The organism is Treponema primitia ZAS-1 (assembly GCF_000297095.1).
Classification (GTDB): Bacteria; Spirochaetota; Spirochaetia; order Treponematales; family Breznakiellaceae; genus Termitinema; species Termitinema primitia_A.
On the sequence record NZ_AEEA01000113.1, the window covers coordinates 1 to 57,671 of the forward strand.

The 57,671-nt window shown below is 50.1% G+C and carries 51 protein-coding genes (1 of these 51 running past the window's edge); 29 read left to right on the forward strand and 22 right to left on the reverse strand.

The annotated features are described in order from the left end of the window. Positions 1-6: 6 nt before the first annotated feature. The 4 genes from TPRIMZ1_RS0114650 to TPRIMZ1_RS0114665 all read right to left on the reverse strand — a co-directional run bounded on the left by TPRIMZ1_RS0114650 (position 7) and on the right by TPRIMZ1_RS0114665 (position 3,149). On the reverse strand, positions 7-675 hold the full coding sequence (locus TPRIMZ1_RS0114650) for a FecR family protein (protein ID WP_010261786.1): 669 nt from the start codon (positions 673-675) through the stop codon (positions 7-9). Between the two features lie 29 nt (positions 676-704). Next, positions 705-1,910 carry a hypothetical protein gene (locus TPRIMZ1_RS0114655; RefSeq protein WP_010261790.1) on the reverse strand — a complete coding sequence of 402 codons (1,206 nt, stop codon included), beginning with the start codon at positions 1,908-1,910 and terminating at the stop codon, positions 705-707. Then, a complete protein-coding gene (locus TPRIMZ1_RS0114660; RefSeq protein ID WP_051004328.1) occupies positions 1,907-2,362 on the reverse strand; it encodes a hypothetical protein in 456 nt (151 codons plus the stop codon). Before TPRIMZ1_RS0114660 ends, TPRIMZ1_RS0114655 begins: the two co-directional genes overlap by 4 nt. Positions 2,363-2,528: 166 nt before the next feature. Continuing rightward, positions 2,529-3,149, reverse strand: a complete 621-nt coding sequence (locus TPRIMZ1_RS0114665; protein ID WP_010261796.1) for a response regulator transcription factor — start codon at positions 3,147-3,149, stop codon at positions 2,529-2,531. A 182-nt stretch (positions 3,150-3,331) separates the two neighbouring features. Here TPRIMZ1_RS0114665 and TPRIMZ1_RS0114670 point away from each other — a divergent pair, with 182 nt between their 5' ends. Continuing rightward, positions 3,332-4,573, forward strand: coding sequence for an ATP-binding protein (locus tag TPRIMZ1_RS0114670; protein ID WP_010261800.1), 1,242 nt, complete (start codon positions 3,332-3,334; stop codon positions 4,571-4,573). A gap of 114 nt (positions 4,574-4,687) precedes the next feature. Here TPRIMZ1_RS0114670 and TPRIMZ1_RS0114675 read toward each other — a convergent pair whose 3' ends face one another. The 5 genes from TPRIMZ1_RS0114675 to TPRIMZ1_RS0114695 form a co-directional block, all read right to left on the reverse strand. Next, positions 4,688-5,029, reverse strand: a complete 342-nt coding sequence (locus TPRIMZ1_RS0114675; protein WP_010261804.1) for a P-II family nitrogen regulator — start codon at positions 5,027-5,029, stop codon at positions 4,688-4,690. A 14-nt stretch (positions 5,030-5,043) separates the two neighbouring features. Next, entirely contained in the window at positions 5,044-6,405 is a 1,362-nt protein-coding gene (locus TPRIMZ1_RS0114680; protein WP_010261806.1) for an ammonium transporter, read from the reverse strand. A gap of 305 nt (positions 6,406-6,710) precedes the next feature. Then, entirely contained in the window at positions 6,711-8,291 is a 1,581-nt protein-coding gene (locus tag TPRIMZ1_RS0114685) for a sigma-54-dependent Fis family transcriptional regulator (protein WP_010261808.1), read from the reverse strand. Between the two features lie 46 nt (positions 8,292-8,337). Then, complete coding sequence (locus TPRIMZ1_RS0114690; RefSeq protein WP_010261810.1) at positions 8,338-8,727, reverse strand: tetratricopeptide repeat protein; 390 nt, start codon at positions 8,725-8,727, stop codon at positions 8,338-8,340. Between the two features lie 51 nt (positions 8,728-8,778). Then, a complete protein-coding gene (locus tag TPRIMZ1_RS0114695) occupies positions 8,779-9,159 on the reverse strand; it encodes a hypothetical protein (RefSeq protein WP_010261812.1) in 381 nt (126 codons plus the stop codon). Between the two features lie 248 nt (positions 9,160-9,407). Between TPRIMZ1_RS0114695 and argC the strand changes: the two genes are divergently transcribed. From argC to TPRIMZ1_RS0114710, 3 genes are all read left to right on the forward strand, one after another. Next, entirely contained in the window at positions 9,408-10,541 is a 1,134-nt protein-coding gene (gene argC, locus TPRIMZ1_RS0114700; protein ID WP_010261813.1) for an N-acetyl-gamma-glutamyl-phosphate reductase, read from the forward strand. 81 nt (positions 10,542-10,622) lie between these two features. Then, positions 10,623-11,501: an acetylglutamate kinase gene (gene argB, locus TPRIMZ1_RS0114705; RefSeq protein WP_010261815.1), complete on the forward strand. Its 879-nt coding sequence runs from the start codon at positions 10,623-10,625 to the stop codon at positions 11,499-11,501. 36 nt (positions 11,502-11,537) lie between these two features. Then, positions 11,538-12,734, forward strand: coding sequence for an aspartate aminotransferase family protein (locus TPRIMZ1_RS0114710; protein WP_010261817.1), 1,197 nt, complete (start codon positions 11,538-11,540; stop codon positions 12,732-12,734). Between the two features lie 19 nt (positions 12,735-12,753). Here the strand turns inward: TPRIMZ1_RS0114710 and rpe are convergent, their stop codons facing one another. From rpe to TPRIMZ1_RS0114730, 4 genes are read right to left on the reverse strand one after another with little or no spacing between them, the layout of a single operon-like run. Further along, complete coding sequence (gene rpe / locus TPRIMZ1_RS0114715) at positions 12,754-13,443, reverse strand: ribulose-phosphate 3-epimerase (RefSeq protein WP_010261819.1); 690 nt, start codon at positions 13,441-13,443, stop codon at positions 12,754-12,756. Positions 13,444-13,448: 5 nt separating this feature from the next. Further along, on the reverse strand, positions 13,449-14,492 hold the full coding sequence (locus TPRIMZ1_RS0114720) for a zinc-dependent dehydrogenase (protein WP_010261821.1): 1,044 nt from the start codon (positions 14,490-14,492) through the stop codon (positions 13,449-13,451). Between the two features lies 1 nt (position 14,493). Further along, the gene (locus TPRIMZ1_RS0114725) at positions 14,494-15,546 is read right to left on the reverse strand and encodes a galactitol-1-phosphate 5-dehydrogenase (protein WP_100217102.1); all 1,053 of its coding nucleotides are present in this window, start codon (positions 15,544-15,546) and stop codon (positions 14,494-14,496) included. Positions 15,547-15,549: 3 nt separating this feature from the next. Then, a complete protein-coding gene (locus TPRIMZ1_RS0114730; RefSeq protein ID WP_010261825.1) occupies positions 15,550-16,446 on the reverse strand; it encodes a sugar phosphate isomerase/epimerase family protein in 897 nt (298 codons plus the stop codon). 201 nt (positions 16,447-16,647) lie between these two features. Between TPRIMZ1_RS0114730 and TPRIMZ1_RS0114735 the strand changes: the two genes are divergently transcribed. From TPRIMZ1_RS0114735 to TPRIMZ1_RS19230, 14 genes are all read left to right on the forward strand, one after another. Next, positions 16,648-17,871: an ROK family transcriptional regulator gene (locus TPRIMZ1_RS0114735; protein ID WP_010261827.1), complete on the forward strand. Its 1,224-nt coding sequence runs from the start codon at positions 16,648-16,650 to the stop codon at positions 17,869-17,871. Positions 17,872-18,149: 278 nt separating this feature from the next. Further along, positions 18,150-19,397 (forward strand): hypothetical protein, encoded by a 1,248-nt coding sequence (locus TPRIMZ1_RS0114745; protein WP_010261828.1) that lies wholly within the window; start codon positions 18,150-18,152, stop codon positions 19,395-19,397. 80 nt (positions 19,398-19,477) lie between these two features. Further along, positions 19,478-20,458: a sugar ABC transporter substrate-binding protein gene (locus tag TPRIMZ1_RS0114750; RefSeq protein WP_010261830.1), complete on the forward strand. Its 981-nt coding sequence runs from the start codon at positions 19,478-19,480 to the stop codon at positions 20,456-20,458. Positions 20,459-20,547: 89 nt separating this feature from the next. Further along, positions 20,548-22,032, forward strand: coding sequence for a sugar ABC transporter ATP-binding protein (locus TPRIMZ1_RS19225; protein ID WP_038079019.1), 1,485 nt, complete (start codon positions 20,548-20,550; stop codon positions 22,030-22,032). A gap of 9 nt (positions 22,033-22,041) precedes the next feature. After that, positions 22,042-23,037 (forward strand): ABC transporter permease, encoded by a 996-nt coding sequence (locus TPRIMZ1_RS0114760; protein ID WP_010261834.1) that lies wholly within the window; start codon positions 22,042-22,044, stop codon positions 23,035-23,037. Further along, on the forward strand, positions 23,037-23,999 hold the full coding sequence (locus TPRIMZ1_RS0114765; RefSeq protein WP_010261836.1) for an ABC transporter permease: 963 nt from the start codon (positions 23,037-23,039) through the stop codon (positions 23,997-23,999). Before TPRIMZ1_RS0114760 ends, TPRIMZ1_RS0114765 begins: the two co-directional genes overlap by 1 nt. A gap of 22 nt (positions 24,000-24,021) precedes the next feature. Then, complete coding sequence (locus tag TPRIMZ1_RS0114770) at positions 24,022-24,453, forward strand: RbsD/FucU family protein (protein WP_010261837.1); 432 nt, start codon at positions 24,022-24,024, stop codon at positions 24,451-24,453. A gap of 4 nt (positions 24,454-24,457) precedes the next feature. Continuing rightward, entirely contained in the window at positions 24,458-25,702 is a 1,245-nt protein-coding gene (locus TPRIMZ1_RS0114775; RefSeq protein ID WP_010261839.1) for a hypothetical protein, read from the forward strand. Between the two features lie 201 nt (positions 25,703-25,903). Further along, complete coding sequence (locus tag TPRIMZ1_RS0114780; protein WP_010261843.1) at positions 25,904-26,749, forward strand: carbohydrate ABC transporter permease; 846 nt, start codon at positions 25,904-25,906, stop codon at positions 26,747-26,749. Between the two features lie 14 nt (positions 26,750-26,763). After that, positions 26,764-27,669 carry a carbohydrate ABC transporter permease gene (locus tag TPRIMZ1_RS0114785; RefSeq protein WP_010261845.1) on the forward strand — a complete coding sequence of 302 codons (906 nt, stop codon included), beginning with the start codon at positions 26,764-26,766 and terminating at the stop codon, positions 27,667-27,669. Positions 27,670-27,726: 57 nt separating this feature from the next. Next, complete coding sequence (locus TPRIMZ1_RS0114790) at positions 27,727-29,010, forward strand: ABC transporter substrate-binding protein (RefSeq protein ID WP_010261848.1); 1,284 nt, start codon at positions 27,727-27,729, stop codon at positions 29,008-29,010. 105 nt (positions 29,011-29,115) lie between these two features. Beyond that, complete coding sequence (locus TPRIMZ1_RS0114795; RefSeq protein WP_010261850.1) at positions 29,116-30,294, forward strand: uroporphyrinogen decarboxylase family protein; 1,179 nt, start codon at positions 29,116-29,118, stop codon at positions 30,292-30,294. A 34-nt stretch (positions 30,295-30,328) separates the two neighbouring features. Beyond that, complete coding sequence (locus TPRIMZ1_RS0114800; protein WP_010261853.1) at positions 30,329-32,380, forward strand: alpha-amylase family protein; 2,052 nt, start codon at positions 30,329-30,331, stop codon at positions 32,378-32,380. Between the two features lie 13 nt (positions 32,381-32,393). Continuing rightward, complete coding sequence (locus tag TPRIMZ1_RS19230; protein ID WP_010261855.1) at positions 32,394-33,884, forward strand: FGGY-family carbohydrate kinase; 1,491 nt, start codon at positions 32,394-32,396, stop codon at positions 33,882-33,884. Positions 33,885-33,891: 7 nt separating this feature from the next. On the opposite strand, the gene TPRIMZ1_RS0114810 is transcribed toward TPRIMZ1_RS19230, so the two are convergent. Beyond that, complete coding sequence (locus tag TPRIMZ1_RS0114810) at positions 33,892-34,104, reverse strand: helix-turn-helix transcriptional regulator (protein WP_010261857.1); 213 nt, start codon at positions 34,102-34,104, stop codon at positions 33,892-33,894. Between the two features lie 173 nt (positions 34,105-34,277). On the opposite strand from TPRIMZ1_RS0114810, the gene TPRIMZ1_RS19235 reads away from it, so the two are divergent. The 6 genes from TPRIMZ1_RS19235 (at position 34,278) to TPRIMZ1_RS0114840 (ending at position 41,933) form a co-directional block, all read left to right on the forward strand. Next, positions 34,278-35,534 carry an argininosuccinate synthase gene (locus tag TPRIMZ1_RS19235; RefSeq protein ID WP_010261859.1) on the forward strand — a complete coding sequence of 419 codons (1,257 nt, stop codon included), beginning with the start codon at positions 34,278-34,280 and terminating at the stop codon, positions 35,532-35,534. A gap of 54 nt (positions 35,535-35,588) precedes the next feature. Then, complete coding sequence (locus TPRIMZ1_RS0114820; protein WP_010261861.1) at positions 35,589-36,227, forward strand: class II aldolase/adducin family protein; 639 nt, start codon at positions 35,589-35,591, stop codon at positions 36,225-36,227. A 10-nt stretch (positions 36,228-36,237) separates the two neighbouring features. Next, positions 36,238-36,984, forward strand: coding sequence for an S-methyl-5'-thioadenosine phosphorylase (mtnP, locus tag TPRIMZ1_RS0114825; protein WP_010261863.1), 747 nt, complete (start codon positions 36,238-36,240; stop codon positions 36,982-36,984). Between the two features lie 27 nt (positions 36,985-37,011). Next, positions 37,012-38,421, forward strand: a complete 1,410-nt coding sequence (gene argH, locus TPRIMZ1_RS0114830) for an argininosuccinate lyase (RefSeq protein WP_010261864.1) — start codon at positions 37,012-37,014, stop codon at positions 38,419-38,421. Between the two features lie 101 nt (positions 38,422-38,522). Further along, positions 38,523-39,095, forward strand: coding sequence for an RpiB/LacA/LacB family sugar-phosphate isomerase (locus TPRIMZ1_RS0114835; protein WP_010261866.1), 573 nt, complete (start codon positions 38,523-38,525; stop codon positions 39,093-39,095). Positions 39,096-39,278: 183 nt separating this feature from the next. Beyond that, positions 39,279-41,933, forward strand: coding sequence for an alpha-L-rhamnosidase (locus tag TPRIMZ1_RS0114840; protein ID WP_010261869.1), 2,655 nt, complete (start codon positions 39,279-39,281; stop codon positions 41,931-41,933). On the opposite strand, the gene TPRIMZ1_RS0114845 is transcribed toward TPRIMZ1_RS0114840, so the two are convergent. Together TPRIMZ1_RS0114845 and TPRIMZ1_RS0114850 are read right to left on the reverse strand one after the other, a co-directional pair. Next, the gene (locus TPRIMZ1_RS0114845) at positions 41,907-43,361 is read right to left on the reverse strand and encodes a response regulator transcription factor (RefSeq protein WP_010261872.1); all 1,455 of its coding nucleotides are present in this window, start codon (positions 43,359-43,361) and stop codon (positions 41,907-41,909) included. The two genes, TPRIMZ1_RS0114840 and TPRIMZ1_RS0114845, sit on opposite strands and share 27 nt — an antisense overlap. Then, complete coding sequence (locus TPRIMZ1_RS0114850; protein WP_010261874.1) at positions 43,354-45,123, reverse strand: sensor histidine kinase; 1,770 nt, start codon at positions 45,121-45,123, stop codon at positions 43,354-43,356. The genes TPRIMZ1_RS0114845 and TPRIMZ1_RS0114850 overlap by 8 nt, the downstream gene beginning before the upstream one ends. A 178-nt stretch (positions 45,124-45,301) precedes the next feature. On the opposite strand from TPRIMZ1_RS0114850, the gene TPRIMZ1_RS0114855 reads away from it, so the two are divergent. The 3 genes from TPRIMZ1_RS0114855 (at position 45,302) to TPRIMZ1_RS0114865 (ending at position 48,355) form a co-directional block, all read left to right on the forward strand. Next, on the forward strand, positions 45,302-46,609 hold the full coding sequence (locus TPRIMZ1_RS0114855; protein ID WP_010261878.1) for an ABC transporter substrate-binding protein: 1,308 nt from the start codon (positions 45,302-45,304) through the stop codon (positions 46,607-46,609). A gap of 61 nt (positions 46,610-46,670) precedes the next feature. Then, positions 46,671-47,528 carry a carbohydrate ABC transporter permease gene (locus TPRIMZ1_RS0114860; RefSeq protein WP_010261881.1) on the forward strand — a complete coding sequence of 286 codons (858 nt, stop codon included), beginning with the start codon at positions 46,671-46,673 and terminating at the stop codon, positions 47,526-47,528. Continuing rightward, positions 47,525-48,355: a carbohydrate ABC transporter permease gene (locus TPRIMZ1_RS0114865; RefSeq protein ID WP_232616845.1), complete on the forward strand. Its 831-nt coding sequence runs from the start codon at positions 47,525-47,527 to the stop codon at positions 48,353-48,355. The genes TPRIMZ1_RS0114860 and TPRIMZ1_RS0114865 overlap by 4 nt, the downstream gene beginning before the upstream one ends. Before the next feature lie 36 nt (positions 48,356-48,391). On the opposite strand, the gene TPRIMZ1_RS0114870 is transcribed toward TPRIMZ1_RS0114865, so the two are convergent. From TPRIMZ1_RS0114870 to TPRIMZ1_RS0114880, 3 genes are all read right to left on the reverse strand, one after another. Continuing rightward, positions 48,392-49,894 carry a mannitol dehydrogenase family protein gene (locus tag TPRIMZ1_RS0114870; RefSeq protein ID WP_010261885.1) on the reverse strand — a complete coding sequence of 501 codons (1,503 nt, stop codon included), beginning with the start codon at positions 49,892-49,894 and terminating at the stop codon, positions 48,392-48,394. A 31-nt stretch (positions 49,895-49,925) separates the two neighbouring features. Then, entirely contained in the window at positions 49,926-51,140 is a 1,215-nt protein-coding gene (locus TPRIMZ1_RS0114875; protein ID WP_010261887.1) for an FprA family A-type flavoprotein, read from the reverse strand. Positions 51,141-51,263: 123 nt separating this feature from the next. Then, entirely contained in the window at positions 51,264-51,701 is a 438-nt protein-coding gene (locus TPRIMZ1_RS0114880) for a response regulator (RefSeq protein ID WP_010261889.1), read from the reverse strand. A 150-nt stretch (positions 51,702-51,851) separates the two neighbouring features. On the opposite strand from TPRIMZ1_RS0114880, the gene TPRIMZ1_RS0114885 reads away from it, so the two are divergent. Continuing rightward, positions 51,852-52,787, forward strand: a complete 936-nt coding sequence (locus TPRIMZ1_RS0114885; protein WP_232616846.1) for a tRNA dihydrouridine synthase — start codon at positions 51,852-51,854, stop codon at positions 52,785-52,787. A 193-nt stretch (positions 52,788-52,980) separates the two neighbouring features. On the opposite strand, the gene TPRIMZ1_RS0114890 is transcribed toward TPRIMZ1_RS0114885, so the two are convergent. After that, positions 52,981-53,610: an adenylate kinase gene (locus TPRIMZ1_RS0114890; protein WP_010261895.1), complete on the reverse strand. Its 630-nt coding sequence runs from the start codon at positions 53,608-53,610 to the stop codon at positions 52,981-52,983. A gap of 166 nt (positions 53,611-53,776) precedes the next feature. On the opposite strand from TPRIMZ1_RS0114890, the gene TPRIMZ1_RS19875 reads away from it, so the two are divergent. After that, entirely contained in the window at positions 53,777-54,832 is a 1,056-nt protein-coding gene (locus tag TPRIMZ1_RS19875) for a glycosyltransferase (protein ID WP_010261897.1), read from the forward strand. Between the two features lie 75 nt (positions 54,833-54,907). On the opposite strand, the gene TPRIMZ1_RS0114905 is transcribed toward TPRIMZ1_RS19875, so the two are convergent. After that, entirely contained in the window at positions 54,908-55,948 is a 1,041-nt protein-coding gene (locus TPRIMZ1_RS0114905) for a Fic family protein (RefSeq protein ID WP_010261900.1), read from the reverse strand. Positions 55,949-55,975: 27 nt separating this feature from the next. Further along, on the reverse strand, positions 55,976-57,671 hold the 3' portion of the coding sequence (locus tag TPRIMZ1_RS0114910; protein ID WP_010261904.1) for a VWA domain-containing protein. Its footprint extends 173 nt past the window's final position; the window shows 1,696 of its 1,869 coding nt (coding positions 174-1,869); its start codon lies beyond the right edge, outside the window — the gene reads right to left on this strand; it ends in the stop codon at positions 55,976-55,978.

Consider the following 57,671-nt stretch of genomic DNA (forward strand, 5'->3'; position numbering starts at 1 on the left):
CGATTCCTAATTCCAATCTGTTCCCACGGCAAAATCCCCTGCCGCCGCCGCAGCCGGAATGGCCGGCGCATCCGGGACGCTCTCCTTGCCTGCCTGGGCGGGCAGGGCCAGGACTTCCCGCGCTCTTTCCGCCGGGTTTGCGATTTTCCCGGTTTCGGTATCCATGGTCACTTTATGGCCGGCGCCCACATATACGGCGATCCCTTCGTTTCTTCTTACATGGACCCGCCCTTCGGTAACCCGCAGGCTAAGGCCGTCAAATTCAAAACTGGTCCCCCGTACCGAAGCGGTTACCGTAGGGCTCCGTACCGTAAAGTCTGTCCTTCCCCCTGCGGGGGGCGAAACATCCGCCCTGACCCTCCCGGTTTGCAGGTACAGCCCCACCTGCTCATTGCCCGCAAGCTCCTGTATTTCCTGCAGGGTCAGCCGGGTCAGGGGCCGGACCGTGAGCAGGGAATTTCCCAGGCTGATCAATGCCGTGCTATTAAACCCCGTGGATATTGCCGTTGCCGTCTCTATACGCTGCCCCACAATGGCGGCAGTCCATCCCGCCGCCCCCGGCGCCCGTAGCTCCACAGTCCCGCTGAATTCCCGGATAAACGCCCGCTCTTCCCCGGTATTCTGGGCGGATAAAGTCCCGCATACAAACAGCAGAATTACTGCGATCTTTTTCATCTCTGTCTCCTTTTTTCAATAGCGGCAAATTACAATGACAACGTTATTCCCGTCGAAATTTTCCATTGCACCGGGGTGTCCTGGTAAAACGCGCCTCCCAGGCCCGGAAAAAAGGCCCCGCCCTCAAGGGTAAGCCGGATAGCCGATTCAGGCGCCCATGCCGCAGAAGCGTACAGCTCGGCGCCCAAAAAGGGGGAGCTTGAGCCAGGGTCCAGATCGGCATTGAAATAGGTTTCCCGGTCGGTTCTGATAAAATAGGCCGCCCCCGCAGCAGCGGATACTTCGCTGTGCAGCCGGACGGTATAGGAGCCGTTTAGGCTCATGAGGGCGGAAATCCGGGGAGTAAATATTTCACCCTGACTGATGCCGTTCAGGGGCAGAAAAGCCCCAAGGAAGTCACTGGTTGCCCCGCTGGACCAGCGGATCCGCGCAGAAAGCATGTCCTGCAAAGCGCTCGGGGGTTCCCAATCCGCGCCGCCTGAAACGGCGAAGCCCAGCTGTAGGTCCTGCTCTTCAATAAATTCCACTGAGGCGGCAAGGTTCAGGGTGAGGGGTTCAATGGGCGTAAAAAAGTAATGACCCAAAAGGTATTGGCTGTGAAGAGAGTCCTGCCCGTTGAGGTCAAATTGGGCAAGGCCGTTCAGGGCCAAAAAAGTCCGGCTGGTCAAATCGGGAAACTCCCCGGTAACAGCGAACAAAAAACGCCGGGATGCTGAATAACTGTCCCCATCTCCATAGTCCAGGGATTTATGGTAATTGTCATAGTCCTGTTTGGTCAGCAGTATCGCTGCGCTTTCCTTGTACAAAAGCCCGGTATAATAGACCCCCAGGGAAAGCCGCGCCTTATCAAATAAAAAAGCGCCGTTCACACCATCAAAGAGCCCTGATACGATCATTTCCGCAGAATCTTTAACAGGCTGCCGCCCGAAACTTACATAGGCCCGGGAAAGAGGCCGCCAGGTAAGTTCTGTCCGTTCCACTTCAAAGAGGAGAGGATCCATCTCTCCGTCCTCATACTCCGCAGTTAAACGCCCGGAAGCATAATACGAAAGCCCTTCCTGTAAAACGCCGGAAATCCATGGGGTCATGGTCCCGGTAAAAACGAAATCACCCGCATCATCATTGATAGTACCGTATTCCGGCGTTATGCCGAGCACGAGCCCAAAATCCGCTCCAAAGGCGGTAAACCCGGCGGCAAGGAGCAGCAAAAGGAGAAAACCTGTTTTTAATTTCATAGTTCTCTGTCCCCAACCAGGCTAAGCACATTCCCCAGGATCTGCAAAAATCGTTCCCCCGTTACTCCCCTTGCGGGGTCGCCGGGCGGGGGGATAAGCCGACGGTACGCCAATTCCCGGTAGGCGTAGTGCGGCCCCGGGAAGGTCCTGTAGAGAAATCCGCCCTTGAGCTCAAAGGCTTGCATAATAAGATAGGAAAGTTCCCCCAAATTGACCGGGCTGTCCCCGGGTTCGGGCAGCCAGCGCTGCGCAACAGCAAAACTAAAGGCCGTGTCCATGTCATTGGAAAACGTATGGGGGGTACGCGCCCCTTCGGAAGCGGTCAACACAAAATAAGCGGCTTGGCGGCGGTTTAGCTCAGGGCTTTCCAGTACCCCGTCCATAATGGAAGCGGTCTGGGCATGGGCAAACCCGGGGAACAGTAAAAATAGAAGGATAAAAATGAATGCCATATCATATACTATATTCTGAATGGTTTGAAATGTCATTGAAATTGAATTATAAAATTTAAAAAATAATACACAAATAGTGTCGTTTGCGGGAGTTTACTCCCGATTATTAAAAAACCGGGAGTAAACTCCCGGTTTGTAAAATCACACTATTATTGTATCCCGGAACCTAGAGCTTTGCTAATTCTTCCCGCTTCGTAAGCCCTGTCTTAAAGTAAATATGGCTGATATGGTTTTCCACGGTATGTAAACGTAACGAAAGGGCCTTTGCAATCTGGTGATTATCATAATGCTGTTTTACCAGGGCCAGGGTCTCCCGTTCCCGCCGGGTAAATTTAGCGTACACATCGGGCTGTGCGTTGATTTTAATTTCCAGCCGGGGATCAATAAACAGCTCCCCCCGCATCACCGTATCAATGGCCTGCAAAAGTTCCGTTTCGCCTGCCGATTTCGGCACATACCCCATGGCCCCGTTGCCGATGGCCGACCTGATGCGGAAGGGATCCTCATACACTGAACATACCAACACTGCGGGTATTTTGGCTTTCCGCAGGTCGCAGTATTTTTTCAGGTACCCAATAAAATCAAGCCCGTTCTCCTCTCCCAGGGAAATATCCAGAATTACCACATCCACCGGAAAATGAAGCTCCATAACCCGCTGCGCCGCCTCCAGGGAACCCGCCTCCCCGGCAATGGAACAACGCCCCGTATCGGTCAGGCAGGAGGCCAAACCCCGCCGTGTCAGCGGATGATCTTCGATCAATAAAACCTTGATTTTATCTTTACCCATCCTTTTAACCCCGAATCAGCAAGTTAAACCGACTATACAACGGTCTTTGAAAAAGAAACAAGGGATGGTAATGGGCGGATCTGCACGACGACAAACGGAAGTTTTACGGATCCATCGATAATCTTCACTTAATTATAGAAAATTATTGACAAATTGATATTTTCTTCATATAATTATAGATTATGATAAACAGACCGGAATACCTGGCGGATCTGCTCAGGTGGAAAGACAAGGACGACCTTATAAAAATTATTACCGGGGTCAGGCGCTGCGGTAAGTCAACATTACTCATGCTATTCCAGGATTATTTGAGGAACAATGGTGTTAAGGATAGCCAGATTCTGGACATCAATCTTGAGATGGCGGCAAACGATACTTTACTGGACTGGAAAGCGCTTCACCGGTATGTGGAAGGCCATGCGGCAAAGGGCAAAAAGACCTACGTTTTGCTTGACGAAATTCAGATGGTAAGCGATTTTCCCAGGGCGGTAAACAGTCTGCGGCTCAAGAAGAATATTGACGTTTATGTAACCGGTTCCAATGCTTCCATGTTATCCAAGGATATAAAAAATGTTCTTGGCGGTCGGACCATCGAAATTAAGATGCTGCCATTTTCTTTTAAGGAATACCTCTCATCGTTCCCTGAGAATGATCGGACAGAGCTGGATAAGAAATACAACGACTATGTGACCCGAGGTTCGTTTCCCCAAACAATAGAGTTTTATACGAATACCGCTGCTTATGATGAGCGGGCATGGCATACCTATATGGACAGTGTGTATAACACCATCATAGTTAAGGATGTCCTGTCCCGGCAGGGGATTCAGGAGTTCTCTAAACTGGAGCGGGTTATCGCTTTTATGTTCAGTACTATTGGGAGCGAGACTTCTATCAATAATATGGGAACCACCATTAACAATGATATGAAGGGTAAACCAACGGATAGTAAGATCCATGCGTTGACCATTGAAAGGTACCTTGAAAGTCTGCTTGACGGTTATGTGTTTTACAAGGTTAATCCGAGCTATTTGAGAGGTAAGAACCGGCTTCGCAGTAATGCTAAATACTACGCGGTGGATGCGGGCCTTCGGTACTTCCTTTTGGGCGGTACTGCAATAAACGACGCCGGCCATGTACTCGAAAACGTGGTGTACCTGGAACTGCTTCGCCGGGGCTACGATGTGGAGTTTGGTAAGATAGGTGATACTGAGATTGATTTTGTCGCCCGGAAGCCCGGCGGGAAGGTAGAGTATTATCAGGTGACACAGACTTTGATGGACAAGAAGGTTCTGGAGAGGGAATTGGGGCCGTTGCAGCAGATACAGGACAATTACCCAAAATTTATATTAAGCCGGGATTATGATAGCAGCAATTTTGCCGGTATCCGGCATATCAATGTGCTTGAATGGTTGACGAAGAAATAGATTTCTATTGTAAACAAAAAAAGACGGTACAGCGGATACGCCATACCGTCCTTATCGTTTTTTTACATCCGCCCGGTGCTATTTGCCACGGGACACCTTCCTTTTTATAATCCTTTAGCCTATCGCTGCAGAACCGGTTTCGCCGGTCCGGATACGGATGCACTCTTCCACGGGGAGGATGAAGATTTTTCCATCCCCGATTTCCCCGCTGCGGGCGCCGCGGATTATGGCGTCCACCGTGGGCTTTACAAAGTTATCGTTCACCGCAATTTCAATGCGTACCTTCTTTAAAAGGTTTACTTCAATCTCAACACCGCGATACTGCTCGGTGTAACCTTTCTGCTGACCGCAGCCCATGGCGTTGGTTACGGAAATCTTGTAGACCTCGGCCTTGTACAATTCCTGCTTAACTTCGTTCAGCACATGGGGCTGTATATATGCAATAATCAGTTTCATTCTTTGCCTCCTCCTTACATGTTACTGAAAATCTGGAAGCCTGCGTAAGCTTCCGACTTGTGTTCGCTGCGATCGAGTCCTATCGCTTCTTCTTTGACACTGACCCGCAGTCCTACGGTCGCCTTAATCAGGAGGAAGAGGATAAGACTGGTGACGGCTGCCCATGCGCCTACGGACACGATGCCAAGGGCCTGGATGCCAAGCTGGGTGAATCCACCGCCATGGAGGACGCCAACCGCGACGCCGTCCACCTGACCCCAGATACCGACCGCCAGGGTACCAAAGATACCGCAGACCAGGTGTACCGATGCGGCGCCGACCGGGTCATCGATCTTAAGAACCTTATCGATAAACTCGACCGAGAGAACGACGAGCACACCGGCGATAAGGCCGATGGCAACGGATGCGCCGGGACTTACCACGGCGCAGGGGGCGGTAATACCCACAAGACCTGCCAGAAGTCCGTTCAGTGTCATGGAACAATCGGGTTTCTTGAACCAAATCCAGGAGAAAAACAGCGCCCCGACAGCCCCTGCGGAAGCCGCAAGAAGTGTAGTAACGCAGACACGGGCAATATTAAGGCCGCTCCAGATTCCGCCATCCCCCACGGTTGCTATACCGGTTGAAGCGCCGTTGAAGCCGAACCAACCGAAGAACAGAAGAAGCACACCGAGGGCCGCATAGGGGATATTATGTCCCGGAAACGCTTTAACCGAAACTTTTCCGTCCGCCCCTTTGGTATATTTCCCGATACGGGGGCCCAGGACCGCAGCGCCCATCAGAGCCGCCCAGCCGCCCACAGAGTGGACCACCGTGGAACCGGCGAAGTCGTGGAAACCAAGCTGTGCAAGCCAGCCATCGCCGCTCCATATCCAGTGACCGGAAATGGGGTAAATAAACGCCGAAATAAAACAGGTATAAATCAGGTATGACTTAAACTTGGTCCGTTCCGCCATGGCGCCTGAAACAATGGTCGCCGCAGTGGCAGCAAAAACTACCTGGAAGAACCACGATTTGTAGAAGCCGCCGGAATCAAAGTCCAGTCCCATAGGACTATGGAAAAACTCCGAGGTACCGATAAATCCGCCCTTATCCTGGCCGTACATGAACGCCCACCCTATGGCCCAATACACGATTGCGCCTAAGCAAAAGTCCATCACATTTTTCATGGTGATGTTGGTGGCATTTTTTGCCTGGGTAAGACCGGTCTCTACCAGGGCAAATCCCGCCTGCATGATAAAGACCAGGATTGCACCCAGGAACAGCCAGATCACATCAAGCGAAAATCCCAGGGATTCGATACTTTCCTCGGCAAAGAGGGAAACGCCCCCCATGCACAGGGTTAGTATCAACAAAACAAACAACTTTTTTCGCACCTTTTTGTCCTCCTAATACGTTGTTAGTATATGTGTAGCAAGGACCATGCCAAGTAGGGGGAAAGGGAGAAGAACGACACGTAATTCGCAGTTTAGCTAGGATTTAAACACAGAGATGTGGAGGAAACACGGGGGACACGAAGAAAACACAGAGACACGGAGGAAACACAGAGAGCACGGAGGAAGCGAGGGGGGATCGGGGATACATTATTCTTTTCCTCCCCTCTGTGTTTTTCTTCTTCCCTGTGATCCTGATTTTCTCATTATTATGGCTTTCTACGTTTTTGTACCTTTTTTAACTGTTCCTACATTTTTGTTGTTCTGTAGAGGCGCCAGTTGATACCGTAGTGATGGACCCGAAGGCCCATTTGCCGTTCGGTAATGCCAAGGCGGCGGGCGGCGGAGGCCATATTACCGTCGGCGATCTTCAGGGCCTCTACGATAAGCTCTTTTTCCATGCGGGAAAGGGCCGCTTCCAGGGTGGTGGTGGGCTCGGTATTGGTGGAGGCCGCAGACTGCAGACTGGGGGGGAGGTCGTAGGAGTGGATCACCTGGTCCTTGGAGAGGATCACCGCACGCTCGATGGCGTTTTCTAACTCCCGGACATTGCCGGGCCAGGAATAGCTGGTAAGGAGGTCGATGGCGGGGGTAGATATGCGCTTGATGAGCTTGCCGTTCTTGGCGGCGTACTTTTCGGAAAAGTAATCCGCCAGGAGGACGATGTCGCTTTTCCGTTCCCGCAGGGGGGGGATCTGGATGGGGAATACGTTGAGCCGGTAGTAGAGATCATCCCGGAAACGACCGGACTTGACCTCCTCTTCCAGGTTCCGGTTGGTGGCGGTGATGAGCCGGACATCGACCTTAATGGTAGAGGTTCCGCCCACCCGTTCAAGCTCCCGCTCCTGGAGCACCCGCAGGAGCTTTACCTGAACCTGGGGGGAAAGTTCTCCGATTTCGTCCAAAAACAGGGTTCCCGAATGGGCTAGCTCAAAACGGCCTTTGCGCTGCTTGTCTGCCCCGGTAAAGGCCCCCCGTTCATGGCCGAAGAGCTCGCTTTCAATAAGGCTTTCCGGGATAGCGGCGCAGTTGACCTTAATCAGGGGCGCCCCCACCCGTTTGGAGAGCCGGTGGATTTCTGCGGCGATAAGTTCCTTGCCGGTACCGCTTTCGCCGGTGATGAGCACCGTGGCGTCACTGGGGGCCACCCGGGAAAGCATCTCGTGGACGGTCCGCATGGCGTTACTGGTTCCGATGATCTCGCTTCCCGATATGATCCGGCCGCCGCTCTGGTCCCGGTTGATCCGCTCATCCACGGCCATGCCGCCGTTCTGGTGGAGCCGGAACTGTTCTTCGGTAATCCGCTCACGGAGTTTGGCGGAATCCGCTATTATAGAAGAAACCTTCTCCAGAAAAGCCCGATCCCCGGCTATCCTGGCTTCCACATCCTCATGCAGGATCCGCCGTTCCGCGCTGAGGGTACCGATCACGGCGCCTCCGGACCGTATGGGTACGCAATAATAGGTAAGCCCCACCATGTCTGCCTTAGCCCGGTTTTTAGCCCGGTTGAGGAAGTGGGTTTCCTTGGAAAGATCCGGGACGGTGATGGAGATCCCCGATTCAAAGACCCGGCCCACCAGGCCTTCTCCCAGGCGGTAGATGCCCCGTTTTTTTTCTTCGGCGCTTAAACCGTAGGCTTCCTCAACCTTGAGGAGCCCCGTGGCCCGATCCAGAAGCGTAACCATCCCCCAGGTCAATCCCGCCCGGACTTCCAAGAGGCTGAGCAGGGGACCTAAAGCTGTCCTGAGTTCAACGTGTTTGTCAAAGGTTCGGGCTATATCGAACAGAAGTTCCAACTCATCCCGTTCAGAAACGATTTCGGATTGCATAAAAAGATGATACTACGAATATGTAGGATTTGCTAGCGCTATTTTACTATTTTTTCCGTTCATCGATCTTGGTGATAACAATATTGGACAGAATTTTGTATTGCGGGGGAAGCAGTTCCGCATCGGGGGCATCGTACCGGGCCAGGAGCTCCCTGAATTCGGATTCCGAGAGTTCATATTTTTTTTGCTTGTAATGGATAAAGGCAATCTCGTACTCTGCAGCACAGGCATAGTCGTTGCTTGAGGGAAACCGCTCCAGTATAGTTTCATAGTATCCCAGGGCCTGATTATACCGGTTCCGGTCCGAAGCTTCCTGAGCCCGCTGCACTATTTCCGCCGGGGTGGCAGTATCCGGGATATTCACCGGCCCGGAGGAGCAGCTTGAAGCTAACACGACAACAGAGGTAAGAAGGACAGTTAATTTGAGGAAACGCATACCTTTTTTATACTACGGGATACGGGTAAAAACAAGGTCACGAGTCACTTTTTACTCTTCAGTGCCTTGAAAGAGGACGTACAATTCGTCCTTTTCGGGGAGGCTCTTTTTCAGTTCCCGGATATAGGTCCGGGTATCGCCCATTTCCTCGTAGGTGTCGCAATTATCAAGATAACGCCGGGTTATGGTGCAATACTTATAGAGCTTTTCCTCACCGAGCTTCTTTTTCCACTTTCCGGCGGCGCAACGGATCCGGAGTACGTACCGGTCATCGCCGGTGGATTTTTCCGGGACCAGTTTACAATGGATACAATTGGCGCAGTAAATTTTTCCGGCATGAAAATCCTGCTCTTCCGTCGGATAGTCATCCGCCGGGTCAATCGATTGATGTTTCTCCTCTTCCTGTTCCTCCACGTCCGCAATCCGGATCATACGCTTACCACCTTTTAATTCTTTCTTAACTGAGCAAATACTCTGAAATATCCCGGTTTTAGTCAATATGTATATATATTGACTAAAATAAAGATTTATGCAAATTTATACATATGAAAAAGCATCGATACCGTCCCCGCGTAATGGCGGGGCCTCGCTTTTAAGTTCCCCCCCCTGTATTCTTATAAGAAATTTATCGGTATTTTTTGAACGGGATATTATTCTTTATCCCGATGAGGAGGTTCGCTTTGATCGTTGGCATTATCGGCGCCACCGGATATGCGGGCGCCGAATTGGTTCGGCTGCTTGCGGGGCATCCCGGGGTGACCGGGTTCGCCTTGGCTTCGGTAAGCTATGAGGGTGACCGGATTGAACATATTTATCCCAATTTTTTGGGGAAAATCGAATCTACCCTGGTAAAACCGGAGGAGGTGATTTCCCGGTCCCAGGTGGTTTTTGCGGCCCTGCCTCACGGGGTGGGGGAGCCCTTTGCTAAGACCTGTATTGAAAAGAGTATCCCCTTCATCGACCTTTCTGCGGATTTTCGTTTTGACGATGACGAGGAAACCTTCGCCGCCTGGTATGGTAAATCATTTGTATATAAGGAATTACGAAACTATTCCGTCTACGGGCTCCCGGAGTTGAACCGTTCCCGTATTAAGGAACTGGCTTCTTCGAAAAAGCTTATCATTGGTAACCCCGGCTGTTATCCCACCGGAGCTTCCCTGGGGGCCTTCCCCGCCCTGGCGAAGGGTATGGCGGGGCCGGGAACTATTATCGTAGATTCCGCTTCCGGGGTTACGGGCGGCGGCCGGGAACCAAGCCGTTCCTTCCACTACCCCGAATGCGCGGATTCCTTAGCCCCCTACAAGGTGGGCGCCCACCGGCACACCCCGGAAATTGCCCGGAACTTCCAAGCCATGACAGCCAGGGCAGCTACGTCCGCGCCTGTGCAGCAAGGGCCGGCGGTGATCTTTACTCCCCATTTGGCGCCCATGAATCGGGGTATACTCAGTACCATCTACATTCCCCTGGCGGAGGCCTGGCGGCCCAAGGGAAAAACGGCCGGCGCCCCTCGGCCGCCTACAAAGGAGATTGAGGAAAAGGCTGGGGAGATCCGCCGGGTATACGAAGATTTTTACAAGGACGAACCCTTTGTCCGGGTCCTTCCGGCGGGGGTCATCGCCGCAAGCGGCCGGGTCCGGCAGTCCAACTTTTGCGACATATCGATCCACCTGGATCAGGCCGGTACTACCCTCCTGGCGGTTTCCGCCATCGACAATATGGTTAAGGGCGCCGCGGGACAGGCGGTTCAGAATATGAATATCATTTTCGGCTTTGACGAAACCGACGGGCTAAAGACTATACCGGCTTTATTCTAGGACCTGTCCGGGCTTGTGATCTGACTTAGGATTATGTCAAGATAAACGGAGACTACGGGTCTTCATAAAGAGGAAAAGACAATGAAGGAAGTACTTAATAACAACGATAGGGCGGAGGTGCTGGTCCATGCGTTGCCCTATATACAGGCCTACCAGGGCAAGACCGTGGTGGTAAAGTACGGCGGGAACGCCATGATCAACGCCGAGCTGAAAGCTGCGGTGATCCAGGACCTGATCCTCATGAGCTGCGTGGGGATACGGACAGTGCTGGTCCATGGGGGCGGCCCGGAAATTGAGTCCATGCTTAACAGCCTGGGCAAGGAGAGCCGCTTCGTTCAGGGGCTGCGCTATACCGATGAGGAGACCATGGAAATTGTCCAGATGGTCCTCTGCGGTAAGGTGAACAAGGATATCACCGCGCTGATCCAGCAGGCCGGCGGCAAGGCGCTGGGCCTTTGCGGTATAGACGGGGGGCTTCTTCTGGGAAGGTTCCTCAAATCCGCCGGGGAAGATCTGGGGTTTGTGGGGGAAATTGAAACCGTGAACGCCTCGGTTCTGGAGACCGTGCTGGAAAGCGGCGCTATCCCGGTGGTTTCCTCCGTAGCCCTGGGTACCGGCGACGCTGAGGGGCATATCCTCAACGTTAATGCGGATACCGCGGCCGCCCAAATTGCCGTGGCTATTAAGGCGGAGAAGCTCATCCTGATAACCGACGTACAGGGCATACTCCGGAATGTTCAGGACCCGGACTCCCTGATAAAACAGCTGCCCCGTTCGGAGCTTGAGAATCTGAAAAAACAGGGTGTGGTAAGCAAGGGGATGATCCCCAAGACTGAATGCTGCAGCCTCGCCCTGGACGGCGGGGTAAAGAAGGCCCATATCATCGACGGGCGTCTTCCCCATGCGCTGCTCATCGAGCTGTTCACCGACGAGGGCATTGGGACGATGATTGAAGCGTAGTATTAGTGCTAGTACCATTACGATAAGGGGGATGCTATGAGCGATGTGTTTATGAATACCTACCACCGGCTGCCGGTTACCTTTGCTAAGGGTGATGGCGCCTGGCTTACGGATATTACGGGGAAGCGGTACCTGGATTTTACCGCCGGGATTGCCGTGAACTGTTTGGGCCACGGATACCCGGCCTTGGTAAAGGCCATTGCGGATCAGGCGGCGAAGCTCAACCACGTGTGTAACTATTACCAAAGCGATGTAAGCGCCGCCTTCGCAGAAAAGCTGGTGGCAGCCTGTTCCGGGGCGGGGATGCAGAAGCTGTTCCTGGGGAACTCCGGGGCTGAGGCCAACGAAGGGGCCTGTAAAATAGCCCGGAAATATTCCTTAAAAAAATACGGAGAAGGGCGGCATCAGATTGTAACCCTTAGGGGGAGTTTCCACGGCAGGACCATCACCACCCTGGCGGCAACCGGGCAGGATAAGTTTCATCAGGACTTCGGCCCCTTTACCGAGGGCTTTCTCTATGCACCCGGCGGGGACATAGACGCCCTGGACAGGGCCCTTGACAGAAATACGGTGGCGGGGCTTCTCATCGAGGCCATCCAGGGGGAAAGCGGTATCGTGCCCCAAACGCCGGAGTATATCGCCGCCGCGGCAAAACTTTGCGCCGAACGGGACATACTGCTCATGTTTGACGAGGTCCAGTGCGGGGTGGGCAGGACCGGAACCTTCCTGGCCTGTGAAGCCTACCATGACGAGCATGGTTTAGGGGTCAAACCCGACGTGGTCACCCTGGCCAAGGGCCTTTCCGCCGGTCTTCCCGTGGGCGCCGTCCTGGCGGGGGAAAAGGCTGCGGATACCCTCGGGAACAGCGACCACGGCAGCACCTTTGGCGGCAATCCTCTGGCCGCAGCCGCAGGATTGGTGGTGCTGGAAACCGTAAACAACCCGGCTTTCCTCAAAGAAATTACCCGGAAAGGCGAGAAGATCAGGGCGGATATCCGGGCCTGGAATCACCCTAAGGTGAAGGAGATCCGTGGCCGGGGCCTCATGATTGGTGTGGATATCACCGATGACGCCTGGCCGATTCTGGAAAAAGCCATAGCCCGGGCGGACGCGAAAACACCGGGGCTCCTGATCCTCAGCGCCGGGCCCAAGACCCTGCGTTTCCTGCCGCCGTATATCATCAGCGATGCTGAGATTGAACAGGGGCTGGGAATATTGAGAGATTTATTGTAGCCGACGGGATTTTGTAGAATTACTGTACAGATTCGTTAAACTGTTTGATATGATTCTCGATTTCGCCGCAGGAAACTTCGCCGGAAGTTCCGGGCCGGAACAGGAGTGAAGTGCCCGCTACAAAAATGTTTGCCCCTGCGGAGCGCATCTTGAGGGCATTTTCTAAGGTCACGTTGCCGTCAACCTCAATTTCCACCTCCGCAAAACCCCGGTCATCCAGCAGGGTCCGCAGACGCTTAATCTTGTCCAGGGTTTGGGGGATTAGTTTTTGACCGGCGAACCCGGGGTTAACGGTCATCAAGAGGACCGCGTCAACATCGGGAAGGACATCCTCAATTGTCATCAGCGGGGTTGCCGGATTCAGGGCGACCATGGGTTTTGCCCCCAGGGTGCGGATTTTATGCAGTACACGCTGGAGATGCCTGGTGGTCTCCACATGTACGGAAACATATTCTCCCCCCTGCGGCAGGAACCATTCCAGCTTTTCCCCGGGATTTTCGATCATCAGGTGTATGTCCAGGGGAATGGAGGAACCCCTACGGATCTGCCGGGTCATATCGGTACCCAGCATCAGGTTTGGCACAAAGGATCCGTCCATAACATCAATGTGCAAATAGGGGATATGGTTAGTTTCAAAAATATCAATGGTATCCCGCAGATAAAAGAGATCAGCGCACATCATGGAAGGGGAAAGTTTTGGGGCTAACATGTTTTTTATTTCCCCCAGGGTTTCACCACTACCCGCATGCCCTGGTGTCCTTCGGCAACTTCGAAGGCCTCCTGTATCTTGTCCAGGTTGAAGCGATGGGAGATGTAGGGCTTAATATCCGGCCTGCCTGCGGCGATAAGTTCAATGGCCTGCTGGTGATGCCGGGGCAGGGAACCATGGGCGCCGAGTACAAAAAGTTCCTTATAGTGAATAATGTTGGTGTCCAGGGTGACCGTACTGCCCGCCGGTAATCCGCCAAAAAAATTTACCCGCGCCCGGTTCTTGGCCATTTTCAGGGCGTCAACATGGGATTGGGGTGAGGGATTTGCCGTAAAGATAACATCGGCGCCAAGCCCGCCGGTTTCTTCCAATACCCTTTGTATAGCATTTTCTTCTGAGGAACAGATGTACACATCGGCGCCGAATTTTTTGGCCCCCTCCAGCCGCGGCCGGGAACGCTGTACCACAATTACCTTTGTGGCGCCGGACATATAGGCAATGGGAATGATCATACAGCCGATGGGTCCTGCGCCGATGATGACCACCGTGTCCCCCAGGCGGATATTGGTTAGTTCTACTGCATTAAGAACACAGGCCAGGGGTTCCGCCAGGGCAGCTTCGTCATAGCTCATGGCATCCGGTATTTTATGTACCGGGCCGTAATTAACCACCGTTTTATTTAATAACACATATTCCGCAAAGCTGCCGGCGAACTGATAGCCCATGGCATAGTTAATCTGGCAGTTATTGCCAATCCCCGCTTCACAAAAAACACATTCACCACAGGGAACGTCCGCACCGATTGCCACCCGGTCACCCTTCTTAAATTTAGTAACATTGGCGCCCAGCTCAACGATCTCTCCGGACGCTTCATGCCCAAGGATTTGCGGGGGTTTAACCCGGGAATTCCCATGATGAAAGATACGTATATCCGACCCGCACACCGCACAGGATTGCACCTTTACTAAAACACTATCCGCATCAACGGTGGGTGTGGGAACTTCCCGTACTTCAATTTTATCCTTATCCAGATAGACCGCTGCTTTCATTTTAATCCTCTTTATTGGTAAACATAATCTTTACATAAAATTCTTCGCGTTTCCGGGCAATATCAAAGGCCGTACCACAATCGGCAAAACTGAACCGATGGGTTATCAGTTTTTCTAAGCGCAGTATCCCCTTATTCATACATTGAATGGCCAGTTTCCAATCATTATGGGTCTCATTGTAACTGGAGTTCCAGGTTCCCCGCAGGGTAAGCTGTTTCCTCAGTATTTCCCAATAGGCCTTCTGGGGAATGTCCATGTTCTTTGCAGGGTTGCCCATAAGGACCACCTTGCCAAAGGTTTTGGCGGTTTTTAAACATCCTTCCAGGGTAGCGGAAACTCCGGCGGCTTCAAGCGCCACATCCGCCCCTTTCCCCTGGGTGATGCCCTTTATATATTCACCGGGATCGGTAGTTTTACTGTCCACCGTATGGATAAAACCCAATTCCCGGGCAAAATCCAGTTTTTTCTTGTCCACATCGATAAGCGCTACCTGAGCGGCCCCCCATCCTGCGGCAATCTGGGCTGCCAAAAGACCAATGGTTCCGGCGCCGAAGATCGCCACCGTGTCCCCTAAGCCAATCCCTGCTTGGCTCAGGGCATGGATGGCCACGGCGCAGGGCTCACACATGGCGGCATGTTCAAAGGGAACCGTTTCGGGAATAAACACCAGGTTCCATTTTTTTACCGCAATATATTCTGCAAAGGCGCCATCCCGGCGGGAACCATAGTAATCATAATCCTGACATTGGGGGTATTCGCCGATTTGGCAGGCCTCACATTTGTTGCAGGGAATAAGGGGGAAAACCGCCGCTTTTTTGCCTATCAGATGTTGATCTTCCGCCGAGGCTTCCACAATTTCTCCGGCAAATTCATGGCCGGGGATGGTCGGAAAGTGATAGGTGCCCTTTTCAAATACCCGGGGAATATCGGAACCGCAGATTCCCGCAGCCCGCACTTTTAATAAAACTTCATCCGGTTTCCTGGTAGGTACCGGAACTTGTTCGTACCGTAAATCACCGATACCATGCAAATTACAAGCCATCATTGATTGCATTTTTTATTCCGTAATAAGCGGACGGAAATAGTCCACGCTTTCTTTTAAATCCCGAATAATACGGAATTCCGTATCCCAATGTTCCCGGTGTGAAATCTCGAACGCAAAAAGCACATCGGTTGCGCCGCTTTTCTTTACGGTATCCATTACCCGTTCCCGGGTAATAATGCCGGTTTTGTTGGCTTCTTCTGTAAACGGCGCGTGATTCGATTTGTGCAGTACCGTCTGCTGCAAATGAATGATCGGGGACACCGGCGCGAGTTGTTCAATCCACGGATAGGGGTCCCGCTGGTCAGGGTGGGGAGCGTGGCCCACATCAAGACATACCTTAAGAGGCGCCCCGGAATGGGCATTAACCCGGGCCAGGAGTTCCTTGGTTTCTTCAATGGTATTAGCCATTTCCCGGGGAACGCTCATGGGTTCGAAGATAAGGCACTCATAGCCCTGTTCTTTGGCGTAGAAACTCAGTTCCTGCCAACCCTTGACCGCTTCATCCAGGATATATTTTTGTTTATCCCCATTATCGTAGGTATCGAAGGTCATAATACCAAAATGAGAACCGGCGTTTTTGGCGCCAAAGCGTTGCCCAATATCCAGAAATCGCTTGAACCAGTCCAGCCAAAATTGCCGTGCCTCCGGATCGGGACTCATCAAGTGATTAACCCGGGTGAAAGCGCTGGTAAAAAGACTCTCCACAACGATATCGTATTCTTTAATCGCAATACCTATGCGTTTGATTTGACTTTCTATATAATCCTTTGGCCAAAAAGGATTGATGATGTCCGCCACCAACTGTACATACCGGAGCCCCAGATCCTTCCGTACCACTCTGGTCCAGACTTCCGGTTCCGGATATTTATTGATTGCAAACCCTAAATTGATACCTAAACGATAGCTCATAACCAAACCCTTGGGATAGCGGTAAATAATATGTTACATATTTAGTTATACCCCATAACTTATTGAGATAATAAACGGGGGGATTGTATTTGTCAATAAAAATCTTGATTTTGCCTTTGTTTTTGTTACAATTCTATCAATTGGTTTAAATGCAGCAGCCACTTGCACATTTTTCATTTTTATTGCTAGGCTCATCACAACATGGCATACGATAAAAAGCTGGATCAGCAGCAAATTGCTCAAACCAATAAATACAATGTGCTCCGCTGCCTGATACGGGAGGGACCGATTAACCGGGCTGCCATTGCGAAACGGATGGGCCTTAGCCTTCCCACGGTTATGGCCATTGTGGATGATTTATCAGAAAAAAAAGTGGTGCGATCCATAGGCAAGGGTGAATTCGGCGTAGGAAAACCGCCGGATATCCTGGAAATGGAACCGGAGCGGTTTTTCTATATAGGCGCCGATATAGGACGTAGTACCATCCGTTTTGTGGTGAATAATGCGGTGGGTGAAGAAATTGCCTGCATGAAGGAGCCTACGGAAGATCCCTTTCCGGAGGAACAATTTATCGGGCATGTTAAAAAGCTTCTGCTGGAATTCATTGGGCAGCTGAATACGGACAAAGAACGGATCATGGGAGTAGGTATTGCCATGCCGGGGCTTATTGAGAGCGGAACCGGGAAGGTGCTCCTCGCGCCTGACTTTGGCTGGCAGAATATACCCCTCCAGGACTGGTTGCAGGAGGGCTTGCCCTATCCGGTGCTGGTAAAAAACTCAACCCATGCGTTGGCGGTAAATGAAAGCTTTGTAAAAGGTAAGGATGATGGGAATACCACTTTTTGTGTAAACCTGGGGTATGGAATAGGCGCCGCCATCATTTCCGGGGAAAACCTCTATAGCGGGACCAGCGGAATCAGCGGAGAATTAGGACATTGTGTGGTGGATCGGGATGGCCCCCTTTGTAAATGCGGAAATATCGGATGTTTGGAGGCAGTAGCCTCCGGCGAAGCTATAGCCCGGCAAGCGCAGACTATTATTACCCACCATGGCCGTTCAAAGATCGTGGAACTCTGCGGGGGCAGGGCCGCAAAAATTGACGCTCAAATGGTCTTTGAAGCCGCAAATGCGGGGGACAGCCTGTCCCTTAAGATTATTAACACCGCAGCAAATTATATCGGCATAGCGATTTCCATGGCAGTTAATATACTGGATCCCGATAGGGTGGTGATTTGCGGCGGCCTTATGCGAAACGGCCCCTATTTCTTTGAGCGGATCAAAGCCAGTGTGGAGGAACACATAATGCCCTGTCCCAGCCGCAACCTCATGCTCTCCATGGGCGCCAAAGGGGAATACGGTACCGCCCACGGCGCCTGCCGGGTACTGATGAACACCCTCTGGGCCGAGCGGGCGTTGATGATTTAAGGTACGTTTTACCTATTTCGAAGATCCTATTCAATCGTATAAATCAATTCCCAAAAATCATAAAAAAACAAAAACAAAAGCAAAGATTTTTGTTGACAAATCAGAATTCCCCGTTTATCATCTTAATATGTTATACGGTTTAACTAAAAAGGGGAAAATTATTGATTTTACCTAAAAAACAGACCATTATAACCGATAGCTGCGGGTTTGTAGGGGATAATATCTTATATGGTATAACATATATCCCCCTTATTAATTTGATACAAGGAGCTTAATCAATGACAAGCAATGAAAAGAAACAGATGATACAGACTGAACTTCAGAAGAATGACGGCATTCTTCGTTTTGCCCCTTGCTGGGTGGCCCGGAACTTTATGCAGCCCGGCCGGCGGCTCAAGTTGGATCCCCGGGATTATTACGCCCTGGGCGGCGCCAAAGGCGGCATTGACGAACGATGGTTTGCCTCTACCACTCCGGCGGATAACGCCGAATATACCATAGAGAATGAAGGCTTGAGTTTTGTGGTGGTAAATACCGCAAGCGGCCCCCAGCAGATCCTCTTTAAAGAAATTGTCGATATCATGGGGGATGTGATCATCGGCGCAGAACCAATGAACAAATACGGCCGCTGGATGATTTTTTCTAAGTTTTTTGATAATATGGGGCCCATCGCTCACCATGTACATCTCATGGACGAACACGCCAAGAATGTTAATATGCTGGGCAAGCCGGAAGCCTATTTTTTCCCGCCCCAACAAAACAATGTGAACAATAATTTTCCCCATACCTATTTTGGGCTTAACCCCGGGGTAACCAAGGACGATGTGATCCGTTGCCTTAAGGCCTGGGCTGAACGGGGGGATAATAATATTCTGGATCTCGCCAGGGCGTACCGCCTTGAGGTCGGTACCGGTTGGGATGTACCTCCGGGCATACTCCACGCCCCGGGATCCCTCCTGACCTATGAACCCCAGCGGGCCAGCGACGTATCAATTTTCTTCCAGTCCCAAGTGGAAGGCCGCCATAATGCCCGTGATACCCTTACCAAGGATATCCCCAAGGATAAACACTATGACTACGATTACCTGTTCAGCATCCTCGACTGGAAACTGAACGTGGATCCCAATTTCAAGGAAAACCACTTTCTTCTGCCAAAACCGGCGGCGGATGAAAAGCTTATGGCCGAAAAGGGTTATTCGGAAAAATGGGTTGTCTACGGCAGCAGTCATTTCAGCGCCAAGGAACTGACCGTATTCCCCGGCAGAACCGTGACCATCACCGATGCTGCGGCTTATGGGCTTATCATGATGCAGGGTTACGGAACCTTGAACAAAGTAAAGATCGAGACCCCCAATATGATCCGGTTCGGAGAATTAACTTCCGATGAAATGTTTGTTACCGATGCCGCGGCGCGTAAGGGCGTTGTTATTACCAACAACAGTGACTATGAGAATATTGTGATGCTCAAACATTTTGGTCCTGAAAATCCGGAAGCGGCCGGCTTGATAAAGAGGTATACCGTGTAACGGTGCGGTAATACCAAATTGAGTGGGAAATCAGAGCATTTTTAATGCATGATTACTATATTATTCCATGGAGGATGAGTATGAAGAGGAGAAGCAGAATTTCCGCAGTAACCCTTGCTTTTGCAATGGTGTTTATGACTTTGGCGTCTCAAGCGGTATTTGCAGGTGGCGGGCAGCAGAAAAAGTCCGATGGTACAATACGGATTGGGTTTATCAACGCCTTTTTGACTACGCCGTATCAGGCCCCGCTGGACGCGGCGGCGGTGAAAAGGGCAAAAGAACTGGGTGTTGAACTGATCCTTGTTGACGGTAAGGCCGACAGCGCAACGATGCTGAGCCAGGCGCAGTCCTTTATCGATCAGAAAGTTGATGCAATTATGTTCGTCCCCGCCGACATGGCCGGTTCCATTACCATTGTCAAGGCGATCCATGCGGCGGGCATTCCGGTTATCGGCGTTAATTCCCGGCCGGATCCTTCCGTGGAGAACCTCCTCGCCACCCAGGTAAGCTGCGATCTTGAATACGAAGGCGAAGTTATCGGGAAACTCGTGGCGTCCCATTTCCCCCAGGGCGGGAAAGCGGTTACCATTGAAGGCTTTGCCGGTACCGAAGCGCAGCAAAAGCGAACTGCGGGCTTCAAGAAAGGGCTTGCCGGGTCAAAGGTTGAAGTGGTTCAGGAAGTTATTGCCGATTGGGATCGTGCAAAGGCGATGAGCGCCGCCGACGATCTTATTACCCGCATCCCGGATCTTAAGATTATCTTTGCCCAGGATGACAGTATGGCTTTTGGCGCGATTGAAGCGGTAAAGGCGGCGGGCAAGATGGATCAGATCAAGGTGTACGGTATTGGATTCATGGGCGACGAATCCCGGGCATATCTCAAGTCCGGTGAACTCCAGGGCACCTGCACCCAGTCACCGTCCTACGAAGGCGTCACCGGCCTTGAGCTGGCTGTAAAGGTTATCAAGGGTGAGAAGGTAGATGCGTACTATCGGACCGAAGCTCTCCCCGTATCCAAGGAAAATGCCGACAGCATTGATCATGGGTTTAATGTGAATTAGTATCAGTACGGTAGCATTGTACCGGAAGGGCCGCGCTTGTACGGCGTATGAGCGCGGCCCTTTCCAATTATCATCTGCGAGGTAGCGGTTTGGCTGATTTTATTCTTGAGATGAAGCACATCACCAAAAAGTTCCCCGGCGTAGTTGCTTTGGACGATGTGAGCTTCAGCGTGGAGACCGGGGATGTCCATGCCCTCGTTGGTGAAAACGGCGCAGGAAAATCGACCCTGATGAAAATATTAAACGGGGTTTATTTTGCCGATTTAGGGGACATACTGATAAATGGCCGGGGTGTCGAACTGGGGGATCCCCTCCACGCACAGAAAGAGGGGATTTCGATCATATTCCAGGAATTTAATCTGGTATCAATGTTAAGCGTCGCGGAAAATATTTTTATCGGCCGCCTTGGTTTTGGCAAAAAGGCGGTGGACTGGAAAACATTGAATCAAAAGGCCAAGGAACTGCTTGACAAACTGAATTATCAGCTGGACCCAACGGAAATCGTCAGCAATTTGACGGTTGCCCAGATGCAGATGATCGAAATTGCCAAAGCTCTTTCCTTTGATTCAAAAATTATCATCATGGACGAACCGTCCTCGGTGCTCACCGACAATGAGCTTGAAAAATTGTTCAGCATAATCCGTAATTTGAAAAAAGACGGGATAACCGTAATATATATTTCCCATCGCTTGGAAGAGGTCTTTAAAATTTGCGACAAGGTTACTGTTTTGCGGGATGGTAAGGTCATTGACACAAAGCCCGTATCAGAATTGTCCCGGGAACAGATCATCGAGAAGATGGTTGGCCGCAAAATGGATCAGGAGTTCCCCAAACGGGAAAGCGCTATCGGTGAAGTGGTCATGTCGGTGAAGAATCTGAACCGGGGAAAAATGGTCAGGGATATCAGTTTCGATCTGCGTAAGGGTGAAATTCTGGGTATTGCGGGCCTTGTAGGAGCGGGAAGAACTGAAGTTGCCCGCGCCATATTCGGCGCCGATAAAAAAGAAACCGGGACCATTGAAATACACGGTAAGGTTCAGAATATCGATTCTCCCTATGATGCCAAATCCTGCGGTATTGCGCTCATGCCGGAAGACCGGAAACTGCACGGGCTCCTTCTCGAAATGCCCATCACCTATAATATTTCGCTGACGAATTTCTTAAAGGTAAAATCAAAATTCGGCACTTTAACAAACAGGAAAGAACGGAGCCATGCGGAATCGTTCCGCGCTTCCCTGCAGATTAAAACGCCGTCGGTTACCCAGCGGGTCAAGTTCCTTTCCGGCGGCAATCAGCAGAAGGTGGTCATAGCGAAATGGCTCTTCTCCGATGTGGACATTCTCATCATGGACGAGCCGACCCGGGGCATTGATGTCGGAGCGAAATACGAAATTTATCTCCTCATGAACCGGCTTGTACAGCAGGGGAAGTCGGTAATTCTGATTTCTTCGGAATTGAATGAGATAATTGCCCTGAGCGATCGGGTACTGGTTATGCGTCAGGGAAAGATAAACGCTTCCTTTGAAAAAGAGGATATAACGGCGGAGCGGGTACTCAAAGCGGCGATAGGTTAGGAGAAGGGCATGAATAAATTACAGGGCACAAAAATGCCTTCAAAATTTAACTACATATTTAGTAAATACGGTATTTTGTTTGTATTGCTTTTTATCATTGTTGTTGCGGTGACAATCTCACCGGTGTTTCTGTCAAGCGGTAACCTGTTAAACATCGTGCGGCAGGTCGCCGTAATCGGGCTTCTCGCCGTGGGTATGACCTTTGTTATTATTTCAGGCGGAGTTGATATTTCGGTTGGATCGATTTTATCCCTCTCCGGTGTTGTCGCGGTAACCTGTATTTCTAAGGGGGTGAGTATACCGATGGCAATGGGCTTCGCGGTTATCGTCGGAGCTGCAGCCGGAGCAATAAATGGTTTCTTTGTTACCGTAATCGGCGGTACCATGGGGAGCGCTTTCATTGTTACCTTTGGTTCCTCAACGGTTTTTGGCGCTGTTGCGCTGATGGTAACCAATGGTCTTATTTTGCAGGCAAGCACCTACTCGGGCTATGAAATTATCGGGCAGGGATCTATCGGTTTTGTTCCAATTTCTACTATTATACTAGGCGTTTCGATGGCAGCGGCGCAGTTCCTGCTGTCAAAAACCACCTTCGGGCGTATTACGTATTGTATTGGTATCAATGATGAAGCTACGCGGCTTTCGGGCATCAAAATAAAAATCACCCGGCTTTTGGTGTACACCATTGCGGGGTTTATGGCTGGCATTGCCGCACTGGTGCTCACAAGCCGTGTAAAAAGCGCATCCCCCATCGCCGGCCTGGGCTACGAGCTTGACGCTATTGCCGCGGTGGTACTTGGCGGTACACGAATGGGCGGCGGTTCAGGCAGTATCTGGAAAACCTTAATCGGCGTTGTTATCTTTGGCGTGCTGGCCAATGCCCTCAACGTCATGGGCGTAAAATCCTATCCGCAGATCATTATCCGGGGTGTAATTATCCTTATATCAATATTGATGGATAGACGAAGCAGTAAAATTGAAAGTGAAATGCTGGCGAGGTCATAATGAAAAAAACACTGATTGGCGTTGCGCGTTTTTTACGGTCCAATATCGTCATTGTGTTTATTCTGGCGCTGATAGTACTCATATCCTTTTATTCTCCCGGCTTTTTACAGTTCTCCAGCGTCCGAAATCTGTTCATACAGATTTCTATTTATGGTATTGTCGCCTGTGCCATGACCATCGCCATCATCTGTGGAGAATTTGATCTGAGCGTGAGCTATGTGTTTCCCCTCGGGACGCTCATTTTTGCCCTTGTGTTGCCGCACTTTGGCATTATTCCCGCGATGATTGCGGCAGTTATTATTGGCGGGCTTGTCGGCTGTGTCAACGGATTTTTGGTTGCGGTGCTTAAGGTAAATGTTTGGATCGCTACGCTTAGTACCATGATTATTGTGCGTGGTATCACCCTGACCATTTGCAGCGGGAAACCGATCCCCGCAATTAACGACATTTCGTTTCTGATAGGCAATGGAAACCTCTTTCGGACCATCCCCTACCTGGCGCTGATATTTCTGGCCTTTGTATTCGTGACTGAATATATCCTTAAACGAACCACCTTTGGCCGGAATATTTTCGCCGTGGGCGGGAATTACGAAGTGGCCGCCTATGCCGGTATCAACGCGGTGTTTTACAAATTTATCATCTTTGTGATCCTTGGCTGTACGGCGGCCTTTTCCGGGGCTCTCCTTGCCGGACGGCTCCAGGCGGGTTCCCCGCTCTACGGTAATGATCTCTGTATGACCGTGGTATCGGCGGCGGTTATCGGCGGCAACAGTATTGCCGGCGGCAAGGGCGGCGCCTTACGGACCCTTCTGGGGATGATCTTCGTCGGTCTCATGCTGCAGGTTTTCAATTTTATCAACGTATACATTTATTTGCAGGAAGCGATCAAGGGTTTAATGGTGATCCTCGTTGTGTTGATGGACGCCATGGGTAATAAAAAAAGCGCCGGCGCGGTAAAATAAATGTCGGCGAAGGAAGGGAACTATGCTTAAAGGAATTCCTGGTATTCTGCCCCCTGATTTATTGAAGTTCATGATGGAAATGGGACATGGGGATGAATTGGTCATAGCCGATGCCAATTACCCCTGCCTTGGTCATCCTGCCCGGGTGGTCCGGTGTGACGGGCATGGCATACCCGAAGTATTGGACGCCATCCTGCGTTTTCTACCCCTTGATAGCTATGTGGACCATCCGGTGATATTCATGGAAGTACTGCCCAATGATCCCTATGTGCCGATTATATGGGAACAGTACCGGGATATCATCAAAAAGCATGAAGGCAAAACCGGACTGGATCTGCCGATTAATAAATATGATTTCTATAAAAGAGGCGCCCAGGCATATGCGGTTGTTACTACCGGGGAAAAATCGGGGTATGCAAATATTATTATCAAGAAAGGTGTGGTTAAGGAATAATATTATGATAAGTGTCAAAGACAAAGGGATCCTTCAAGAACTTGCAAAAAAGTATATGGAACTCGCCGTTAAGGACGTTAACAAAGAACGTATTCGCCGAATTAAGGATATGCATAGTTTAAAACCGGTGCGCCCACCGGTCTGGATCGACGAGATTCCCTGGCATGAGATGGACATTGATGGGCAGCTGGCATTGCATTGTGAGTCTAAAGAAGCCCGGGAGATTGAGTGTTTTTTCCGGAGAGTATTGTTCCGGTGGAAGTATTTTCAGGTGGATATGGTTGTTGAGGACACGCTTTATATAACGAAGGCCTACACCGACAGCGGCATAGGCATATCTATTCAGGAAGAGACCCTGTCCACCAGCGAAAATAACACCATCGTTTCCCATCATTATGAGGATCAGCTTGATACGGAAGAAAAAGTCGAGGCGCTCCATGTGCCGGTAATAAAGGCGCAGCCGGATCTTGATCGAAAAAATCTGGAATTATGGACCGAGGTTTTTGATGGTATCATACCCGTTGCGTTACGGGGTCCGGGGGTTTATTTTTATGCCCCCTGGGATGATATTGTAATGTTTAGGGGTATTCAGCCCTGTCTTTATGATATGGCGGATCGTCCTGAATTTATTCACACAACCATCCGGAAATTTACAGAAATTGGTTTGTCCCGGTTTGAACAAATGGAAGCGGAGGGACTTTTGGACTACAATCTTTCAAACCTCCATTGTACGCCTCCTTATACGGATGAATTACCCGCAAAGGATTATGACGGGGGAAAAGTCCGGATGAAGGATATCTGGTTCCGGGGTATGGCGCAGATATTTTCATCCGCCTCGCCTGCGATGCAGGAAGAATTTGATTTACAGTATATGTGTACGCTGATGGATAAATGCGCCATTGTCTATTATGGGTGCTGTGAACCGCTGGATAGGTTTATTCCCTATCTAAAAAAGATTCCGAATATGCGTAAGATAGGCTGCAGTCCCTGGTCCAGTGTAAAATCAAGCGCCGAACAGATTGGCTCTGATTATGTCCTTGCCCGTAAACCGAATCCGGCATTCTTGGGTATGGGTTTTAATACAGAACAGATTAGGCAGGAAATAACCGAGACCGTTGAAGTCTGCAGGGCCAATAAAACTCCCTACGAACTTGTGCTTAAGGATATCAGTACGGTCAATAACAAGCCCCAGAACCTGATAGACTGGGCTGATACTGCGATGGCGGTAATTGATAAATACTACAATTAATACAAAGGATAATCTTAGAAAATAAAGGTTTTTGTTGACAAATGGGATTTGTTCGCTTATTCTTTTAATATGTTATACGATCTAATTAAAAAACATAATTCGACAAATTTTTGCCGAACAATAACGGTCATCACTGGATAATATATGATAAAAAAGGTGAAATAACTTAATTAATATAACTTATAGACGCAGGAGGGCGTTTTGAAACATAAAATAAAGTCAGGCGGGGATTTGGCTTTTAATTGTATTAGTTCGGTGATTCTTTTTCTTGCGCTCCTCGTAACTTTCTATCCGTTTATGTGGATGGTTTTGAATAGTTTTCGTACCACCCAGGAGATTTTCCAACATTCCTTTGCGATGCCCAGCCATTTTAACTTTTCGGTATACCGCGATGCCTGGAAACAGGCAAATTTCTCGGCGACTTTTAAGAATAGTGTCATTGTTACGGTTGCCATTGTGGCAATCACTATCCTTTTTGGATCCATGGCGGCCTTTGCCATCGCCCGGCTCAGGTTTCCGGGCCGCATAGTTCTGCACCGTTTGCTTTCTTCGTCCATGATCATCTCGGGTCAACTCATTCTTATTCCATTGTTTTTTATCATCAGGAACCTCAAGCTTTACGATAACCTTCTGGCGGTGATTTTTTCATCGTCGGCAATTAGTATGCCCTTTGCGATTGTATTCCTCCACTCGTTTTTCCGCGATATCCCAACCGAAATTGAGGAATCTACGGTGATGGACGGTTGTCCAAAACGGGTTTTTTTCCTGCGTTTTATCCTGCCCCTTTCAAAACCAGCGCTTGCTTCACTGGGCATATTCCAGTCACTGGCCGCCTGGAATGAATATTTATATTCCCTCACTTTTTTGAAGACCGAATCTATCAGAACTATCCCCTTGCAGATGGTTAATTTCTTTGTTATGTATCGGACCGAGTGGCAAAAACTTTTTGCTGCCCTAACCATAGCCGTCGTGCCCCTGCTTATTCTGTATGGGGTATCGCAAAAGTACTTTATCCGGGGCCTTACCGCCGGTGCGGTTAAGCAGTAGGGGGATGGTGAAAAATGAAAAAGAAACTTGGCGAAACCTATTCCATATTTTCCTATTTCTACCTTCTGCCGGCGCTGGCATTGATGTTTGTTTTTGTGTTCCTGCCCCTGATCCAGAGCGTGGGGTATTCATTTTATCGTATACGGAACATGCGGCTTGACAAATTCGTGTGGTTTGAAAATTACCAAATACTGTTTGCCGATGGTTTATTCTGGAATTCCATGCGTATTACCATACAGTGGGCGCTTATGGCCGCAATATTTCCCGGTTTTGTCGGGCTTGTCCTCGCCCTGCTTCTGGAATTCAGAACAAAGAATATGGCGCTGTCGGGTATTACCCGCACAATACTCTTTATGCCCATGATGATGTCAGGGGTTGCGGTGGGCCTTCTCTGGTCGCTTATTTACAACCCCACACTCGGCATCATAAATGGGTTATTAACGGCGGTCGGTTTGTCAAGCAACGCCAATCCGGTGAACCTTTTGGGAGACGGAAAAACCGCCCTTTTTGCAGCCTTTTTTACGACCGTGTGGCAGGGATCGGGACTTTCCATGGTAACGTTTTCTGCCGCCTTGCAGGGTGTAAGCAGCGATATTATCGAAGCGAGCATGATAGACGGGGCTAATAAATTCCAGCAAATGCGGCATATCTCAATACCAAGTATAATCGGCACCATTACTACAATTATTACGATAAATCTGATTAATGGATTTAAAGCCTTTGACATACTCATGGTGTTAACAGGAGGCGGTCCGGGGACATCCACCTTGAGTACATCCCTCTACATGTACCGCCAGGGATTCTTTGCTTTGAAATTCGACTACGCTGCGGTAATGCAGGTTGTGTTGTTTATAAGCGTAACCATCTTTGTGGTAATCGTTAATTTTCTCTTAAAAAAAGTTAATGAGAGGTATACTTAGCAGAAAAGCTGCCGGGTTTAGCCTTTTATTATAAATATTTATCGGAGGAGTGAAGTTATGAAAAAGATCGGTATCATCGTAATGGTTCTGTGTCTAATCAGTACTGCCGTTCTATTTGCAGGCGGTGGTTCGCAGGGCGGAGGCGGTGGAAGTTCGGGAGAGCAGGTAACCCTTAAATTCTGGACTGATATGGCAGGCGGACGTGCGCTTGAATATTTCAAGGCGTATGAAAAGACCCACCCGAATATAAAACTGGAGGTTTCGGTGTATGAGTCACAGGACTATAAAACCCAGTCCCGCCTTGCCCTTGTATCGGGAACAAAACCGGATATATGGCAGACTAATACCGGCACTTTCCTCGATCAGTTTATCGAGGCAGGCGGGTGTATGGATATTACGAACTACATTAGCCAGTACGGTTGGGATAAAAGCCTTGGTGATGCCAGCCTCGATGTGGGCCGCCGCAACGGCAGGCTTTATGCAATTCCCAATGGCGGTTTCTTTACCTGGCAGGCTCTGTATGCCAATAAAGAATTCTTTAGAAAAAACAATATCCCCTATCCTAAGACCGTTGATGAAATGATCGCCACCGCACAGCGAATCCGCGCTGCGGGTTTGCAGCCCATAGCCTTCGGCAACAAAGACGGGTGGCCGGGCCAGATCATCCTTGGCGACTATATGGGGCAGCTTGTCGGCGCTGATTATGCGGAAAAACTCAATAAGGGAACAATAAAGTGGGATAATTCTCCCGAGCTTAAGACTGCCTTTGAAACCCTTGCTAAACTCGCCAAGGGAGGCGCTTTTATAGACGGCTATGCAACAAGCGACATGAATATCGGCGGTATCCAGTCTTGGCTTGCGCAAAAGGCGGCGTTCCTTTACGTTGGTACATGGTTCTACGATACCGACACCCAGGCGACATTGGATTTTGAGGTTGAAACAATACCGCTGCCGCTAATAAATGCCAATACCAAGTTAAAATCAATCCAACTTTATCCGGATCCCTGTATCTTTGTTGATAAGGATACAAAGCATAGTAAAGAAGCGATTGAATTCCTGAACTATTGTGTGCAGCAGGAATGGTACGAAATTTACTCGGATCAGGGAAAATGCCTAACCCCGAATGCCGAGGCAAACAAGAAACTGGATGCTCCGGCCTGGCTTAAATCGGAACCGATCTTGAGCCAGATGAGCCTGCCCATGTTTAATTATTGGACAACCCAGTTCCCCATGCCTGTTGAGGAAACGCTTGCTAATAATATTAAGATGGTGTTTGAAGGATCAATTAGTGTGGATCAGGCGCTCAAGAACATTGAGCAGGAACACGCAAGGAATAGGTAAGAAAAAAACGTACGTTTTGGTTACCTGGAGAAAACCGCATATTTTTTGCAGTGCCCGATACTGAATGCGGTTTTCTCCGATTTTTGATATCCCAGGAGCCCTATTTTGACAAACCGTGAATTATTTCATGCAACCATGGCCGGAGAAAACGGAAGACAATTACTCCACATGGAGCAGGGTTTCAATATCGTGTATAATAACTGGCTTAAGGATGGTCTGCCGTCAAATGTCGATAATTGTGATTTTCCCGCCTTTGGGAAAAACCGCAATTTATACGATTACATGAATGTTACCGGTTACTTGTATTGTCATATTAACCAGTTCTGCGTTCCCAAGTTTGACGAAGAACTTATTGAAGAGACCGCAGAAACAAAGGTTTACCGTAACGGTAATGGTGTTGTTCTTAAGGAACGTACCAAGGCATCTGTGGAAGGAACGGCAAGTTTTTCACCTCCCCAGGAAATTGATTTTACCATAGCAAGCGAAAAGGCCTATATGGAAAACCGTCACCGCCTGACCGGGAATGGGAATCTCCGTTTTGATAAGAAATGGCTTGCGGATAATGCGGAAATCATAAGAACCCAGCAGGACTATCTGCCGACCCTCTGGATCCACGGTCCCTTTGCGTATCTTAGGGAACTCATGGGAACTGAAAACGCCATGATACTTCCCTATGAAGAACCGGATCTTATCAAGATGATGCTTAAGGACCATCTTGAAGTTTCCATGGCCGCTGCGGCGCCGGTCATAGAAGCCTGTAAGCCCGACATGTGTTTTGTCTGGGAGGATTGCTGCGGCAGTACCGGTCCATTTGTTTCTCCTGCGATTTTTGACGAACTTATCGCCCCTTGGTACAGGGCCTTTAAGGATTATCTTTTATCAATGGGGGTTAGGTGGATCATGCTTGATACTGATGGAGATCCTTCTCCTCTGGTGAGCCGATGGTACGAGGCGGGAGTAGACTGTATGCAGCCCTGGGAAGTGAACGGGGTGGATATGTTGAAGTTTGCCGATGCATATCCTGAGTATGTCATGATGGGCGGCATTTACAAACATATGTTTGAACCCAACGATCTTTCTCAAGTAGGCAGGTTTACTACTACGGACGTTCACGAAGCGATTGATATGGAATTAAAGCGGGTGGTTGAACCTATGATGAAACGGGGGCGCTACATAGCGGCCTTGGATCACTGGGCTTTTTGGGGAACCACCTTTGACGGATATACGCACTATAGTAACAGACTTTTAGATTACGGAAAGGCCAACACGGTAACCCGTGTATAAAACAATACGGTATAACGCATAAAGGAGCAATTGTATGAATAATCCTGACTGGCACAAGAAAAACTACCGCCGCAATCTGGTGGATATGCACATCGAAGCATGGGATCCCGATTTTTTAACTCAATTCGATCCCAAGGCCTATGTGGACTGTATGATAGCGGCAAACGTAAGCTGCTGTATGGTCTATGCCAATTCCCATGCGGGCTTTGCCTACTGGCCGGCGCCGGGGGGGAATCAGCATCCTAATTTAAAGGGAAGGGATATCTTTGGGGAAGTGGTAGATCTTTGCCACAGGAACAACATCGAAGTTATCACTTACTACACGTTAATCTACGATAACTGGGCCTACAACCAGGACCCGGCGTGGCGCATCATCCAGGCGGACGGATACTCCGCACGGGAGCAAACAGAATTATTCTCCGGCCGTTACGGCCTGGCCTGTCCCAATGCGGAAGGCTACCGGGAATTTACCCGGAAGCAGGTTACCGACCTCGTAACCAAATATGAATTTGAAAGTATTTTCTTTGATATGACCTTTTGGCCATCGGTCTGTTATTGCCCCAGTTGTAAGGCGCGCTTTGAAAAAGAGATAGGCGGCGTCATGCCCAGGATCATCAATTGGAATGACCCAACTTGGAACGCATTTCAGGATGCCCGGGAAAAATGGCTTAACGAATTTGCGTTCTTCGCTACCAACACCGTTAAGGCCTTAAAGCCAAAGGTTACGGTTAACCACCAATACTCCCTGATTACCCAATCCTGGGTCCGGGGGGTTACGGAGGATCACACCGACCCCTGCGATTATGTGGGGGGTGATTTCTACGCCGGTCCTACCGAACAGGGGCTTATCTGCAAGCTCTTTAATTCCCTAAGCGGCAGTTTTGAATTTCACACCTCCCGCTGTCTCGGACTGGGGGACCATACCACGGTAAAAACCATGGAACACCTCAAACTCCAATCCTGTATCGCCCTGGCCCACAACGGGGCCTTCCTCTTTATCGACGCCATCGATCCGGTGGGAACCCTTAACAAGGAATTTTATCAAAAGATGGGAACCATACTGCGGGAATTTCAGGAGTACGAACCCTATCTGGGGGGCAGCATGATTGCCGATGTGGCTATCCTCTTTGATATGTGGTCAAAATTCGATTTCCATGACAACGGCAAAAATGCACTGGATCCAAGCGCCCAAGGAATGCCCCACCTGGATGCGGTGGTCGGAGCGGCCAGGGCGCTCAAGGAAAAACATATTCCCTACACGGTTATCGGCCGCCGGAATCTGAAGAATGGGATTGATAAATACCGGGTCATCATCATGCCCGATATTCTGCGTCTTTCCGATGAAGCGGCCGAGGATATCCGGGCCTATGTCAGGGCCGGCGGTACGGTCTATGCCAGCGGTCACTCGGGGATTACCAACCTTGGTGATGTTTTTGGTTTCGAACCGATTGGTGAGACCGCTCAGGAATTTACTTACCTGGCGCCAAGTGCCGGCGGCAAGTCATTCTTTGCCGATTCCAGTCCCAAGTATCCCCTGGCCCTTAATACGCTGCAACAGATTGTCAAGGCAAAACCAGGAGCAGCGGTGCTGGCAACCACGGTACTTCCCTACACGGACAGAACCGATTCCGGAAATTTTTCTTCCATCCATTCCAACCCTCCGGGTGTCCCCACGGATAATCCGGGGATGATCGGTACTGCTTTTGGTAAGGGAAGGGTTATCTGGGCTGCCGGTCCTATTGAAGGATATAAGGAAAACTTTCAGGATAAGGTATTTATATCCTGCATTGACAATCTGCTGGATAAAAAGTATTCCGTTATTTTTGAAGCCCCCCCTGCGACGGAAGCGATCTGTTTTGCCCAGGATGACGGTATCATTGTAAGTATACTCAACACCCAAACTACCCTCCCACCGGTAACGGTTCATGACCTGCATTTTACCATTGACCTTAAGGGGCGGTCATGTGCACAGGTTCTGTTGCTTCCCAAACGGAGTGAAATAAAATTTACAGAAACCGATGGTGCGGTACGCTTCGATCTGCCGCCCCTGGAATTGTTCCACATGGTTAAAGTAGTTTACAAATAAGGGCGGATAAATCATGGCGCTATTGGGTATTGATGTTGGTTCCACAGGCTGCAAGGCCATTATCTTTGACTTAAACGGACAGTTGCTCAAGTCAGCCTACCGGTCGTACCCCATGCTCTATCCCCAGCCGGGATGGCGCGAGCTGGACAGTGAACAGGTTTTTTCCGCAGTGCTGGAATGTATCGAAGAATGCTGCGCCGGCGGCATAGGTCCCAGGGTTCGCTCCTTGAGTGTGTCCGCTCAGGGGGAAGCGCTGGTACCCATAGACCGTTCCGGCTGCGCCCTGGCAAACTCCATGGTCTCCTTCGACACCCGGGATATTGCCGAGACCGGGTGGATCCGGAATAACCTGGACCTGGATTACATCACCGAAAAAACCGGGGTGCCCCTGCACACCATGTTCAGCCTGCCAAAAATACTGTGGATAAAAAATCATGATCCCGGGGTATACGCCAAAACCTGGAAGTTCCTCTGTTTTGCCGATTATGTGGCCTTCCGTCTTGGCGCCGATGTGGCGCCGACCATGGACCATTCCCTGGCATCCCGGACCATGCTTTTTAATATTCCGGAAAAGAAATGGGATGCTTCGCTGATCAATGCCGCAGCCATAGATGGCGATAAATTACCGGCCCTGGCCCCCTGCGGGACACCATTGGGAACCGTTAAAGAGATTTATCGTAAGCGTTTTGGTTTTACCACCGATCTTATCATCGCCACCGGTGGACATGATCAGGTTTGCTGTGCCCTGGGGGCGGGGGTCCTCTCCGGCGGGGACGCTATGAATTCCATGGGAACCACGGATAGCATCGTTTGTGTAAGCCCGGTCTTTACCTCAGGGAAGCGGCAGATGGAGGCCAATATCCCCTGTGGATCCTACGGCGTAAGCGATCTCTATGCCGCCCACTCCTTTGTGCTCAGTACCGGTTCGGTGATTCAGTGGTTCCGCAATACTTTTTACGGCGGGGACGCCCGGACTTCCTATGCGGAACTGGATGCCCAAGCGCAAAAAATCGGCAAACCGTCGGGACTGTATCTTTTGCCCCATTTCTCCGGATCCGGTACCCCCTATCTGGACAGCAGCTCAAAGGGAATATTTGCGGGCCTGTCCCTGGAAACGGAAAAGGCGGAAATATACCGGGCAATCCTGGAAGGGATATGCTATGAACTGCGGGTCAATATTGAAAACATGGAAAGCGCCGGAATATCAATTGAACGGATGAAGTGTATAGGCGGCGCCGCCAAGTCGGATTTTTATCTGCAATTGAAGGCTGATATTACCGGTAAGCCCATAATAAAACAGCGGGTGGAAGAAGCTGGCTGCCTTGGAGCCGCCCTTTTAGCCGGACGCGCCGCCGGCCTCATCCCCGACACCGGAGCTATTCTTAGACGCTTCACCTCGGAGGAAAAAACGTTCCTGCCAAATCCCGTATGGCAGGATGTATATTCAAGTTGTTTTGAAAAATATAAATCGGTTTATACCCTATCACGGACTTTGTTTAGCTAAGCCCCGATCATGATTGAGTATTTCGGGGTATTTCAACCGGTCCCGCATGATGACCAAAAAGGGCCAATACGGCGTTTACCTTATCAAGCCGGATACGGTCTTTCCCTTGCTCCAGTTCCCGGATAAAACGGAGACCTACCCCCGCTTTTTCCGCCAATTCCACCTGGGTTAAGTTGGAGAATTTTCGGTGTTCCTTAATAAAAACGGCAAAAGAGTTCATAAATAAATTATACCCTAATGGGTATAAAATGTCAAATATTATTAAAATTATACCCTATAAGGTATAATTTTAATTCTGATAGCCGTAAGTTTCATTGTCCTTATTGTGTCTGATGTTCTTGTCTAAGCCCCGGGCTTTTGTAATAATAGTTCTATATTTATGGAGGAACTTCTATGAAGAAGAAAATCGTCCTCGCCTATTCGGGCGGCTTGGATACCACGGTAATCATCCCTTGGCTTAAGGAAAATTACGACTGTGATATTATCGCGGTCTGTGTGGACGTGGGCCAGGAGGCGGACTGGACAACCATTAAACAACGGGCCCTGGATACCGGCGCCCTGGCCTGTTACGTGGCGGATGTAAAGAAGGAATATGTGGAGGACTATGTATGGCCTGCCTTAAAGGCCAACGCCCTCTATGAGGATAAGTATTTGCTGGGAACCAGTACCGCCCGGCCACTCATCGCCAAGGTATTGGTGGACTACGCCCGTAAGGAGAAGGCCTACGCCATAGCCCACGGCGCCACCGGTAAGGGGAACGATCAGGTTCGTTTCGATCTGGGGATCATGGCCTTTGCACCGGATATCGAGATCATCGCTCCCTGGCGGACCTGGGATATTAAGAGCCGGGAAGAGGAAATCGAATATCTGGAAAAACGGAATATACCCGTACCCATGAAAAAAAAGGATTCCTACAGCCGGGATGATAACCTGTGGCATATCTCCCACGAAGGGCTTGAACTTGAAGACCCCGCCAACGAGCCTTCCCTCCAGGGGATGCTCAAGATGACCGTTCCTCCGGAGAAGGCCCCCAACAAGGCTGAGTATGTGGAAATCGAATTTGAAAAGGGCATCCCCGTGTCGGTGAACGGCAAGAAACTCGACGGGGTCAGCCTGATAAAAACGCTGAACAAAATCGGCGGCGCCCACGGGGTGGGCCTGGTGGACCTGGTAGAAAACCGGGTGGTGGGGATGAAGAGCCGGGGGGTCTACGAAACCCCCGGGGGCAGCATACTTTACTACGCCCATCAGGAGCTGGAACACATCTGCCTGGACCGCCAGACCTACGCCTTTAAGCAGCAGGTGTCCAATAAGCTTGGCGAGGTGATCTACGGCGGCCTCTGGTTTACCCCCCTGCGGGAAAGCCTTTCCGCCTTTGTGGATTCCACCCAAAAAACCGTCACCGGCAAGGCGCGGCTTAAACTTTATAAGGGCAGTATCAGTGCTGCGGGAGTAAGTTCCCCCTATTCCCTCTATAATACCAGTATCGCCAGCTTTACTACCGGCGAACTCTACAACCATGCCGATGCCAAGGGCTTTATCCGGCTCTACGGCCTCCCGGTTCTGGTACGGGCGCTGATGCAGAAGCGCGGTAAGGGCGCCAAGGCCGGTAAGATAACGGACGCCAAGTCCAAGGGTACCGCCGGTTGAGGATCTGGGGCCTGTACCCGGATCCTGATCCAACGCATAATGGAGGTTCGGTAAATGTCCTGTAACAAAATCTTACCTGATGAAGGCTACGTAAAATATACCGCCGTTCATACCCAGGCTCCGGCAACGAATCATCTCCTTTGGGCCTCACTTAACCATGCCAGGACGCAGCTTTACGATTTAGGTTTAATCGGGATGCTTCCGAACGGGGTCGGTTTCGGCAACCTGAGCATTAGAGTTGAGGGGGAGGAATTCCTCATAAGCGGAACCGCCACCGGGGCCAATCGGGTACTCACCCCGGATGATTATTGTCTCGTGCGTTACTGCAATATCGAAGGGAATTCGGTAGTGTCCTTTGGGCCCATCCGGGCCTCTTCGGAATCCATGAGCCACGGTGCAATTTACCGCGCCTGCCCAAAAGCGAATTCGGTGATCCATATCCATAGTAAAACTATTTTTGAAGGTATGCTGGATGATAAGCTGTTGTCCACCCCAAAGACCGCAGCCTACGGAACCCCCGAGATAGCTTATGCAATTAGCAATGCTGTTGAGCGGTGGGGAAAGGAACAGGGGCAGATCGTTCTTGCCGGTCATGATGATGGGGTCATTGCCTGGGGTACTTCAGTTGAAGAGGCCCTTGCGCAGGTGCTGGAACTTTATGAAAAATATGGCAGTAGGAAAAATGAGCGGTAAGGAGGATCGTATGGCTGTTGTCGGTATTATCGGTGGGAGCGGCTTGGACAATCCTGATATTTTTTCTAACTCCCAGGATGAGGATGTGACAACGGCCTATGGAAAGCCCTCGGCCCCCCTAAAGCATGGGATCATCGGCGGTGTCCCGGTGGTCCTGTTGGGCCGCCATGGACGGGAACACACCATTCCTCCCACACAGGTAAATTACCGGGCGAATATTGCAGCCCTTAAAGCTGCGGGGTGTACCCACATTCTGGCAACCACCGCCGTAGGATCCCTGCGGGAAGAAATCCGCCGCGGCGATTTGGTGGTGATTGATCAGTTTATCGATTTTACCAAACAGCGGAACATGAGTTACCATGAAGTCTTTGAGCCCCATAATCCGGTACATTGCGCCATGGCCGATCCCTACGACAGCCGTCTCCGGAAAATCCTAATTGACGAATGTAAGCGCCTGCAATATCCCCTCCACGAGACGGGGACAGTGGTCACCATCGAAGGTCCCCGGTTCTCCACCCGTGCGGAGTCCCACATGTTCCGCGCCTGGGGGGCGGACATCATTAACATGTCCATTGCCACCGAAACGGTTCTGTCCAATGAGGCAGGCATCCCCTATGCGGCGATTGCCATGAGTACCGACTACGATTCCTGGAAAACCGACGAAGAGCCGGTCACCTGGGAAGCTATTTCCAAGGTCTTTGCGGAAAATGCCGCACGGGTAACAACCCTGCTGACACAGGTGATACCGCAGATATAGTGCGGAATTTTTTTATATAGGTTTTATATGGCAGAAAACAATAAAAAACCGGCCCCCGGTGTTCTCTGGGCCGGGCGGCTTGCAGAAAAACCGGAAGCAGAAGCCTTTGCTTTCCAGGCATCCATCTCCGTGGACCAGCGGCTTGCCCAGGACGATATCCGGGGCAGCCGTGCCCACGCAGCAATGCTGGGAGAACAGGGCATTATCCCCAGGGATACTGCGGCTGCGCTGGACGCTGAGCTGGAGCGTATCGCGGTGGAACTGGAATCGGGAACGCTTACCGTTGATGAAGGGGCTGAGGATATCCACTCATTTATAGAAGGAATTCTCACCGAACGCCTTGGGGATGCGGGCCGGGTGGTCCATGCCGGACGCAGCCGGAACGATCAGGTTGCCCTGGATTTCAGGCTCTACCTCAAACATACCGTGCCGGAACTTATGGCGGAACTCACCGAAACTATCATTGCCATCCTGGACAAAGCGGAAAAACATACTGAAAGCCTTATGCCCGGTTATACCCACCTCCAGCGCGCCCAGCCGGTAACCCTGGGCCACCACCTCGTTGCCTGGTGCGCCGGTCTGGTCCGGGACCGTTCCCGCTTTGCCGACGCCCTGCAGCGCCTGGACGAATGTCCCCTGGGTTCCGGCGCCCTGGCCGGATCGTCCCTGCCCCTGGACCGGGAGGCTACGGCGAAGGCCCTGGGTTTTACCCGGCCCACCCTCAATTCCATGGACTCCGTGGCGGACCGGGACTTTGCCCTTGAACTGAGCGCAGATTGCGCCATCACCATGACCCACCTGTCCCGGTTCTGCGAGGATGTGGTCCTCTGGGCAAGCGAGGAATTCAAGTTCATCAACCTGGCCGAATCCTGGAGCACCGGTTCTTCCATCATGCCCCAAAAGAAAAACCCCGATTTTGCCGAGCTTATCCGGGGAAAATCCGCCCGCACCACGGGTAATCTGGTAACCCTTTTGACCCTCCTCAAGGGTCTGCCCTATGCCTACGATAAGGACCTTCAGGAGGATAAGGAAAGTCTCTTCGACAGTCTGGATACGGTCCGTAGCTGCCTCCGCATGTTCCGGGGCATGATGGTCAGCGCCGCCTTTAATACGGAGCGTATGGAAGCGGCCTGTATCGGGGGCTTTCTGGAGGCCACCGATGCTGCGGAATACCTGGTCCGTAAGGGCCTCCCTTTCCGTAAGGCCCACGAAGCCGCCGCCCTGGTAGTTCGGGATTGCGTAGCCGCAGGTCTTACCCGCATTGCCGACCGTACCCTGGTGGAACTCAAAACCCGCTCGGAACTCTTCGAGGCGGACCTCTACGACGCCATTACCCCCGCAGCCTGTGTGGCGGCACGGAAACTGCCCGGCGGCCCCGCCCCGGATGAAGTGGGTCGGCAGATCCGGGTGTTGCGCGGGGAACTTCGTTGCAAGTAGCGCGGGGAACTTCGTTGCAAGTAGCGCGGTTTGAAAAATAGGTAAAAACCAAAAACATTGACACATATAGTAAGCCCTGTTATTATGCAGGGATGGACACTATGAAGACAGTCAAGGATAAACAAATTCTGGTTGGCGCGGACTTTGCGGGATTTCCCCTTAAAGAAGCGGTGGTAAAGCACTTAAAAGCCAAGGGATGGACCGTAACCGATATCGGCGTACGTTCTGTGGACGAGGCGAATCCGGAGATGTTCCACCGCATCGGCCTTAAGGTTGGCGCAAAAATCTCCGAAGGCGAATTTGAACGGGCGCTTATCTTCTGCGGTACCGGTATGGGAATCCATATCGGGGCAAGCAAATGTCCCCGGGTACACTGCGGAGTAGTGGAGAGTGTGCCGGCGGCGCGCAGGGCCATAACCGGAAACCGCGTCAATGTTCTTTCCATGGGAGCTTTTTATGTAGCCCCCCAGATGGGGATGGATATAGCCGATGCATTTCTGGAAAATAATTTTGGTGACGGATATGAGGACTGGGAAGGTTTTTACGATTTCCACAAAATCGCTATTGATGAATTGGACGCCTTCGATTACGAAGAATTTAAGAAGAACGGCTTTGAGGTGAAAAAGATCGGTGATGTCAAAATGGGAAAGCCGAAATATGGGGTACTCGCCTAGATTCAGCTTTAACGTTCCGCGAAGACCCTTTCCAGGGTCTTCCGGGTGTTGATTCGCCGCCTGCGTTCTTAACTTTTATTTCAAACAGAGCAATCTTATCGGAATAGATATATCCCAGTATTGGTTTTTCCATGTCCATACGGATCTTCGTGTCATACAATGGGATCCATTGGAGGGAAGTATATGCTTAAAGTTGTGGATATTCGCTGTGAATACCGTGTCAATCCAGTAGGTGTTTTTACGGAAAAACCCCGATTCAGTTGGAAAATAGAGACGGATAAAAATAAGCTGGAACAAACTGCCTATGCTATTGAGGTGGCCCAGGATAAGGATTTTTCTGTTTTCCTCTGGCAGAGCGGAAAGGTAAATTCCCGCCAATCCCTGCTGATTACCTATGAAGGTAAGGCCCTGGCATCATCAACAAAGTATTACTGGCGGGTTAAAATTTGGGACAACCAGGGTGAAGAAAGCTCCTGGGGGGACACCGCCTTTTTTATAAGCGCCCTGTTTTCTAATACAGAATGGAAGGGTTATTTTATCAGCGGTGAGGATGCCGATTCCAGAGCGTCCTCTGCGGGAACCCTGGTGAGGAAGGAATTTACCCTGTCTAAGGATATCAAGTCCGCACTCCTCTATGCCGGCGCCAAGGGGGTGTACGAAGCCTATCTTAACGGCGCCAAGGTCGGGGACTATGTACTTACCCCGGGATTTACCGAGTATCAGCATCGCTTGTTGTTTCAGACCTATGATATCACCGATCGGGTGACCAAAGGCGCTAATGCCCTGGGTTTTCTGGTAGGCCCCGGCTGGTATAAGGGGGATCTTGCAGGCTGGTTGAACTACCGGGGGATCTACGGGAACAGAACTGCGGTGATCGCCCAGATCCGGGTAGAATACAGTGATGGGACGGTGGAGCTTATCGCCAGTGATGATACCTGGAAGAGATCCAATGCCCCGGTTACGTATTCTGAACTATACCATGGGGAACACTACGATGCCCGGCTGGAACAGCCTGGTTGGGACAAACCCGGTTTTGCCGATGGTTCCTGGAAGCCGGTTTATGTGGAGAGCAAGGATCTGGGGGCCCTCAAGCCCCAGGATGGAGTTCCGGTAAAGGAACAGGAATATTTTAAACCCCGGGAGATTATTACAACTCCCCAAGGCGATAGGGTAATAGATTTTGGGCAGAATATTTCCGGATGGGTGCGCTTTAAGGTTTCGGGAAAAGCGGGTGATAAGGTCCGGATCCGTCATGCGGAGGTTCTGGATGCGGCAGGAAATTTTTACACCGAAAATCTCCGGACGGCAAAACAGACCAATGAGTATATTCTCAAAGGCAGCGGCGTCGAAACCTATGCGCCCCATCTTACTTTCCAGGGATTTAGGTATGTGGCTGTTGATGAATATCCCGGCGAAATAAAAAAGGAGAATTTTGAAGCGGTGGCTATCTATTCTGATATACGTTCCGCCGGGATATTCTCTTGTTCCCATCCCAAGATAAACCAGTTTATCAGTAATGTGCGCTGGAGTATGAAAGATAATTTTGTGGATATTCCCACCGATTGCCCCCAGCGGGACGAGCGGCTTGGTTGGACCGGGGATGCCCAGATTTTTGTTCGTGCCGCCAGTTATCTGATGGAAACTGCCCCCTTCTTCAGAAAGTGGCTGCGGGATCTTGCGGCCAGCCAGTACCCGGATGGTCAGGTTCCCCATGTGGTGCCCGATGTTTTGAATGGCATCTCCCAGGGAGATGCCCGGATTACCCAGGATGCGGGGGCCTGCGCCTGGGGAGATGTGGCGGTGGTAGCGCCATGGACCATCTATACCTACTTTGGGGATAAGGAACTTTTGGCGGAGCAGTATCCCAGCATGAAAAAATGGGTTGAATATATCCATGGGGTGTCGGAGAAGGGTGTCCTTTGGAATACGGGATTCCAGTTCGGCGACTGGGTAGCCTTGGACGCTAAAGAGGGCAGTTACTTTGGCGCCACCCCCAATGATCTTTCCGCCACCGCCTATTACGCCTATTCTACTTCCCTCCTGGCAAAGTGCGCAGCAATACTGGGCAAAGATGATGACGCTAAAAAATATACAAAACTCCGGGAGGATATAGGCGAGGCATACAAGAATGAATTCTTCAGCCCCCGGGGACGGCTGGTGGCGCCGACGCAGACCGCTCACATTCTTTCTCTGGTTTTTGATCTTACCCCTGCGGAATATAAAAACCGCACCATAGCAGCACTCGCCGCTCTTTTGGCGGAAAACGACAATCACCTCACCACGGGTTTCTTGGGAACCGCATATATACTGCGGGCCCTCCAGGAAAACGGCCGTATTGATCTGGCCTATGATCTGCTGTTAAAAGAAGATTATCCCTCCTGGCTGTACCAGATAAATAAGGGAGCCACCACAATTTGGGAACATTGGGACGGGCTTAAACCGGATGGTACCATGTGGAGCCCCGACATGAATTCCTTTAATCACTATGCCTATGGAGCTGTCTGCGACTGGATTTTCAGTGTCATGGGCGGCATTGACACGGATCGAGACAAGATTGGTTTTGCCCACAGTATTATTCACCCCTGTCCGGGTGGGGGCATCAATTGGGCGGAAACGCAATACGAATCCGGCTATGGCTTATTGGCGGCGCGCTGGGAAATAAACGGCGGGAATATAACTATTAAAGTTACCATCCCTCCCAATACCACCGCTTCGGTAACCCTGCCGAAGGCCGGTCCGGGAACCATTAACGGTACGAGCTTTGTAAAAGCGGATGGAGGGGCATCCGCAGTTCTCGGTTCCGGAACCTATTCATTCACCTACCCATTCGGAGGGTGAGCGGCCGGTGATGGTTCTGAATACCCGGCTGAAGTAGAATTGATCACTGTAGCCCACCAGGGCTGCTATATCCCGTATCAGCAGTTCCCGGTCCGTCATATACTCCTTAGCTTTTTCAATCCTGATGATGGTGAGATAGTTGATAAAGGACTGTCCGGTGTACTTGCGAAACAGGCGGCTTATATAGGTTTGGGAAATGCCGAAATGGCCGCTTAAAGATTGGAGGCTTAGGCTTTCCGCTAGATGGGCCGAAAGATATTTTTTGATAAGGGTAAAAAACTCCGGAGTGTCCACCTTGGCTATTGTCTGATTGGGCAGGATCTTGTCCAGCACATCCATGAGGCTTGCGGAAAGATCCCCGTAACAGGTGGCGTAGGCAAATGCGTCGTTTATCATCAATTCAATTTCTTCGGGGGAGACAGGACTTTTTAATTCATACTTTATATCCCCCAGAAAGGATCGGACTACTTGTTCCAGGGCTAATTGACTCTGTTCTTCCCGCCGGTACTGGTTCAGGAGATCCTCCAGGAGTTTTTTGATCCGGTCCGGTTTATTTTCCCGGAGAAACAGCCTGAGGGAGTCCTTAAATTCCCAGTCTGCCGGTGGGGACTTTGGGATTAAGCGTTGGTTTGTTAAGTGGGCCACGATAAGCTGGGTCATTCCAATGATAAGTCCCTGATCCAGAGCTTTATACAGGGAGCGGACCACCATGGGTAGTTCCGTCAGGGGAAAAGGCTGCCCCCAAATGAGGGTTGTCGTATACCCCGGGATCTCCTGGTGTTTAAAAACATCAGTAAAGTGATCGTTTGGTAGTTCTCCTGTGGCAATATGGAGGTATTCCATCTCGTCACGCCCGGTGAGGGTAAACCAATCTTCCCCGGCCCTGTCCATGATTCCCCCAATGAGGGGGGAAAAACGACTGGGCAGTCCATTTATTCTCATCAGGGCGGCGGTATAAAGCGGGGCGGGAAAGTATGCATTGAGTTTATCCGGGGGAGGCGCATCCTCACCCAGGAGTTGTCTGAGCAGGCTTAAACGATTCTGCCGTTGTTCGTTTTCAATAAGCGGAACAACCCGGTCCAGGGACGCCCTAAGCGTAGCGGGGCTAATAGGCTTAAGGAGGTAGTCTACGGTGCCGTGCCGGAGGGCGGTACGGGCATATTCAAAATCTTGATAGCCGCTTAGTATAATTGTTTTGATATCCGGCAGTTCTTCATGGAGGGTACGGATCAATTCAAGGCCGTCCATTACGGGCATCCTAATATCCGTAAGCAGGATATCCGGATGGTATTGACGGGCCAGTTCCAGACCGGTTTTCCCGTTATCCCCAGCGGCAGCTAATTCAAACTGTGGACAATAGATCCTCAGAATATCACGGATATGTTCCGCCGCCGCCGGTTCATCTTCCACAAGGATTATTTTATACATGGCTGCCTATGATCACCACAGCCCCCTCAGGACTGTCATTCCCTTTGGGAATGTTGGAAAACCGTAATACTGCGTCTGTACCGAAGAGTATCAGGAGACGGGCGTATATGGTGGGGATCCCCATGCCGCCTATGTCCATATTGAGATTCCCTTCCTGAATCCGGTTCCGCAGTTCCGCCATTTTTTGTACCAGCCGGTTTTTCTTATCCGCAGTAAAGCCGCTGCCATTATCCCTTACTTCTATATACCAAAAATCATCTTCTATCCATCCCCGTATGCTGATCCGCATGACTTTGGGGGAATCCGTAAAACCGTGGGTTGCGGCATTTTCAACCAGTTGCTGTACAACTATTTTGGGTATCTTTTTATCCAGCACATCTTCGCCGATGTGAATCTCATAGATCAATTTATCCAGATACCTGGTTTTAAGCAGATACAGGTAATGCTCCACATATTCCAATTCTTCCCGGATCGTAACCAGCCGCCGTTCTGTTCCCGCAGAATAACGGAACATGGATGCCAGCCCTTCACAGATTTCGCAGATAGTTTCATTGCCGCTCTTTACCCCCTGGTGGGAAATAACATTCAGTACATTGTACAAAAAGTGGGGATTTACCTGGGCCTGGAGGGCGTCGAATTCGGCCTGGAGATGGAGCAGGCTCATCTGTTCCTCCTTATGCCTGGCCTGGTTAAGCCGCTTTATAAGCCGGTTATAGCTTTGGTAGAGTTGTACCAATTCATCATCCCGGTGTTCAAAGGCCAGTTCTTCCGTATCATCCAGATTGGTCTTATCCATCCGGGAGATGAGCCGGCGTATGGGTACCGTAACCCTGGTGGAGAGGATGAAAATAACGAACACCGAAAGCCCCCAGAGCAGTAAAGCCATTAGGATGGTAATGCCGGTAATATCCTTAACTGCTTTCATCGCGCCTTCTCTGCTCTGCATGACGATGGTATAGATATCCGTATACGATGAATAATAGGAGGCGGCGATATTTCTGCCGATATGATCCAGGGGCTTTCCCCCTAGGGTGGGATTTTTGGTAATCAGTTCCCTCAGGAAGCGATTGGTTTCGGAATCAAACTGGGAAAAAAAGATTTCCCCCCGGCTGTTGATCGCCGCCGCCGGGATGGTCCCCCGGGTGTCCAGGCGGTAAATAGCTTCCAGATCCGAAAAGGGTTTTTGTACTTCGATATAGCTTGCAATATTATTCCCCATCACCAGCCGGGTAATGCTGAAGACATCCCTGGGGTTCCGGATATCCCAGGGATCAGGGTAGGGGGACCGCAGGATCGCCTTACCCATGGCGGCGTCCACCCAGTCCATACGGGTAGGTTTGGCATTCCCATCAGGGATGGTATAGATATTTGCATTGCTGGTCAGGATATCCCCGTATTCGCTGAAGAAGGTAACCCGGTGAAAGTTTGCGGTATTGCAGTAGGTTGCAAGGGCAGTGCGGATTTCGCTTTTTGCGTTAGCGATAAAAATCTGGGCGCCCGGTTCCATCCGTTTAGTCCGGGCAAGGACGGTGATAGCGGAAAGGGTTTTGCTGTCCGAAAGTAGAAATTCGGTGATAAAACGCATGGGCCGGACCATTTCATCCAATTGGTGGGACATATTTTTACTGAGCACATCCAGATCCAGTCTATTAATTTCTTCCAGGCGTTTAAGGTTATAGGTTTCAAAAATAACGGCAATGAAAACGATAATGACGGTAACCATGAGGGAATAGGTAAGCATTAACCTGGTTCTGAACCGCATTTCAGCTCCTTTGAAATAGTATAAAATAGATAATACTATTTGTATAGAAAATTTTTCAGAAAAGAATTGTACCGGATTTTTCAGTCTTTTTTGCTCTTTTCTCCATGTACGGTGGTGAAAATTCGCCCTTACTATTACTAATTACCCCCATATGGGGAATATATTTTAGGAGGAATCTATGAAATTATTCAAAAAGATGGCATTTACGGTATTGATCCTGTTGATCTCCACGGGAGCTGTTTTCGCCGGCGGAGGAAGTCAAGGCGGCGGATCAGGAGGCGGGGCCGGCGGTAAAAAGCAGGTTCTGACTTTCCTGTACGACAAGTCCTCTGCCTTTGAGGGTATCCAGGCTGTTATTGATGCCTTTGAAGTTAAATACAACGTGGAGGTGGAATTGGAGGTCCGGCCTGCCGGAACCGAGGGTGATAATATCATCAAGACCCGGCTTGCCACCGGGGATATGACTGATATTTTTATTTACAATACCGGTTCCCTGCTCCATGCCCTTAACCCGGAGCGAAATCTCGTGGATTTGACCGGTGAATCCTATTATGGGAACTTAGACAATGCGTTCGTTACCGCTGCATCGGTAAATAACCGGCTCTATGGGATTCCCAGCGCCAGTGCAATGATCGGCGGATGGCTTTATAGTAAAAAGATATACAAGGAATTGGGGCTCCAGGTTCCCCGTACTTGGGCGGAACTTTTGGCCAATCTGGAAAAATGTAAGGCCGCAGGAAAGACGGGCCTCCTCGCTTCCTACAAGGAAAGCTGGACTGCCCAGCTCATCATCCTATCGGATGAATACAATGTAAAAGCCTTAGCCCCCAATTTTCCTGCCGACTATACTGCCGGCAAGGCGAAGTATGCCACAACCCCTGTAGCCCTGCGTGGATTCCAAAAATATGCAGAAACCCGGGCCTACTTGAACAGCGATTTTATGGCTACCACCTATAATGATGCCATGGATATGCTGATAAACGGGAAGGGTGTTCATTGGCCCATGCTGACCAATGCCCTGAGCAATATGTATGCCCTCTATGGCGACAAGGTTGATGATATCGGTGTATTCGGCCAGCCCGGGGATGATCCCAATAACCAGGGTTTGACTGTTTGGGCGACCGATGGACTCTATATTTATAAGAACAGTCCTAATGTAGAACTTGCAAAGAAGTTCTTTGAGTTCTATGTATCCGAAGAAGGGATTAAGGCGTTCCTGTCCGTGGTCAAGCCTAATGGGCCTATGCACATTAAAAATGTTTCCCTCCCGGCTAATGTTTATGAAGGGGTCAGGGATATGCTGCCCTATTTCAATAGCGGCAAGACCGCTCCTGCGCTGGAATTTGAATCTCCGGTGAAGGGGCCGAACCTGGAACAGCTCTGTATTGAGGTCGGTTCAGGTAATCTCACCCCGCAAGCCGGCGCAGCGGCTTACGATGCGGATGTGCAGAAACAGGCAATTCAGTTGGGCTTGTCCGGCTGGTAGTATTTTTGACAAAAGGCGGGAATGGGTTTTCCCCTTCCCGCCTTTTCTAGCGAGGTATGGCTTGAAAAGTAAGATATACAATCCATGGTTTTTAGCGCCGCTGGTGCTTGTCTATGCGGCCCTTTTTCTTATTCCCATGATCATTTCCTTCTTTTTCAGCATGACCATATGGACCCTGACGGAATTCCGTTTTGTCGGGCTCTATAATTTTAAAACCTTTTTTTCGGAGTATTCCCTCAGAATCGGAGTCAAAAATACCCTCTTGTACGCCGCGTTAACCTGTGGTTTTAAGGCGATATTCGGTCTTGCTTTGGCGGTACTCCTGACATCGCCCATGAAGACCAAGAACCTTATCAGATCCATACTTTTTTTCCCAAACTTGGTAAGCACCATCGCGGTGGGAATGATTTTCAGCTCCATGATGCACCCTTCCAGGGGGCTCTTTAATTCTCTCCTGGGAGCTCTGGGTATTGCCGGTCCGGACTGGTTGGGAAACGCCTCCCTCGCCCTTTTTTCGGTAATTGCCGTGGATGTATGGAAGGGGGTCGGTGTTGCCACGGTGATCTATGTTGCCGGCCTTATGGCTATTCCGGAAACCTATTACGAGGCGGCATCCATTGACGGAGCCGGTGGATTTCAGCGTTTCCGTATGATCACCCTGCCCCTGGTACAGTCTTCCATCAATACGGTTATTGTTCTTGCGTTTATCGGCGGTATCCGGACCTTCGATTTGATTTGGACCATGACCAAGGGCGGTCCCGGCTTTGCCACCGATACCATGGCATCCATTATATATAAACAGTACGCCTACGGGTTCTACGGTCTTTCTACCGCGGGAAATGTCATTATGTTCCTACTTATCGCAGCAATTGTGTTTCCCCTGTACCGGTTCCTTATCAGCTTAGAGGTGGATGTATGATGAAGAAAAAAAACCGTTATTTATGGATAGATATAATCGCCGTTGTTGCAAGTATAATCATCTTTATCGTCCCCTTTTATTTTATTTTTCTGAATTCCATAAAAGATCGCCGGGAAGCGGGTTTAATGAACCTGACCTTACCCACTACAATTCATTTTGAAAACTATCTTGAGGTTCTTTCTACCCAGAAATTTATGCTGATCCGGGCTTTTTGCAACAGCGTCCTTATCACCGCAGGTTCCATTGTTCTGCTGATCCTGGTTTGCTCTCTGGGGGGGTATGTACTGCAGCGGATTACCGGGAAGCTGACCGGCGCCGTCAATTTTGTCATCCTTGTGGGACTTATGCTGCCCCCTGCCATACTGCCGACCATATGGGTAATGAATGGTCTCGGTATATACCGTACTCTTTTTGGAATAATCCTGGTGGAAGTGGCGTTAAATATTCCCTTTACCACCATGCTTTTCCGGGGCTATGCCGCTTCCATACCCCGGGAGATTGAGGAAGCCGCCTATGTGGACGGCTGTGGTCCCTGGCGGATGTTTGTGCAGATCATTTTTCCCCTGTTCATCCCGGTTACTGCCACGGTTACTGTGCTGTCCTCGGTAAATATTTTCAATGACTTTGTGAATCCTCTCTACTTTTTGCCGGGAGGCAAAAACCCTACGGTCCAGCTTACGCTCTATAATTTTATGGGTCGCTACGATTCCGCCTGGCATTTGCTTTTTGCAAATGTGGTGTTAATCACCATCCCGCCATTAATACTATTTATCTTCTTCAACAGAAAAATCGTATCCGGTATTACCGCCGGCGCGGTGAAGGGGTAATTAGAAACCCGGGCTGTTAAAAGAATAAGATTCGCTTTAGCGATCCGCGATGACCCTTTCCAGGGTCTTCCGGGCGCCCTGGGTATAAAAGCTTTCCAGATATCCCTTGAATACTCCGGTAAGCTTGGTAAATTCTTCTTCTTTTAAATCATGAACACCGATAACCCGGAGAAAGTTCTCAGGGTTATTCCGGGCGGTTTTTGCAGCGTCGATTGCCGCCTGCCCGGCGCCGTCCTTGATGGGTATAGCTTGGCCATCCTCCCCGGTACCGGCCAGAAACCGCGCCCAGCCGGCCAGGGCTGCCGTAACAGCCTTGTGTTTCCCGTCTGAATGGATTAGTTCGACCAAGGGGTTGATAATGAAGTTGGGGATCTTCGTGGAGCCATCCTCGCAGAGACGCAGAACCGTATCGGCAATATTCTTGTTGGAGAACCGGTTAATAAGGGTATCCTTGTAAACGGTAAGATCGATACCCGGTACCGGGGCGAGGGTAGGGGTGACCTCTTCCATATAGAAGTTCCGGATGTATTTTTGAATAACCGGATCCACCATGGCTTCGTCAACGGCGGTAAAGCCCATGAGGTACGCCGGATAGGAAAGGGCGGAGTGGCTTCCATTGAGGAGACGCATCTTCATCAATTCGTAGGGCTCCACATCCTTCGTAAGCTGAACCCCGGCCTTGGCATAATCCCGGGGATCGAAACCGGAATACGGAAGTATCTTAAAATCATCCTCCAGAACCCATTGGATAAAATCTTCGCTGGCCACTGCCCAGCGATCGATGATGCCGTATTTTTCTTCCAGGTACCGTACGGTTTCCGGCGAAGTGTTGGGGGTAATGCGATCTACCATAGAACAGGGAAAGGCAATATTGTTTTCTATCCAGGGTATTAACTCCGGCCGGACTTCCCGGCAGAAGGAGAGCAGGCTTTTTTTAAGGATCTTTCCGTTGGAGGGAAAATTATCGCAGGAAACGATGGTCAGGGGCTTTTTATTGGTTTTAGACCGCTCCCACAGGGCTGCGGTGAGAAAGGCAGCGAGAGATTTGGGATCCTCCGGGTGTTCCCGGTCGTGGACCAGAAAGGGATGTTTCCAATCAATATCCCCGGCAGCGCTATTATAACAGTAACCCTTTTCGGTAACCGTTATGGTGATCAGGGCAGTTTCCTCCGAAGCGGTCCGCTTAATCGCTTCTTTTTTATTTTCAGCTGCATTGATATATCCCAATACGGATCCGATAATTCGGACCTCCTCTTCTCCGCCCTTTCCTCTGGAGAGCAGGGTGTAGTAGTAATCCTGTTCTGCGGTGATTGCCGACAGGGGATAGGGATCCGGAACAAGGTTGATTTCAAATACCCCGGAATGGGCCGTTCCATCTGCGATAAGTCTGTCCAGAAACAGCGCTTGATGGGCCCGGTGGAAATGTCCCATCCCCAGGTGCACTATTGCTGTTTTGAGATCGTCCTTTGTATAAGATGGTATCAGCACCGGCGCCTTAATTTTACTCAAATTTTTCCGGTTCAGTTTTATCCTTTCCATGATAGCTCCTGTACGCAATGTCGTATCCCTATCAGCCGGCCAGTACCGCCCGGGCCAGCTCCCGGCCTTTTTCTTCCAGGCCCTTCAGCGTAGCTTCGTCCGGGGCGCCCGCCCATTCCAGACTCTCAAGGCTGGTCCACTTGAGGGGCTCAATGGCGGCCTCGTAGTCCTTCTTAGCGCCCCCGACCCAGCCCCAGGAACCAATTCGTAAAACCGTTTTCCCGGTGATATGTTTGCGGCGGAAGATGTCCAGTACATTGGCCATGGGGGGAAACATGGCGTACTCGTAGGTTGGCATGGCGATAACCAGGCCGGCGCTCTTATAAACGTCCATCAGAACCCAGGATACATTTTCGTCCGGGACCCGGTGGATAGTGTAGGGGACTCCCTCGGCTGCGATTCCCCGGACCACCGCGTCAACGCCCTGTTTCGTGTTACCGTACATGGAACCCCATATAACGGCGATTTCCTTCTCCGCAGGTCCCTTTGCATAGGCTGCGTATTTGAGGTAGCGGCCGATAATCGTCTTTGGATTTTTGCGCCAGACTATGCCGTGGCTGGGTGCGACACATTTTATTTCCAGACCGGCCACCTTCTCCACCGCCTTTTCTACAAAGGCCGAAAAGGACGCCACGATGTTGGCGTAGTAGCGGAGACATTCTTTTTCAAAGGCGGCGTGTTCCGCCTCGGTATATTCATCGTCAAAGATCCGATCCCCCAGGATACCGTAGGAACCGAAGGCATCACAGGGAAAGAGGGTCCCGGATTCGCCGTCCCAGGTAACCATGGTTTCCGGCCAGTGGATATTAGGCGCCTCCCGAAAAGTGAGAACCTTGCCCTTGCCCAGATCCAGGGTTTCCCCATCCTTTACAGCCCGGAGACCTTCCGTTATTTTGTAGAAGGATTTGACCAGATTTATCCCCTTGGCGGTGGCAATAATCTCCGCCTTTGGGCTTTTTTCCCGGAATTCCCGGAGCCAACCCGTATGATCCGGTTCCAGGTGGTTCAGGATGAGATAATCAACCTGATCAAAGCTGATACCCGTGTCCTTTAGGGCATCGGTAAGCTGCTTGGGCGCCCCGCCCCAGTCGCGGATAAGATCGATAAGGGCGATTTTTTCACCCTTTACTATGTATGAATTCAGGGAAACGCCCTGAGGGATAGGCCAAATTCCCTCAAAAAGATCCGGCGCTTCGATATCCGCATGGAGGCAATAAACTGAATCTGAAATTTTATGTGCTTTCATAGTTTTCCTTGTGATCCTAGCAAAACGCCAAAAAAACAACCCCCACCCCTTGGAGTAAAAACTTCATGGAGAAAAGGGGTAAAACACCTTTACCGGTGCATAAGCCGAAAAACGACCTGTCAACTAGTGTTTTAAGACAGAAATAACCCGTTCCAGAACCTTTTTCCGGTCCAGAGGTTTAACAATGTAACTCTTTGCACCCATAAGCAAAGATTTTTTGACAACATCCTCTTTTCCCAGGGCACTGACCATTATTACACAGGCGTTTTTATCAAATTCCAGTATTTTCTCCAGGGCAGAAACACCGTCCATTACCGGCATTGTGATGTCCATGGTAACCAAATCAATGTTTGGATGCATTTCCTTGTACTTTTCAACGCCCTGAGCCCCATCCGCAGCGGTTCCTGCGACTTCAAAGCCCTCTGATGTGAAAATCTGACCAAGCTGTTTTGCGATAAACATGGAGTCATCAACAACAAGAACCCGATAAGATCCACCCTCGGGTTTTTGTCCCTCGGGAGCTTTCTCATTCATACTGGGCATATCACCTTTTGCTATCATGGGTACGCTCCTCTTCTCCTTAATACTTTATGTTATAGCATATTACTAGTCAAGGGGCTAGTTACTGACTTTTTTGGAAGACCAGCTACTTGCATGAATAAAATGCCAATATACAATATTATCATGACCATTCCGTTTATACTAGCTCCTATGGCCGAATTAAGCCACCGCCCCCTCCGGGAATTGATAGAGGGCTTTGGGGGCTGCGACGAGTATTTCACTGAAATGATCAGCGCCGGGGCTTTAATCGGCGGCGGTCCGTTTGAGTCCTTCTATACCGATGGCGGTCCCTGCCCCCAAAAACTGGTCTACCAGCTGGTGGGCTCCGATCCCGGCCACCTGGCTGCTGCCGCCGCCCTTCTGGACCGGCTGGAATGCCGGGGTATCGATATCAACATGGGCTGTTCCGCCCCGGCCATTACCCGTACCGGCGCCGGGGTTAGCTGGATGGCCTCGGCGGATCGGGCTGCCGCCATGGCAGCCCGCGTCCGGTCCGCCACCCAAAAGCGGCTCAGCGTAAAGCTCCGCACCGGCCTGGAGGACGATTTCGACTACCTCGTTGGGTTTTGCCGCCGCCTGGAAGCTGAGGGGGTAGAACTTATCACCCTGCATCCCCGGACCAGCCGGGAAAAGTTCAAGCGCAAAGCCCGCTGGGAGTACGTAGGCGCCCTCCGTTCCGCCCTGAAGATCCCCGTGGCAGGCAACGGCGACATAGCCGGCCCGGAAGACCTGCTCAGCCGAGCCGCCTCGGGCTGCTGCGACGCCGTTATGGCCGGCCGGGCTGCGGTACAGCAACCCTGGCTCTTCGCCCAGGCCCGGGAAGCAGAAAAGGCGAAAGAGACGCTAGGTGTCAAAACGGTGACAGTCACCTTTTTGGAGGAAACCGGGCTGCGGTTCCTGGAGCTTCTGGCAAAATACCAGCCGCAGGAGTTCCACATCAGCCGAGCGCGGCGCTTCTTCAACTATTTCTGCGATAACCTGAAGTGGGGTACCTACGTGAAGAACCTGCTGAACCGGGAAACGGAGTTACGCGGTGTGGCAAAGGCGTGGTCGGGGTACTTCGCGGAACATCCGGAGGAGCCATGAGCCGCGATTATTAATCATTGCTAAGCTCCCCCTTTTGGCAGTATAATTTAAAAATGATGGCCATTGACGATATAATTCAACTTTGTGAAAGCGGAGCGTTGCAATGGTCAAATCATATCCTTGTGAGGCTTTTACGGTTTGAGTTGTAACACAGTTTTATCTGCGTCTGATGATACAAACCACCCTAGCAGTTTTACACTCCCACCGCTTTTCTGAAGTTCTCCACCACCTGATCCACCGCAGGCCGGGCGTCCACATCCTTCAGGATGCCCTTCTTACGATAGTAGTCGATGAGCGGCTCGGTCTGGTTACGGTAGACTTCAAGCCGCTTTTGGACCGCTTCGGGTTTGTCGTCCTCCCGGGTGTAAACTTCGCCGCCGCAGCTATCGCAGGTATCCGCTTTTTTGGGCGGGTTGAAGACCCTGTGGTAATTGACGCCGCATTTCCGGCAGACCCGGCGGCCGCCTAAGCGTTCCAACACCGAGCTATCGGGGATGTCGAAGTTGACCACCTTATCCACGGCGGAAAACCCTGCCAGGGCTTCCGCCTGGGGGATGGTCCGGGGGAAACCGTCCAGGATGTAGCCCTTTTGGGCATCCGCCTGGGCAAGCCGCTCCTTAACCAGTTCGATGGTGGTTTCATCATCCACGAGTTTCCCCGCGTCAATGATGGCCTTAACCTTGAGCCCCAGGGGGCTTTTTGCTGCAATGGCGGACCGGAAAATCGCGCCGGTGGAAATATGGGGAACCGTGAGGATATCCACCGCTTTGGCCGCCAAGGTTCCCTTCCCTGCCCCGGGGGGGCCTAAAAATATCAGTTTCATGTTTGCCTCCATCTTCTCTAATTATTATTGGAAAACGTCCATTTTTGATAGGGGGTAACAAGCATGGAAAAACATGACATATGTCACCCCTGTTACCGAAAATTCCAGGCCAAACAGCCGGAAATTCCGATAAATCTGTACAAACATTGTTATTTGGAGGTAAATCATGACACAAAAATCTATTCCCTTTGCCACGGCTGCCGATCCCTTGGTCCACAAATCTCCCCCTGCTATTTCCGTCATAGTTCCGGTGTACAATACTGAAAAGTATCTTTCCGATTGTCTTGACTCCCTTATAGGGCAAACTTTTCAGGATCTGGAGATCCTCTGTGTTGATGACGGCTCCTGCGATAATTCGGCGGAAATTTTGAAAACCTATGCGGAAAAATATCCGCGGATCAGAATTTTTTCGCAGAAAAACACCGGTCCCGGCATGGCGCGGAATACGGGGCTCCGGTATGCTGAAGGAACCTACATCATGTTCTGCGACAGCGATGATATATATGATAAAGATATGTGCAGGATCATGTTTTCCGCGATACACAAGCGAGGAGTTGATCTTGTAAAATGTAAAATGACTGCGGTTTATCCCTCCGGGGAACGTACTAAGGAAGAACTTGTAATCCCATCGGAAAAGGGGTTTCATCTCCTGAACTCTCAATGGAGGGGAATATTGTGCAGGGGAGTATGGGACAAAATATTCAGACTGGATATTATCCGGTGTAATAATATCTACTTTCCTCCGGTTACGGTCAGTGAAGATATTTCTTTTCTTATACAATATGCCGCTGTAGCGTCAACCTGTTTTATTCTTCCTGATAACCTTTACTATTATTATGTCCGCAGGAATTCTACTGCGGGAAAATATGAAACGGATCCCCTGCCGTATCAGAACGATATTTTAATCTCATATCAGTTTACACTTCGTTTCCTCTTGGCCCATTCGTGTATCAAGAGTAATAGCTATATCCTGTTTCACCTTGCCAATGAACTTACCTATTATTGGAAGAACGAAAAGCAGGACTGTCATCAGTTCTTTAGGAGGATAAAACAGGAAATATTGTTTTATTTCGACAGGAGCGATATTTCATCATACCCCTTGCTGGAAGCTATCAACAACGAAAAAGATCAGAAAGCTATAGATATTCTTCAGAGCCTTCATACGGCATGGTTGCTCGGAATACAAGTGCAGCCTAATGTACGGTTCGTAAAAGTTTCATGAACTGAAAACTTGTTAAGCTGGTTCGCGGCAATTTTTGGATTAGCAATTACCATGGGGCCCATGCCGATATGGGCTCTATTTCTTTTTAACCTTTGCAATATAATCCAGCAGCGCTTCTCTGGTTGTGAACCAGTTCCTTCCAATCTTTATTGCACTTAAACGCCCGGTACGCGCCAGATATGACAAATATTCCAAGCTATAATCGCACAGTTTCGATGCGCCATTCATATTTATATATCCATAGGCATCTTCAGCATCATTTTTGCTTTTTAGCGCATTTAGGTATATCATCAACGATCGTTCAACCGATCGGCCGATAAAATCAAAATAATTACCGTATTTTTCTCTATCGGCTTCCTTTAAAACCCGGTAATATTTTTTTCTGTCTACGTTTAGTATAACCGCCGGCGGATAACCATGGGTTATAAGTATTAAGTTCATAAGCAACCTGGCGGTACGTCCATTTCCGTCTATAAACGGATGGATGTATACTAATTTATAATGTACCCACGCTGCCAATTCAATAACCGATAGCTTTGCTTTATTGCTATAATACCATTCCATAAATTCCTGCATTAACCTGGGTAGTTTTACTGCTGACGGGGGAAGATGTACCGCGCCTAGTATCATGACATTTGTCTTCCTGTAGGTTCCGGCCTCCACATCATTAATATTTTTTAAAATAAGTTTATGAATCTCAAGGATAGCACTCTCATCCAATATCTTTTTCTTTTTTATAAGGGCATATAAATATTCAATACCATCTTTATGGTTAATTGCTTCGAAATGTTCTTTTAGCGTTTTATTTCCAATGGTTAACCCGCGATTAATAACCAATTCGGTTTCTTGTAAGCTTAGCGTGTTTCCTTCAATGGCATTTGAATTATACGTCCATTCCAGGATAAATTGTTCATTTAGTTTTCGGACTATTTCAGGAGGGAAAGGCCGCAGCGCGTCCAATTCGCGCTTCTTGCCTTCAATGCTTTTGAGCAAATCTTGGTTACTTGCTATAACATCGGATTTCATGTATTTAACTATATCCGATGTTTCCTGGTTATGCAAGGCCGCCGCACAGCCCCGGGGGCAGGCCATGACTTCCAGGATATTACCTGGCAAGTCCTTCCTTATTGAGACCGGGCCCTATTATTCGGTTTTCATTCTTGAATACCGGCCGCCTTCGACTCCCATACGGGATGTTCTCCCGGCGGCGTTTCTGCTGTCGCTCAACTCTGATTCTAATATTTCTGTATACCTTGAAAGGACAGAACGTTCGGCGCTAAAGGCCGTTTCTTCATCAAGGCTGAGTGTTGCCTGTTCCAGTTCGCTTTCCGCTTCTACGGTTCTTTGCAGGGCTGTTCTTAAACGGATAGAATCGGCCCCGCCTGCATAATAAAGGCGGCCTATTTCTTTAAGGGCCTCGACAAAACGCGCCCTGGCTTGTGAATAAATAGCCATGTTTGAGGAATCTTCATCGGCCGGATCGGTCAGAACAATTACACGTTCAGGAATGGTGTTTTCGGAACTATCGGCGCTTCCGCCGCGAAGAACCGCAGTCAGCCTTTCCCTGTTCTGGGGAGGAATCTGATAGTGTATCAGCAGGGTTTTATAATCACCCTGATTAAGATTAGGAATATTGTAAGTAATATGGTTGTTTTCAGTCCGGTACGGAGTTCCCCATGCTGCAAGGATCCTGACTCCCGGTGAAAATTCCACATTGATTTCCATGTCCTCCGCTGCGGGGACGGCGAAACGTTCAAATTCCCTGTCGGTATTAAGGATTTGCTGCATGAGCTCCCGGTTGTCAAGTGAACGGGAATTGCCCCGTCCGTATTCCGCCAGGGTTCGTAAAAGCTCTTCGTCAAAATTTCCTCCCACGCCGATGGTGGAAATAGAAACACCCTGTTGGGTATACGATTCTACTATGGTGTGGAGGATTGATTTGGAAACAGAATTATTAAAATCAAACGTGCCGGCCAGGGTATTACTTGCATGACCGGTTCCGGATATGATGCCTTCGTAGTAATTATATTCATCGCCATTTTTTATTTCAACCTGAAAAGGGGTCTCGTACTCAGAATCGTGGTAATCATAATTCTGTACCCAAACCTGATACCGGCCCTGGGCAGCGGCGCCTTGATACCAAAAGACGTTTTCCACCGGTTCGGTGGTTTCACCGGTCACATTTCTGTCAACATCCAGCCAGCCTCCTGATAAATCTTTCATATTGGCAAACCATATTTCTTCATGGGCAGGAGTTATTACATGGAGGTCCAGGTCATTCCGGTTATTCCACACAAGCGATATTCGTATGTCTCCGGAATGGGCTAAGGCGCTGGCAAGCCGGTTGGAGAATTCATTGCCATCTGAAATGAGAAGAACCATATTAATTGCATCTTCCTGGTAATTCAGCATAATCTGGTCATAGCCAAGATTAATGCCCTCTTCAAGTTTGGTTCCGCCCTCGGCCGTAAGTTCATTTACCGCATCCAGAAATCCCCGGCGTTTTTCATCACTGTCCATTTGTGCAGATTCGAAAAGTACCCCGGCGGTATCGTTAAAATATACCAAGGCCAGAGAATCAATATCCCGAATTTTATCTATAAAACTGGTCAGGGAATCTTTGATCCAGAAAATTTTTTCATCATCGTTCATCGAAAGAGAGGTATCAACCACAAACGCCAGATTCAAAGAGGGAATATCCGAGAAGTCCTGGACCTTTCCCTGTACGCCGATCTGTAGTATTCCATCCCTGCCGGTATTTGTCTCCGGATTCAGATAATTATAAACATAAAAACCAATATCCGTTTCCGGTTCAGGGTAGTGATAATCAAAGGAAGAA

Excerpts from the sequence above, each read along its gene's own strand:
- TPRIMZ1_RS0114790 (WP_010261848.1), top strand. The coding sequence starts at position 27,727 with ATGAAAAAGATCGGTATCATCGTAATGGTTCTGTGTCTAATCAGTACT.
- TPRIMZ1_RS0114720 (WP_010261821.1), bottom strand. The coding sequence starts at position 14,492 with ATGAAAGCAGCGGTCTATCTGGATAAGGATAAAATTGAAGTACGGGAA.
- TPRIMZ1_RS0114745 (WP_010261828.1), top strand. The coding sequence starts at position 18,150 with ATGACAAGCAATGAAAAGAAACAGATGATACAGACTGAACTTCAGAAG.
- TPRIMZ1_RS0114750 (WP_010261830.1), top strand. The coding sequence starts at position 19,478 with ATGAAGAGGAGAAGCAGAATTTCCGCAGTAACCCTTGCTTTTGCAATG.
- TPRIMZ1_RS0114890 (WP_010261895.1), bottom strand. The coding sequence starts at position 53,610 with ATGAAACTGATATTTTTAGGCCCCCCCGGGGCAGGGAAGGGAACCTTG.
- TPRIMZ1_RS0114765 (WP_010261836.1), top strand. The coding sequence starts at position 23,037 with ATGAAAAAAACACTGATTGGCGTTGCGCGTTTTTTACGGTCCAATATC.
- TPRIMZ1_RS0114880 (WP_010261889.1), bottom strand. The coding sequence starts at position 51,701 with ATGATAGCAAAAGGTGATATGCCCAGTATGAATGAGAAAGCTCCCGAG.
- TPRIMZ1_RS0114835 (WP_010261866.1), top strand. The coding sequence starts at position 38,523 with ATGAAGACAGTCAAGGATAAACAAATTCTGGTTGGCGCGGACTTTGCG.
- argB (WP_010261815.1), top strand. The coding sequence starts at position 10,623 with ATGAAGGAAGTACTTAATAACAACGATAGGGCGGAGGTGCTGGTCCAT.
- TPRIMZ1_RS0114685 (WP_010261808.1), bottom strand. The coding sequence starts at position 8,291 with ATGCAATCCGAAATCGTTTCTGAACGGGATGAGTTGGAACTTCTGTTC.
- rpe (WP_010261819.1), bottom strand. The coding sequence starts at position 13,443 with ATGTTAGCCCCAAAACTTTCCCCTTCCATGATGTGCGCTGATCTCTTT.
- TPRIMZ1_RS0114770 (WP_010261837.1), top strand. The coding sequence starts at position 24,022 with ATGCTTAAAGGAATTCCTGGTATTCTGCCCCCTGATTTATTGAAGTTC.
- TPRIMZ1_RS0114725 (WP_100217102.1), bottom strand. The coding sequence starts at position 15,546 with ATGCAATCAATGATGGCTTGTAATTTGCATGGTATCGGTGATTTACGG.
- TPRIMZ1_RS0114855 (WP_010261878.1), top strand. The coding sequence starts at position 45,302 with ATGAAATTATTCAAAAAGATGGCATTTACGGTATTGATCCTGTTGATC.
- TPRIMZ1_RS0114845 (WP_010261872.1), bottom strand. The coding sequence starts at position 43,361 with ATGTATAAAATAATCCTTGTGGAAGATGAACCGGCGGCGGCGGAACAT.
- TPRIMZ1_RS0114775 (WP_010261839.1), top strand. The coding sequence starts at position 24,458 with ATGATAAGTGTCAAAGACAAAGGGATCCTTCAAGAACTTGCAAAAAAG.
- TPRIMZ1_RS0114760 (WP_010261834.1), top strand. The coding sequence starts at position 22,042 with ATGAATAAATTACAGGGCACAAAAATGCCTTCAAAATTTAACTACATA.
- TPRIMZ1_RS0114730 (WP_010261825.1), bottom strand. The coding sequence starts at position 16,446 with ATGAGCTATCGTTTAGGTATCAATTTAGGGTTTGCAATCAATAAATAT.
- TPRIMZ1_RS0114660 (WP_051004328.1), bottom strand. The coding sequence starts at position 2,362 with ATGGCATTCATTTTTATCCTTCTATTTTTACTGTTCCCCGGGTTTGCC.
- TPRIMZ1_RS0114840 (WP_010261869.1), top strand. The coding sequence starts at position 39,279 with ATGCTTAAAGTTGTGGATATTCGCTGTGAATACCGTGTCAATCCAGTA.
- TPRIMZ1_RS0114785 (WP_010261845.1), top strand. The coding sequence starts at position 26,764 with ATGAAAAAGAAACTTGGCGAAACCTATTCCATATTTTCCTATTTCTAC.
- TPRIMZ1_RS0114735 (WP_010261827.1), top strand. The coding sequence starts at position 16,648 with ATGGCATACGATAAAAAGCTGGATCAGCAGCAAATTGCTCAAACCAAT.
- TPRIMZ1_RS0114690 (WP_010261810.1), bottom strand. The coding sequence starts at position 8,727 with ATGCGTTTCCTCAAATTAACTGTCCTTCTTACCTCTGTTGTCGTGTTA.
- mtnP (WP_010261863.1), top strand. The coding sequence starts at position 36,238 with ATGGCTGTTGTCGGTATTATCGGTGGGAGCGGCTTGGACAATCCTGAT.
- TPRIMZ1_RS0114875 (WP_010261887.1), bottom strand. The coding sequence starts at position 51,140 with ATGAAAGCACATAAAATTTCAGATTCAGTTTATTGCCTCCATGCGGAT.
- TPRIMZ1_RS0114695 (WP_010261812.1), bottom strand. The coding sequence starts at position 9,159 with ATGATCCGGATTGCGGACGTGGAGGAACAGGAAGAGGAGAAACATCAA.
- TPRIMZ1_RS0114820 (WP_010261861.1), top strand. The coding sequence starts at position 35,589 with ATGTCCTGTAACAAAATCTTACCTGATGAAGGCTACGTAAAATATACC.
- TPRIMZ1_RS0114675 (WP_010261804.1), bottom strand. The coding sequence starts at position 5,029 with ATGAAACTGATTATTGCATATATACAGCCCCATGTGCTGAACGAAGTT.
- TPRIMZ1_RS0114865 (WP_232616845.1), top strand. The coding sequence starts at position 47,525 with ATGATGAAGAAAAAAAACCGTTATTTATGGATAGATATAATCGCCGTT.
- TPRIMZ1_RS0114710 (WP_010261817.1), top strand. The coding sequence starts at position 11,538 with ATGAGCGATGTGTTTATGAATACCTACCACCGGCTGCCGGTTACCTTT.
- TPRIMZ1_RS19875 (WP_010261897.1), top strand. The coding sequence starts at position 53,777 with ATGACACAAAAATCTATTCCCTTTGCCACGGCTGCCGATCCCTTGGTC.
- TPRIMZ1_RS0114650 (WP_010261786.1), bottom strand. The coding sequence starts at position 675 with ATGAAAAAGATCGCAGTAATTCTGCTGTTTGTATGCGGGACTTTATCC.
- TPRIMZ1_RS0114810 (WP_010261857.1), bottom strand. The coding sequence starts at position 34,104 with ATGAACTCTTTTGCCGTTTTTATTAAGGAACACCGAAAATTCTCCAAC.
- argH (WP_010261864.1), top strand. The coding sequence starts at position 37,012 with ATGGCAGAAAACAATAAAAAACCGGCCCCCGGTGTTCTCTGGGCCGGG.
- TPRIMZ1_RS19230 (WP_010261855.1), top strand. The coding sequence starts at position 32,394 with ATGGCGCTATTGGGTATTGATGTTGGTTCCACAGGCTGCAAGGCCATT.
- TPRIMZ1_RS0114665 (WP_010261796.1), bottom strand. The coding sequence starts at position 3,149 with ATGGGTAAAGATAAAATCAAGGTTTTATTGATCGAAGATCATCCGCTG.
- TPRIMZ1_RS0114670 (WP_010261800.1), top strand. The coding sequence starts at position 3,332 with ATGATAAACAGACCGGAATACCTGGCGGATCTGCTCAGGTGGAAAGAC.
- TPRIMZ1_RS0114850 (WP_010261874.1), bottom strand. The coding sequence starts at position 45,123 with ATGCGGTTCAGAACCAGGTTAATGCTTACCTATTCCCTCATGGTTACC.
- TPRIMZ1_RS0114885 (WP_232616846.1), top strand. The coding sequence starts at position 51,852 with ATGGCCGAATTAAGCCACCGCCCCCTCCGGGAATTGATAGAGGGCTTT.
- TPRIMZ1_RS19235 (WP_010261859.1), top strand. The coding sequence starts at position 34,278 with ATGAAGAAGAAAATCGTCCTCGCCTATTCGGGCGGCTTGGATACCACG.
- TPRIMZ1_RS0114655 (WP_010261790.1), bottom strand. The coding sequence starts at position 1,910 with ATGAAATTAAAAACAGGTTTTCTCCTTTTGCTGCTCCTTGCCGCCGGG.
- TPRIMZ1_RS0114800 (WP_010261853.1), top strand. The coding sequence starts at position 30,329 with ATGAATAATCCTGACTGGCACAAGAAAAACTACCGCCGCAATCTGGTG.
- TPRIMZ1_RS0114870 (WP_010261885.1), bottom strand. The coding sequence starts at position 49,894 with ATGGAAAGGATAAAACTGAACCGGAAAAATTTGAGTAAAATTAAGGCG.